A 57,671-nucleotide genomic window follows, 5' to 3' on the forward strand; every position below is an offset into this window, starting at 1 on the left:
GCCCGCGTACTACGCCGAGCGCAAGCGCCGCGCCAGCCGCAAGACGGCCAAGGCCGCCAGATCCGCGGCCGCCGGTCAGTCCAGACCGGAGGCGACCGAGCCGTTGAGCGCGGGCGCCGAACTCAGCACGCCAGACACCGAGCCACAACCAGACAGTGGGACCGCATGACCGACACCGCCGCTGACCAGACCCAGACGCACGGCACCCCCAACCCAGACCTGAAGATCATCGAGACCCGCGTCTACCGCGGTCCGAACGTCTGGAGCTACGAACCGGCCATCCAGCTGGTGGTCGACCTCGGTTCGCTGGAGAACTTCCCGTCCAACACGATCCCCGGGTTCACCGAGCGGCTGCTGGAGTTCCTCCCCCGCCTCGACCAGCATCACTGCTCACGCGGTCGCCGTGGCGGGTTCATCGAGCGGCTGCAAGAAGGAACCTGGCTCGGCCACATCGCCGAACACGTCTCGCTCCAGCTCCAGCAGGAGGCCGGCCACGACATGCGGCGCGGCAAGACCCGCCAGGTGAAGGGCGTCCCGGGCCGTTACAACATCGTCTACGCGTACGCCGACGAGGGTGTCGGCGTGGCCGCGGGTGAGCTCGCTGTCCGGTTCGTGAACTACCTGGTCCAGCCCACTGCGGAGTTCGACTTCACCACGGAGCTGGAGAAGTTCATCAAGCAGGCCGAGCGGAGCGCGTTCGGGCCGTCGACCCAGGCGATCGTGGACGAGGCCGTGTCCCGGGACATCCCGTGGATCCGGCTGAACAAGTTCAGTCTGGTCCAGCTCGGCCAGGGCGTGCACGCGAAGCGGATCCGGGCCACCATGACGTCCGAGACCGGCTCGATCGCGGTGGACGTGGCCAGCGACAAGGACCTGACCACGAAGCTGCTCGCCTCGGCCGGCCTGCCGGTCCCGCGGTCGGACTCCGTCCGCAGTGTCGAGGATGCCGTCGCGGTGGCGAACAAGATCGGCTATCCCGTCGTCTGCAAGCCGCTCGACGGCAACCACGGCCGCGGTGTCTGCCTGAACCTGCAGGACGCGAACGCCGTACGGGAGGCCTTCCCGATCGCGGCCGAGCAGTCGCGGCGAGGCTCGGTGATCGTGGAGAACTTCGTCACCGGCAAGGACTACCGCTGCCTGATCATCAACGGGCGGATGGAGGCCATCGCCGAGCGGGTGCCCGCGCATGTCGTCGGCGACGGGGTCCACACGGTGGCCGAGCTGGTCGACATCACCAACGCGGATCCCCGCCGAGGGGTCGGACACGAGAAGATCCTGACCCGGATCACGGTGAACGAGGCCGCGCGCGAACTGGTCCGCAGCCAGGGCTTCGAGCTGGACGACGTGCCGCCCGAGGACACGATGGTGAAGCTGACCCTCACCGGCAACATGTCCACCGGCGGGATCTCGATCGACCGGACCTTCGAGGCCCACCCGGAGAACGTCGAGATCGCCGAGGAGGCCGCCCGGATGATCGGGCTGGACATCGCCGGCATCGACTTCATCTGCCCCGACATCACCCAGCCGGTCCGCGAGACCGGCGGCGCGATCTGCGAGGTGAACGCCGCGCCCGGGTTCCGGATGCACACCAACCCGACCATCGGCGACCCGCAGTACATCGCGAAACCCGTGGTGGACATGCTGTTCCCGCCCGGCGCGACCAGCCGGATCCCGATCGTGGCGGTCACCGGGACGAACGGCAAGACGACCACCTCGCGGATGATCAGCCACGTCTTCAAAGGCATGGGCCGCAAGGTCGGGATGACCTCGACCGACGGCATCGTGATCGACGAGCGGCTGGTGATCCGGTCGGACGCCTCCGGGCCGAAGTCGGCGCGGATGGTGCTGCAGAACCCGCGGGTCGACTTCGCGGTGTTCGAGGTCGCCCGCGGCGGGATCCTGCGGGAGGGCCTGGGCTATCAGCGCAACGACGTGGCGGTGGTGCTGAACATCCAGCCGGACCACCTGGGCATGCGCGGGGTGGACACCCTGGAGCAGCTTGCCGATGTGAAGGCCGTGCTGGTGGAAGCCGTGCCGCGCAACGGGTTCGCAGTACTGAACGCCGACGATCCGCTGGTCCGCAAGATGCGGCGGAAGTGCTCGGGCGAGGTCGTCTGGTTCAGCATCGCGGAGCCGGGCAGCGAGGTCCGCGAGTACATCGAGGGGCACTGCCGCCGCGGCGGGCGAGCGGTCGTCCTGGACCGATCCGACCTGGGCGACATGATCATCATGAAGCACGGGCGGCGCTCGATGCAGCTGGCCTGGACCCACTTGCTGCCGGCAACGTTCGGCGGCCGGGCGATGATGAACGTGCAGAACGTGATGGCGGCCGCCGCGGCTGCCTTCGCCGCCGGCGCTCCGCTGCACGACATCCGGCAGGGCCTGCGCACCTTCAACACCTCGTACTACCTGTCCCCCGGACGGCTGAACGAGATCGAGGTCGACGGCCGGACGGTGATCATCGACTACTGCCACAACGCGCCCGCGATGCGGATGCTGGGCGATTTCGTCGACAAGCTCGGCGAGAGCCTGAACGCGACCTCGGAGGTCGGCAGAGCGTCGAGGATCGGCGTGATCGCGACCGCGGGCGACCGGCGCGACGACGACATGCGCGAGCTCGGCGAGGTTGCGGCGCAGCATTTCGACGTCGTCATCGTGCGGGAGGACGCCCGGCTGCGCGGCCGCAAGCGAGGCGAGTCGGCCGAGCTGATCACTGAAGGGGTTCGCGCCGCGATGGAGAACGGCGCGCGCTGTCGTCAGGTGGAGACCGTGCTCGAGGAACTCGAGGCGGTCCAGCACGCGCTGGTCCGGTCGAACCCGGGTGATCTGGTGGTGCTCTGCGTAGATCAGCATCAGTCGGTGCTGGCCGAGCTGGAATCGGTGTCGCATCTTGCCCAGGCCGGAGCGCGTTCCGGCGACGAGGGCGGCGACCCGGACTTCGTCCAGCCCGAGCAGGAACCTGACACTGAAGCCGACCAGTCGGACGCTTAGCCGGACAGTGAGCGCGCGGCCAGGAACTCTTGCGTCCGAAGAACCCGGGGGCAGGCCCCGCGCTGTTTCGGACGCAATCGGTGGGTGCGGTGCGGGGTCAGGCCGGGAAGTCGTGATCGGCGAGGGTCTGGTCGATCTTGGCTCGGTGTGCGCGCTCCCAGTCGTCGAGCGTTTCGCCGGCCTCCTTGGCGAGTATCTTCCGGGCATCGATGAGGACCTGCTCCTGGCGGTCAGCCGGGACGACGACGATGCCCTCCTCGTCCGCGACCACGATGTCCCCCGGGTTCACCGTGACACCGCCGCACCGCACAGGGACGTTGAGCGGCTCGACGGCGCTCTTCGTCCCCGGGAACGGAACAACTCCCCTCGCGAAAACGGGGAACCCCAGCTCACGCACCTCGCCGACGTCGCGGATCACGCCGTCGGCGACGAACGCCACCACCCCACGGCGCTGAGCGACCGCACAGACGTTGCCGCCCGCGAGTGCGTAGTCCGCGTCACCCGCTTCGACGACGATGATCGAGCCAGGCTCCGCGCGATAGATTGCGGCATGCAGCATCAGGTTGTCACCCGGAGGGCATCGCACCGTGAACGCCGGTCCTGCCACCCGCCCGGAGTCCCACAGCTGGTGGATGCCGAGGTTCATCACCTGCTCACGCCCCAACACGTCAGCGAGAGTGGTCGGCGGAATTTCGCTGAAGTCGCTCATGGTCCTCTTTCGCTCGGGCGCTCACCTCATGGGCTTCCCCGCGCAACGGAGACCGCCTTCCCCTGCGGCCGCTTTCCCCTGCGGCCGCCGCCAGGCTAACCGAATCCCTCGCCCACCTCGCCGCCGCAGCCCTCCCGCAGCACCTGACCGGTCCTCCGTCCCGTTGGTTCCGAGGACCCCGAAGACCTCCGCGGAACGCCCTGGCGGATCCCTGGCCCGCCAGTCCTAGTGACCTCGGACACCTGCTGGGGACTGCGGACACGCCATTTCATGTTCGAGGTCCCGCCGCGGTGACCTCAGTCCCTCCTTCTGGCGGGTCCACGTTGGCCAGTTCGCCGGGTTCGCCGACTGGTTTGGTGGGTGAGCCGGCGCTCAGCTGTGGATTCCGGTCCTGGGTAGTCGCTTACCTGGACCACTGATCCACGACTCGGCGCGCGGCGGGCGGTCGCCCGGAACACCGCGGCTGGTGCTCGGCGGGTGCGGCGGTGGTTGGCGGCGCTGCGTGGTGAAGCTTCATCTTGGGGCAATGGGTGGGCAACAAGTGCCGGGCAGGCTGGAGTTATGGAACAGTTGCGGAAGGCTGTCACTGCTGGGGTGGCTTGTGAGGTGTGTGGGCGGTTGCCGCATCCGCGGCGGCTGCGGCTGGCCTTGGCCAAGCTCGCGGCGGTTCTGCCGGTGGAGCTTGCCCTGCATGCCGGAATCCTGGCGTTGCACCCGCCATACCTGGTGTCCGTCGGCCTGCTGGCGTTGATCACCACGGCTTTGGTGATCTGGGTGGTCGAACCGTCGACGATGCATCTGCTGCGGAGCTGGCTGCACGCGCCCGGGCATCACCTGCGCCGGGAGGTGCACGAGACGATCGGCCGGGCGCCTTCGCTGTGGCGGATCCGGGTCACGCTCGATGACCAGGCCGGGGAGCTCGAGCGGCTGACGCATCGGCTGACCGAGGTGGACGCCAACATCCTCGGACTGGAGGTGCACCCGGTGCTCGACGGCGTCCGTGATGAGTTGGTGGTGTCCACGCCGGACACGGTCAGCGCGGGCGGATTGCTGGACGCGCTCGACGCAGCCGGCGTACGGGAAGCGCACATCTGGCCGACGACGGCGCTCGCGTTGGTCGACGGACAGACCGAGGCGCTGAACCTCTCGGCGAGGGTTGTCGCCGATCCGGCCGAGTTGCCTCATGCGGTTGCCGAACTGCTCGGTGCGCGGCTTGTCACCGATCAGTTGGCGATCGCCAAGGGGTTGTTGCCCAGCGATGGCACGATGCTCAAGATCCCGTCGCCGTGGAGCGGGCTCTTCGTGTTCACCCGGCCAGGGGAACCGTTCACGCCGGCCGAGTCCGCGCGGGCCCACCGGCTCGCCCAGGTCGCCGAGATCTCGCGCAGCCTGCACGCCGAACCGGGCGTCGGGCTCCAGCCGTCAGCCGACGGTTTCGCGCCGGGCTAGCAGGCGGCGCTTAGGTTCTTGCCGGTCGATCCAGTCGAGGTCGTCGGACAGGACGGCGTCGTTGCCACGATCGTCGTACGGCGAAGGCGGCGGAGGTGGCGGCGGCAACGCGCGGACCTTGAGCGCGACCATCGGGATCGCCAGGAGCACCGCCAGCACGAGCCACGGCCAGTAGTTCCGCAGGAGTGGTTCGAAGGCTTGGAAGAACGCGTCCGTGGCCGCGTTCGCGACGTCGTCGGTCGACCGACCGTGCGACTCGGCGACGGTCTTCACCCCGTCCACGACCGCGAACGACGCCAAATAGACCGCTGCCAACGGCAACCAGTAGTACGCCGAGGGCCAGCCGCGCCGCCAGCACCCGACGTACAGCAGCAAGGCGAGACCGATGGCCACCAGCAGGCCGTTGAGCTGCCAGAGCCAGCGCCAACCCTCCAGCTCAACTGCGGGTCGCAGCGCATACCAGGCCACCGGCACGGCGAGCGCAAAGGCGGCGATCACCGAACTCCGGGTGCCCAGGGCACCGAAAAACGCGCCGACCGCACTTGCCGCGAGCAAGGAGATCAGCAAAGCCCTGCTGTCGAACGAGTTCACGCTGAGCCACCAGGTGCCGGCAGCAACCACCAGCACCAGCGGCACGGCAAGGCGGATCCGCTGGACCAGCAGCCCGGCCAGCACTCCCCCGGCGAATCCGCCCAGCACCAAGAGGTCCGTCCGGGGCGTCACGAACGTGGTCGCACCGTCGGGTAACCCCTTCAGATAGGTCGGCGAGAAGCCGACCACGAACCAGGCGATCACCGCCGCCGGCACCGACCACAAGTAGCGCATGACACCCCGATCAGGCCCGCGGCGCGGCGTCCGAACCCGGCCCGGGTCAGTGCTTTGCTCGTTCGACCTTGCTCTTCAAGGTCTCCGGGTTATCGACGGTAGCCCCCTCGGACCGCAACCAGGCGTCAAGACTCGCCCGATCCTGCAGAGACATGATCGCCACCACATCCCCGGCCTTCGCTTCCGCGACCAGTGCCTGCGCCGCCTCGAGCTCGGTCGGGAAGGACGGTACGTCGTCGACGCCGACCGAGCTGGTCCCTTCCCGGAACACGGCTTCGAGCTCTTCCCGCGGCCTTCCGCGCAGGTAGTCGCCCTTGTGCCCGATCACCACGCGATCAGCGCCCCGGGCCCCGATCGCGCCCATCGCGGAGACCATGTCGTCGGCCCGGTCGCCCGGGGATCCGAGCGCGAGCAGCAACCGGCTGCCCGGCTCGCGGACCCCGTTCATGATCTCCAGCAGCGCCTCGAGCCCGGCCTCGTTGTGGGCGAGGTCGATCACCACGGTGAAGTCGCGCACGGAGTACATGTTCATCCGGCCCGGGTTGTTCTCCCCCGGCGTGAACGTGCTCAGCCCTTCGATCACCGCGGCCCGGGGCAGGCCCAGGCCGAGAGCGGCCGAGGTCGCCGCGAGAGCGTTCTCCACGTTGTAGTGGGACAGGCCGGACAGCGTCATCGGCACGTCCACGATGTTCATCAGCGGCTCGGCGTCACTGGAACTGTCGAGCACTGTGATGAACCCGTCGAGAACGGTGGTCGCGCGACCGCCTTCGTCCAGCACGGTCCGGATCGACGGCGAGTCGGGATCGCGGGAGAACACCCAGCACTTGGCCGGCGAACCGAGCCGCATCGCGAACGTCCGCGGGTCGTCGCCGTTCACCACACACCAGCCGCGCGGCCTGGTGATCTTGGTGACGACGGCCTTCACCTCGGCCAACTGGTCGACCGTGTCGATGCCGCCGAGACCGAGGTGGTCCGCGGTGACGTTGGTGACCACGGAGACGTCGTTGTAGGCGACCCCGATGCCGCGCCGGAGGATGCCACCGCGCGCGGTCTCGGTGACCGCGAGCTGGACTCCGGGCTGGGACAACACCTGGCCGGCGCCACTCGGGCCCGAGAAGTCGCCGTACTCGACGAGTTCGCCGTCGAAGTACACGCCGTCGGTGCTGGACCAGCCGACGTGCAGCCCGGCGGCGCGCCCGATGTGCGCGATCATCCGGGAAGTCGTGGTCTTGCCGTTCGTCCCGGTGACAGCAACCACCGGGACCTTCGGCCGCAGCGTCGGCGGCGGGTCGCCGGCCGGTTCGCTGCGGACCCGATCACCGACCGCGTGGACCAACTCGGGCAGGTCCTCGGAGCCGAACGCATCGACGACCTCGACGATCGCCAGGCCGAGCGCTCGCGCCCGCCCTTCGTGCGCCCACGGGAACGCCACGACCAGCCGGTGCACATCGGTCTCGGACCGGACCCGTACGCCGATCCGCCCGATCCCCGCCTCGCGCGCGATCCGCCGGACGATGTGCCCGACCACGCGGACCGCGAACCGTTGCCGGAAGCCGGAACCGATGGCGCCCGGCCGAGTGGCGCCGAGCCCCAAGGCCGACCCATAGGCCTTCGCCTGCGCAGCCGGTGCGTCGATCAAGGCGGTCAGGTCGAGGGTGAGCTTGACGGCCGCACGGCTGAAATAGAGGTTCGCCCCGTCCAGAACGCGCAGCTCGACCAAAGAACTGGACACTAGGCACCCATCGCGTGGTAGCCGCCGTCCACGTGGACGATCTCGCCGGTGGTGGAAGGAAAGAAGTCGCTGAGCAGGCCGACGATGGTCTTGCCGGTCGGCTCGAGGTCGGACGGGTCCCAGCCCAGCGGCGCCCGGTCCAGCCACGGCTCCTCGAACTTCTCGAAGCCCGGGATCGCCTTCGCCGCAAGCGTCTTCAGCGGACCGGCCGAGACGAGGTTGCACCGGATCCCCTGCGCGCCGAGATCACGCGCGAGGTACCGCGAGGTCGACTCAAGCGCCGCCTTCGCCACGCCCATCCAGTCATACCCCGGCCAGGCCACGGTCGCGTCGAACGTCAGCCCGACGATGCTGCCACCACGGCTCATCAACGGGGCACACGCCACCGCCAGCGCCTTCAGCGAGTACGCCGAAACATGCACCGCCCGCGACACGTCGTCCCACGGACCCTCCAGGAACTTGCCGCCCAGGATCGTCTCGGGGTTGCCGTAGGCAATCGAGTGCACGACCCCGTCCAGCCCGTCGACGTGCTCGCGGACCGCGTCCGGCAGCCCGGCCAGATGGTCTGCATCGGTGACGTCCAGCTCGAGCACGGCCGGTTCCACCGGCAGCCGTTTGGCGATCCGTCTGGTGATGCTCAACGCGCGGCCGAAGTTCGAGATCAGCACGGTGGCGCCTTGTTCCTGCGCCACCTTGGCCGTGGCGAAGCCGATCGAGGAGTCGAGCGTGACGCCCGCGACCAGGATGCGCTTGCCGTCGAGGATGCCCACGGGCAGTGCCCTTTCTAGATGAAGTCGTGCTGGGGAATGAGGGCCTAGTGGCCCATGCCGATGCCGCCGTCGACCGGGATCACCGCGCCGGTGATGTAGCCGGCCTCCTCCGAGGAGACCCAGCGCACCACCTTGGCGATCTCCTCGGTCAGGCCGAACCGGCCGAGCGGGATCTGGCTCAGGTACTGCTTCTGGGTCTCCTCCGGCAGCACCGCGGTCATGTCGGTCTCGACGAACCCCGGCGCGACGACGTTGCTGGTGATGCCCCGGCTGCCGAGCTCACGCGCCATCGACCGGGCCATGCCGATCAGGCCCGCCTTGCTGGCGGCGTAGTTCACCTGGCCGGGCGAGCCGAGCAGACCCACCACGGAGGAGATGAAGACGATCCGGCCCTTGCGCATCCGAAGCATGCCCTTGGCGGCGCGCTTGGCGACCCGGAAGGAGCCGGTCAGGTTGGTGTCGATGACCGCGTCCCAGTCCTCGTCCGACATCCGGAGCAGCAACGTGTCGCGGGTGATGCCGGCGTTCGCGACCAGCACCTCGACCGGACCGTGCTCGGCCTGGATCGTGTCGAACGCGGCCTCGACCTGCTCGGCGTCGGTGACGTCGCACTTCACGCCGAGGAAACCCTCGGGCGGCTCACCGCTGCGGTAGGTGACGGCGACCTGGTCCCCCGCCTCCTTGAAGGCGGTGGCGATGGCCAGGCCGATGCCCCTGTTGCCGCCGGTGACGAGTACCGATCTAGCCACGAATGCATCTCCTCACTCAAGGGAACGGCGCCCTTGGAAGGCGCTGCCGCACGAACGGTATCGCCCGCACCCGCCCGTACTGCGAACCGGGCGGGCCAGGGCGCTTGTGAGTACCGGGTCAGGCGGTTGTGGTCAGGAGTCCTCGAGCCGGAAGCCGACCTTGAGGCCGACCTGGTAGTGGTCGATCGCGTTGTCGACGATGTGGCCGCGGACCTCGGTCACCTCGAACCAGTCCAGGTGCCGAAGCGTCTCGCCGGCTCGGGTGATCCCATTGCTGATCGCCTGCTCGATGCCCTCCTTGGACGTGCCCACGATCTCGGTCACCCGGTAGGTGCGGTCTGTCATCGGAGTTCCCCTTCGCCTGGGTGCGCCGCCGCTGCCGGTTCGGCGTACCGTTGGGTCTTGGTGAGGAGGATAGATGTCGCGACGCCGTGAGCGGGGCCACGAGACCGTCATTTCGGTGACGAGTGCTCAGCCCAGTCGGTCCGAGGATCTGGACAGCAGGATCGTCCGCTACGCGTGGATGATGTCGCTGCGGGTCGTCTGCTTCGTGCTCGCCTTCCTGACCCCGTCGCCATGGCGATGGCTGTTCGTCGTCGGGGCGGTTTTCCTGCCGCTCGCCGCGGTGGTGCTGGCGAACGCGCTGCGGACCACGAAGGTGTCCAGCCCGGTCCCTTTCATCGCGCCGGCCCGCCCCGAGTTGCGGCCCCGGCCGGATACCGATCTCGACACCGAAAAGTGATCTGCGTCGGGACTGGATTCTCACAACGGATCCGTGTCAGAATCTCCCGCGTGCTCTGAAGTTCACAGTTGGAATTCAGAGACTTGATGCGGCGTCGGACGGCTCCCCCCGTGGCTGTCCGACGTCGCTTCATTTTCTCCAGGCTATTGGTAATTGAGCGATCAGGAACAATTGCCTGCACTGTCAGGAATAGCTCCAGGAGACCCTTCGATGACCGATGAAGTGCTGCCGTCCGTCTGCTCTGCAAGAGGATGCGGCAAGCCGGCCCGGTGGGCCTTGCTGTGGAACAACCCCAAGATCCACACGCCCGACCGGCGTAAGACCTGGCTCGCTTGTGATGAGCACAAGGAGAGCCTCTCCGACTTCCTCGCGCGACGTTCTTTCCTGCGCGAGGTCGAACCATTCACGGGCTGAAAGTCGGCTTCGGTGCGGCGTTACAGCTGAAAAAGTAAATTTCCGGTTCAGAAATCCTCAGCCACCGATGGCAGACATCGGCCGGGCAGGTTGCAGGAAGCTCGGATCGGCGATCCCATGGCCGGGAAGTTTTCCACGCAGGGCGCGCCGCCACCGGTCTGCGAGTTCCGCGTCGTCGGCACCTGCCCGCAGCGGCGTTCGCAGGTCCGACTCGGTCCGGGCGAAGAGGCAATCGCGGACCTGGCCGTCGGCGGTCAGGCGGACCCGGTCGCAGTCCCCGCAGAACGGTCGGGTCACCGAGGCGATGATCCCGACGGTCTGCCGACCGCCCCGGACCGTGAACGATTCCGCGGGAGCACTGCCCCGGGTCGCCGCGTCGACCGGTGCGAGGCCGAAACGCTCACCGAGCCGGCCGAGGATCTCGTCGGCGGTGATCATCGTGTCCCGGTTCCAGCCATGCTGAGCGTCGAGCGGCATCTGCTCGATGAATCGGAGCTCGTACTGGTGGTCCAGGCAGAACTGCAGCAGCTCGGCCGCCTGGTCGTCGTTCACCCCGCGCATCAGGACGGCGTTCACCTTCACCGGAGTCAGTCCGGCGTTGTGGGCCGCTTCGAGTCCGGCCAGCACGTCCTTGAGCCGGTCCCGGCGGGTCAGCTGCTGGAAGGTATCCACGCGGACCGTGTCGAGGCTCACGTTCACCCGGTCTAGTCCAGCCTGACGCAGCGCCTCCGCCTGCCTGCCGAGTCCGATGCCGTTGGTGGTCAGGGACACCTGCGGCCGAGGACGCAGTTGCGAAGTACGGGCGACGATGTCGACGATGCCTCGCCGTAGCAGCGGTTCGCCGCCGGTGAAGCGGATCTCGTCGACGCCGAGGTGCGTGACCGCGACCGTGACGAGGCGGACCACCTCGTCATCGGTGAGCAACTCGGGCTTGGCGAGCCAGTCGAGACCTTCCTCTGGCATGCAGTACGTGCAGCGCAGATTGCACCGATCTGTCAGCGACACCCGGAGATCGGTGGCAACCCGGCCGTAGTTGTCGGCCAGGCCGAGCTGCGTCGTACTGGGCCTCTTCATCCCACCAGCGTACGTGGGTGGCGGCGGAACGTTTCAGTCGATGGCTTAAGTTCGGACTGTGCCTCGTGCTTCACACCGCTTGCTGAACCCCCGCTGGATCGTCACCGCGCTGGTGATACTGCTCCTTGCCGGGGTCTGCGTGGAGCTCGGCCGCTGGCAGTTGCACCGGCTGGACGAGCGCAAGGTCCGCAACGGCGTCACCCGCACCAATCTGGCCGCTCCGGCGGCACCACTGGCCGACATCGTCGGTCCACAGCGCGTGGTCGGCGACCAGCATGACTGGCGGACCGCCGTCGTCACCGGCCGGTACGACGCGACCAAGCAGGTGGTGATCCGCTACCGGAACGTACAGGACCGTCCTGGCTTCGAGATAGTCACGCCGCTGATCCTTGCGGACGGCACCGGAATCTTGGTCGATCGCGGCTTCCTGGCGCGGCAAGGTGCTGAACTGGCGCCTCTCAGCGTGCCGGCCGCACCGAGCGGCGAGGTCACCGTGACCGGCCGGCTGCGTCGCAGTGAGCAGGGCGGCCACACGAGCGGCGGTAAGCCGACGGATGGCACCGCGCGACTCATCAACGGACCCGAGTTCTCCTCGGCCCTCGGCCTCAGCCTGTACGACGGGTATCTGACGGTGGATCGCCAGCAGCCCGTGGCTGATCCCGCGTTCGGCGGTTTCCCCGGTCCGGAGATCGATGACGGGCCACACTTCTTCTACGCGCTGCAGTGGTTCTTCTTCGCGCTGCTCGCCATCGGTGGTTTGGTGTACTTCTCCAGACAGGACGTTCAGGGTGACAAACCAAAGGAAGGCCTCGCCCCGGGCGGCGCGGCCGGTGAACCCGACCCGGAACCGGTCCCTGCCGGATCGGCGGATCGAGGACTACGCACTGATCGGGGACACCCAGACGGCGGCCCTGGTCTCGACTGACGGCTCGATCGACTGGCTCTGCTTCCCCCGCTTCGACTCCCCTGCCTGCTTCGCCGCCCTGCTCGGCACCGACGACCACGGCCACTGGCGGCTCCGGCCCCGCGATGCCGGGGCCAAGTGCAGCCGGCACTACCGCGGCGACACGCTCGTCCTGGAGACCGAATGGTCCACCCCGAGCGGCTCGGTGCGGGTGCTCGACTTCATGCCGCCCCGCGATGCCGCCCCCGACGTCGTGCGGATCGTCGAGGGCATCCGCGGCACGGTGGCGATGCGGTCCGAGTTACGGCTGCGGTTCGACTACGGGCACGTGGTGCCGTGGGTGCAGCAGGCCGACGGGCAGATCATCGCGGTCGCCGGGCCGGACGCGGTGTCGCTGCGCAGTGACGTGCACCAGTACGGCCGGGACTTCGCGACGTACGCGGACTTCGAGATCGGCGAGGGCGATCGCGCCTGGTTCGTGCTGACCTGGCACCCATCGCACCAGCGGCCGCCCGCACCGGTCGACGCACTCGCCGCACTGGGCCCGACCGAGAGCTACTGGACCGACTGGATCGGCCACAGCAAGAACCGCGACGACATGCCCGCCGAGGTGACCCGGTCGCTGCTCACCTTGAAGGCGCTCACCTACTCGCCGTCGGGTGGGATCGTCGCCGCAGCGACCACCTCGGTGCCGGAACACATCGGCGGCGAGCGCAACTGGGACTACCGCTTCTGCTGGTTGCGCGACGCAACGATGACGCTGGCGGCATTGCTACGCTCCGGCTTCACCGAGGAAGCGCACGCCTGGCGCAACTGGTTGCTCCGCGCCATCGCCGGATCACCCGCCGACCTGCAGATCATGTACGGCGTGACGGGCGAGCGGCGGTTGCGCGAGTTCGAGGCCGACTGGTTGCCGGGCTTCGGTGGCTCGACGCCGGTGCGGATCGGCAACGCGGCCGCGGACCAGTTGCAGATCGACGTGTTCGGCGAGGTGATGGACGTGCTTGCCCTCGCCCGGGAGAGCTCGATCGGGCCGAGTGACGAAGCCTGGTCCGTCCAGCGTGCGCTGATGAAACACCTGACCGACGTGTGGCACCTCCCCGATGAAGGCATCTGGGAGGTCCGCGGCGGTCGTCAGCAGTTCACCTACTCCAAGGTGATGGCGTGGGTGGCCTTCGACCGGGCGGCCCGGGCCGTCGAGCGGTACGGGATGGGTGGTCCGGCCAAGCTGTGGCGCTCGACCGCGGACGAGATCCGCCGGCAGGTGTGCGCCGAGGCCTTCGACGCCGAGCGGAACACGTTCACCCAGGCCTACGGGAGCAAGGCACTGGACGCGTCGGTGCTGCTCATCCCCCAGGTCGGATTCCTGCCGGCCCACGATCCCCGCGTGGTCGGAACGGTCGAGGCGGTCCACCGGGAACTCGCCCCCGACGGGTTCGTCCGGCGCTACCTCACCGAGCACGTCGACGACGGACTGCCGGACAACGAGGGCGCCTTCTTGATCTGCTCCTTCTGGCTGGCCGACTCGCTCGCGATGATCGGCCGGGTCGGCGAGTCCCGGAAGCTCTACAACAAGCTGGTTGCCCTGCGCAACGACGTGGGACTGCTCGCGGAGGAGTACGACCCGGTCAGGAAGCGGATGCTGGGCAACTTCCCGCAGGCCTTCTCGCACCTGGGCATGGTCAACACCGCCTATCACCTCGACGCCACCGAATACACCCCGCTCCGGCCGTCCGCCTACTGAGATATCCGCCGGTCCGCCCAGCGTACCGGGCAGCGAGCGGTCGTCCGGTGCGGCAGGATGTCACCGTGGACCTCGGACTTCGCGATCGCACCTACATCATCACCGGCGCCAGCCGCGGACTCGGTTTCGCCACCGCGAAAGTGCTCGCCGACGAAGGCGCCCGGCTGGTGATCTCCAGCCGGAACGAGGAGTCGATCACCCGCGCCGCCAAACAGCTCGGCGATCAGGTCGTCGGCATCCCGGTCGACAACGCCGATCCCGAGAGCGCGGAGCGGCTGGCCGCCACCGCGATCGCCAAATGGGGTTCGCTGCACGGCGCCCTGATCAGCGTCGGTGGGCCACGGCCCGGGACAGCCCTCGACACCGACGAGGAGGACTGGCGCGCGGCCTTCGACAGCGTGTTCCTTGGTGGTCTGCGGATCGCCCGCGCGGTGGCCAGGGCCGGCTCGGACGGCACCTCGATCGCGTTCGTGCTCTCGTCGTCGGTGAAGTCCCCGATCCCCGGGCTGGCCATCTCGAACGGCCTGCGGCCCGGTCTCGCCATGGTCGCGAAGACTCTGGCCGACGAACTGGGCCCGAACGGCGTCCGCGTCAACGGCCTGCTACCGGGCCGGATCGCCACCGACCGGCTGAAGGAGCTCGACGGCAAGGGCGGGGATCCCGAAGCCGCCCGCCGTGCCTCCGAGAAGACCATCCCGCTGCGCCGTTACGGCAGCCCGGAGGAATTCGGCCGGGTGGCCGCGTTCGTGCTCTCCCCGGTCGCCTCGTACATCAGCGGCGCGATGATCCCGATCGACGGCGGCGTGCTCCGCACGCTGTGAGCAGCTGAGGTTCAGTAGCCGCGATCGGGGTACCTCTGCGCGAGCGTCAGCGGACAGAGGAGAGCCATGCGGGACGGGACACCGGATCGGATAGCCCAGGGCAGCGCACGCCCATGGCTGCTCTTGGTCGTCGTCGCAGCCCTGATCGCAGTCATCGCCGTGATCGCGATCCGCCGCCCTGACCGGCAGCAGCCGGCGACCGAGCTGTCGATCGGGCGCGCGGCGATGGACCCCATCCAGGTCGCAAACGCCGCCGAGCAGAGCGTGGTCACCTACTGGACCCACGAGCTGCCGTCCGTCTATGGCAAGGAGTACAAGCCGCTGGCCGGCGGATTCCAGCCGAAGACGCCGAGCAGCCCGCCGTTCGAGTGCGGTGGCCAGCGCCAGACCTACGACGACCTGCGCGGCAACGCCTTCTACTGCCCTGCCAACGACTTCATCGCCTATGACGCCGCCGACCTCTTTCCGAGGCTGAGCCGGCAGTTCGGCGCGATCTCGCCGGCCATCGTGCTCGCCCACGAGATGGGCCACGCGATCCAGGCCCGGGCCGGAGTACAGGCCCCCTCCGTCGTGATGGAACTGCAGGCCGACTGTTTCGCGGGCTCCTGGACGAAGTACGCCGAGACTTCGAAGGACGACGCTGTCGCGCTGGCCGACGGTGCTCTGGACAGTGCGACAGCGGCCATCCTGACCCTGCGGGACCAGCCCGGGAATGCTGCGACGGCACCGCAGGCGCACGGGCTCGGCTTCGACCGGGTGAATGCCTTCCAGACCGGCTACGACCAGGGCGCCGGGAGCTGCGCGGGGTTCCCACAGCAGGGCGTGGTCACCACGGAGCTCCCGTTCCGGACGACCGCCGAGCTTCAGTCCGGCGGCAACCTGCCGCTGGACCAGACCGTGCAAGTGCTCTCGACGACGCTCGACGGCTTCTGGACGGCGGCGTTGCCGCAGGTGGCCGCCGGCAAGCATTTCGCGAAGCCCACCGAGACGCCAGTGGAGTCCGGGAACCTGCCGGACTGCCCGGGTCACCAGGAAACCGCCGGCCTCTCGGAGTACTGCTCCACGACAAGAACCGTCGTCTGGCTGGTGCCGGCCGTGGCCGAGCTCCACCGGCGGATCGGCGACATGGCAACCGGCACAGTGCTCAGTGACGCCTGGGCCGAAGCGGCCCAGGAGCAGGCGGCCTTCCCGACCGCGGGTCAGCAGGCCGGCCTGCAGCGGGACTGCTTCACCGGTGCCTGGCTCGCCTCCCTCGCCGGGAACAACCTGGCGACCTCGCCGCTGTCGCCCGGAGACCTCGACGAGGCGCTGGAAACCGTCGTCTTCACCAGCTTCACGCAGGGCGGCCAACGCCTGGACCGCGGCGGTGCGTTCGCCCGGACGCAGTCTCTACGCACCGGCGTCTTGAACGGCCTCGCTTCCTGCAGCTGACCTCAGTCCCTGGGGCGGTCGCGGTCCTTCGACGGCTGAACGCGCTTGGGCTCGCCGGGCATCTTCGGGTACTCCGGTGGGTAGGGCATGTCGCCCTCGCCGAAGTCGCGTTCATGCTTGGCGGACAACTCCAGCAGCGACTCCAGCGAGAACGCCTTCTCCCCCACGGCAGCGTGCAGGTCGCCGACCTCGGCGAACCGCGCCGGCATGGTGAGTACGTCGAAGTCGTCCGGCACGACGTCCTCCACCTCCTCCCACCGCAGCGGCGCCGACACCCTCGCCCGCGCGTTCGGCCGCACGGAGTACGCCGAGGCGATCGTGCGGTCCCGAGCCATCTGGTTGTAGTCGATGAAGACCCGCTCGCCGCGTTCTTCCTTCCACCAGTTCACCGTCACCTGCTCGGGCATCCGCCGGGACAGCTCCCGCCCGACCGCGATCACCGCGCGGCGCGCCTCGACGAACGACCACCGCGGCTCGATCGGCACGTACACATGCAATCCACGGCCGCCCGAGGTCTTCGGGAACCCCTCCAGGCCATGCTCAGCAAGCAACTCGCGCAGCACCGGGGCCACCACGGCCGCACTCTTGAAGTCGGTGCCTGGCTGCGGGTCGAGGTCGATCCTCAGCTGGTCGGGCGATTCCAGCTCGGGGCGGCGCACCGGCCAGGGGTGGAAGGTGAGGGTGCCGAGGTTGACCGCCCAGGCGACCACCGCGAGCTCGGTCGGACACACCTCGTCGGCAGTCCGGCCGCTCGGGAAGGTGATGGTGGCGGTCTCGACCCAGTCAGGGGCGCCCTTGGCCACCCGCTTCTGGTAGAACGCGTCGCCCTTGTTGTCCATCCGGGTGGACAGCTTCGCGCCCTCGAACCAGCCGCCGGGCCAGCGCTCGAGCGTGGTCGGCCGGTCCCGGAGCGCGCCCAGGATGCCGTCGCCGACCGCCACGAAGTAGTTCACGATGTCGAGCTTGGTCAGCCCGCGGTCCGCGAAGTACGGCTTGTCCGGGTTGCTCACCCGGACCGTCCGCCCCGCGATCTCCAGCTCGATTGCCTTGGTCGCCGCCATGTCGGCGACGCTACCGCCCGCCTCGGACCAAAACCGCCGCCAGCGCGCGGAAAGGCAAGTTTTCTCGACCCCTGGCCACCCTAGGTGACCGAGCGGTAACGTGCCTCCACCTCGTTCCTTGGGCGTGAGGCCCCCGGGACACCCTTTTGAAGGAGCGCGAGGATGAACAAATCCGCCCTGCTCGCCGCTGCCACCGCAGTGGCGACCGCAACCGCCCTCGGGCTGACCGGAGCTCCAACAGCCACCGGCGCCCCCACGGCAGCCCCCGGCCCGACGCCCGCCGCAGCGGTCGCCCGGGCCAAGGCCGCGATCGCCGACAACCTGGGCACGCTCAGAGCCACCGGCGCCGACGCGTTCGCAGTACGGGACGTCATCGTCGACAAGGACGGCTCGAGCCATGTCCGGATGGACCGCAGCATCGGAGGGCTGCAGGTGCTCGGTGGTGACGTCGTCGTGCACCAGGCCAAGGACGGCGCCTGGAAGGGCGCCAGCCTGACCCTGAACCGGTCGGCGAACATCGGGCGCACCCCCAAGCTGAGCATCGTCACCGCGACCACCAAGGCTCTTGCCAAGGGCTACAAGGCCGAGGGCAAGCCGTCCCTGGTGATCGAGGCCCGCAAGGGCGCGCCGCGGCTCGCGTACCTGGTCACCACCGTCGGCACCCAGGCCGACGGGACCCCGAGCAACATCACGACCACGATCGACGCGCTCACCGGCGCCAAACTGGTCAGCGAGCAGCACATCGAGACCGTGACCGGCGACGGCAAGAGCCTGTACTCCGGGACCGTGCCGCTCGACACCACCGCGGCGACGGGTGGCTTCAACCTGACGGACGGGGTTCGCGGCGGCGGAACCACTCTCGACGCGCAGAACAAGACCGACTCGGTCCTGTGCCAGGTCTTCGGCGCCGGTTGTCCGGTGGCGGTCAAGTTCACCGACGCGGACAACCACTGGGGCTCCGGCGCCAACAGCGACCGCGCCACGGCCGCCGTCGACGCGCACTACGGCGCGGCGACCACGTTCGACTACTACAAGAACACCCACGGCCGGAACGGCATCTTCAACAACGGCAAGGGCGTCCCGAGCAGGGTCCACTACGGCACCAACTATGTGAACGCCTTCTGGGACGGCAAGAAGATGACCTACGGCGACGGCGACAACGTCGTCGCGGGCCCGCTGGTGTCGATCGACGTGGCCGGCCACGAGATGTCCCATGGCGTCACCCAGGCGACGGCGAACCTGACGTACTCCGGTGAGTCCGGCGGCCTGAACGAGGCGACCAGCGACATCTTCGGCACCATGGTCGAGTTCTACTCGAACAAGGCCGCCGACCCGGGCGACTACTACATCGGCGAGGAGATCATGAAGGACCGCCCGGCGCTGCGGTACATGGACAAGCCGAGCAAGGACGGCAACTCCGTCGACTGCTACTCCTCCGGCGTTGGCAACCTGGACGTGCACTACTCGTCCGGGGTCGCGAACCACTTCGTCTACCTGGCCTCCGAGGGCAGCGGCGCCAAGACCATCGGCGGCCTGCCGCACGACTCGCCGACCTGCAACGGCTCGACCGTGACCGGCATCGGCCACGACAAGGTCGGCAAGATCTGGTACCGCGCGCTGACCACCTACATGACCACCGGCACCACCTACGCGCAGGCCCGGACCGCGACCCTGAACGCGGCCACCGACCTGTACGGCGCGAGCAGCGTCGAGCGCGCGGCGGTGGCGTCGGCCTGGTCCGCGGTGAGTGTGAACTAGTTTCGGGCCGTTCAGATCGCCGGGGCCTGTCCCACTGGGGCGGACAGGGCCCGGCGATCAAAGCGGATGATGTGTTGCCCGGTCCCCGTGCCGGACTTACTGTCAAGCATGGGTGGGGAACCCGACGGACGGCCGAGCCTCCGGGCGGCACGGCCACTCCTCCTGGTGGTCGACGCCGATCCGGAACGTCTGGACCGGCTCGAGAACGAGCTGGAGCGTAGTTTCGGGGTCGACTTCAGAGTCCGCGGCGAGCTCACCGCGGCCGATGCGCTGCGGTGCCTGCAGCTCGCACGCGATCTCGGGCAGCGGGTCGCGGTGGTCTTGGTCGACCGTGCGCTGGCGGCTGACGAGCGGTCCGAGATCCTCGGCAGGGCCCGTGTCCTGCATCCGGACGCCCGGCGCGCGTTGCTGATCGAATGGGGCGCCTGGGCGGATCGCGACACTGCCGCAGCGATCCTGTCCGCGATGTCCGTCGGCGACATCAACTACTACGTCCTGAAGCCGTGGACCGCGCGCGACGAACTGTTCCACCGGACGGTGGCGGAGTTCGTGCAGGAGTGGTCCCGCAACGAGACCGCCAACCTCCGCGAAGTCGTGGTCGTCGCCGACGAACGCTCGAGCCGAGCCCACGCGATCAGCAGTCTGCTCGCGCGCAACGGCATCCCCAGCGCGTTCCGGCGGAGTGGCTCGCCGGAAGCGAACGCAGTACTGCATGAGATCCACGAACCCGACCCGGGTGCCGGAGTGCTGGTGTGGATGCCGGCAGTCGGCGGCACCATTCTGCACGACCCGAGCGATGCCGAGGTCGCCGAGGCATGGGGCGTCCACACGACTCTGACCGACGGCCTGCGGTCGTTCGACGTACTGGTGATCGGTGCTGGTCCCGCCGGTCTGGCCGCAGCCGTGTATGCCTCCTCAGAAGGCCTCCAGACGCTCGTAGTCGAACGCGAGGCGATCGGCGGTCAGGCAGGTACCAGCTCGCTGATCAGGAACTACCTCGGCTTCTCACGCGGAATCACCGGGGCGGATCTGGCCCAGCGCGGCTATCAGCAGGCCTGGGTCTTCGGCGCTCATTTCGTTCTGATGCGCCAGGTCAACCGGCTGGAGCAGAAGGCCGGAGGCTTCCGCGCGGAGATCAGCGACATCGGCGAGGTGACCGCCAGGGCTGTCGTGCTGGCGACCGGAGTCGCTTACCGCAGACTCGGCGTACCCGCACTGGAGGCGCTCACCAGCTCAGGCGTGTACTACGGCGCCAGCGTCTCCGAGGCCCACGGGCTGACGGACCGCGACGCGTGCGTCGTGGGCGGCGGCAACTCGGCGGGGCAGGCAGTGCTGCACCTTGGCCGCTACTGCCGCCGAGTGACTCTGGTGATCCGCGGCAAGGACCTCACCGCAAGCATGTCGCAGTACCTCATCGATGCGATCGACGCGGCGGCCAACGTGGTGGTGCGGACCTCGAGCGAGATCGTCGGCGGAGGCGGCGACGGTCGCCTGCAGAGCATCGTGCTGCGGGATCGGCAGACCGGCCGGGAGGAATCGCTGGCCGTCGACGGACTGTTCGTGATGATCGGCGCGGAACCCGGCACCGGCTGGCTGCCGGGAGAGGTCGGGCGGGACGACCATGGCTTCGTGCTCGCCGGTTCGGATGCGGCCCGCGATCCGCGGTGGGACCGATCGCGTCCTCCGCAGCCTTATGAGTCGACTGTTCCCGGCCTGTTCGCCGTCGGGGACGTTCGGTGCGGGTCGGTCAAACGCGTCGCCTCCGCGGTCGGTGAAGGGTCTGTGGTCGTGTCGCAGATCCACGAGCACCTCAAGATCACCAATGCTTGAGCACCGCTTCATCTACTCCCCGGCGATGCTGGTCGCCACCATGGTCGCCCTGGTGCTGCCGTTGGCCGGCCTCGCGCTGCTCATCCGCGAACCACAGTTGGACGTTCATTGGGAACACCACCCGTCCCATTTCTGGCTCGTGCTGGCCACAGCCGCTCTCAGCGCAGTACTGGCTCACGGCACCGGAGCAGCAGCTCTGCAGCGGGGAGATCCGCGGGTGCTGATGGTTGCGCTCGCCTTCCTGTCGTGCGCCAGCTTCCTCGGGCTGCACGCGCTGGCGACGCCCGGCGTACTGCTCGACACACCGAACGTCGGCTTTGTGCTCGCGACTCCGGTCGGCATCGCGATCGGCTCGATCTTCGCCCTGCTGTCCAGCCTCCAACTGTCTGGCAGTCGTCTGCCAGAGGCGATGCGCTGGGGTCGCTGGTTGCGCGCCGGGTTGCTGGCGCTGATGGTGCTGTGGGCGATCGCCTCCATCTCTCGGTTACCGCCGCTGCACAGCACCAAGGTCCCCGAGAGCGCCGACGGAATCCTCACCGCACTAGCCGTGCCCGCCGTGGTGCTGTACGCCGTGGCCGCCGCGCGCTACCTGCGGCTGTGGAGGAAACGACCGTCGCTGATGTTGCTGTCGATGATCGCGGCCTTCGCGCTGCTCGCGGAAGCGATGGTGGCACTCGTCTTCTCCCGCAACTGGGCTCTGTCCTGGTGGGAGTGGCATGCGCTGCTGCTGGTCGCCTTCTGCCTGGTGATGGGAGGTGTCCGGATCCAGTGGCACGAGGAGCGCTTCGCCGACCTGTACCTCGCCGACACCGTCTCCGGCCGGCGCGAGCTGAGCGTGTTGTTCGCCGACCTGCAAGGGTTCACCACCTTCTCGGAGAACCACGAGCCGGGCGAGATCACGGCAATGCTGAACACGTACTTCGAGGTCGCGGTCCCGCCGGTGGTCCGCCGGCACGGTGGCGATGTGGACCGGATCATCGGTGACGCGTTGATGGTCACCTTCAACAAGCGAGGCGATCAGCCCGACCACGCCGCCCGGGCGGCGGCCGCAGGACTGGCACTGCAGGAGGCGACGGCCGTCGTGCAGGCGGCACATCCCGACTGGCCGCGGTTCCGGGTCGGCATCAACAGCGGCATCGCCTCGGTCAGCCTGCTCGGCACCGAGGGCGGCCGGACCCACACCGTCATCGGTGACACCGTGAACGTCGCCTCCCGGATCGAAGGCAAGGCGCCCGGCGGCGGGGTCGCGATCGGTCCGGGCACCAAGGCGCTGTTGCCCGGAGCCGTGACCGAGTCGCTGGGTCTGCTCCAACTCAAGGGCAAGGCCGAACCACTCGAGGTCTACCACCTGCTGTCTTTGGAGTCTCACCGCGTGTCCGGCGAATGATCACCCCTGCTGTTCGGCCTGCTACTGGGTGTTCACGTGTTGGGCCTTGGCCACGCCTGGCGCGGGTGTGAGAATCCGGCTCATGTCTGCCCAGAACCGATCACGGCGCCGCCTGGGCGCCCTCGTGATCACCTCCAGTCTCGTTGTGTCCGGCGCCGCCGTGATCGCGGCCGCACCGGCACTCGCGGCCTCGTCCACCGTGGTCATCACCGAGGTGTACGGCGGTGGCGGCAACTCCGGCGCCTCCTACACGAACGACTTCATCGAGCTGACGAACCTCAGCGACTCACCGGTCGACCTGAGCGGCTGGTCGATCCAATACGCGTCCGCCGCGGGAACCTCCTGGACGAACAAGATCAGTCTGGCCGGCAGCATCGCCCCGGGCGGGGTCTACCTCGCCCAGGGCGCGTCCGGGGGCGCCAACGGCCAACCGATGCCGACCCCCGATGCGACCGGCAGCGTGAACCTGGCCGCAGCCTCCGGCAAGGTCGCGCTGGTCACCTCGACCACCAGCCTCACCTGTACTACGGGCTGCGCCACGGCCGCAGGCGTGGTCGACTTCGTCGGCTACGGCGCCGCGAACGACTTCGAGACGAGCGCTGCCCCGGGCATCTCCAACACCACCTCCGCCACTCGTAAGGACCCGACCAAGGACGCGGACAACAACGGGACCGAGTTCGAGGCGGTCAACCCGTCGCCCAAGACGCTGACCACCGCTCCCCCGCCGGTGCCGCCGCTGGACGCCAAGATCCACGACATCCAGGGCGCCGCGCACCTGTCGCCGCTGGCCGGCAAGCTCGTCGGCAACGTGACCGGCGTGGTCACCGCGAAGAGCGGCAACGGCTTCTGGTTCCAGGACCCGCAGCCCGACGACAACCCGGCCACCAGCGAAGGCGTTTTCGTCTTCACCAGCTCGGCGCCGACCGTGGCCGTCGGTGACGCCGTGACCGTCGAGGGCACGGTCGCCGAGTTCCGCCCCGGCGGCTCGGGCGGCACCGACAACCTGACGACCACGGAACTCACCAACCCGAAGATCACCGTCACCGGCACCGCGCCGGTGCCGGCCGCGACGATCGTCGGCCCCGGCGGCCGCGTTCCGCCGTCGACCGTGATCGACGACGACTCCACCGGCGATGTCGAGACCACCGGCACCTTCGAGCCTGCCACCGACGGCCTGGACTTCTGGGAGTCGCTGGAAGGTATGTGGCTCGGGATCGACCAGCCCGAGGTGACCGGCCCGACCAGCTCCTTCCGTGAACTCTCCGTCGTACCGGCCGGGTCCTCGGTGCGGACCGTGCGCGGCGGCATCCTGATCCAGAAGACCGACAGCAACCCCGAGCGGGTGCTGCTGGACGACCTGCTGGCCCCCGTTCCCGACGCCAAGACCGGGGACAAGCTGGCCGGTACCGTGACCGGCGTACTGGACTACGGGTTCGGCAACTTCAAGTTCCTCGTCACGCAGACGCCGACCGTCGTCGACGGTGGGGTCCAGCGGGAGAAGACCACGTCCTCCAATCTGCTGCAGGTCTCGGTCGCGACGTTCAACGTGGAGAACCTGGACGTGTCCGACGGTGAAGCCAAGTTCGACGGTCTGGCCCAGGCGGTGGTGAACAACCTCGCCTCACCAGACATCCTCGGCCTGGAGGAAGTGCAGGACAATGACGGCGCAGTGAACTCAGGTACCACTGCCGCTGACCTCACCCTGAACACCCTGGCCGCGGCGATCGAGAAGGCGGGCGGCCCGAAGTACGCGTGGCGCCAGATCGATCCGGTCAACAACGCCGAGGGCGGCGAGCCGGGCGGCAACATCCGGGTGGCGTTCATGTACCGCACGGACCGGCCGGTGAAGTTCGTCGAACGCGCCGGTGGCGGTTCCACCACGCCGACCACGATCGTCACCGACAAGCACGGCAAGCCGCAGCTGAGCTCGTCCCCGGGCCGGATCGACCCCGCGAACCCCGCCTGGGCAGCCACCCGCGTGCCGCTGGCCGGGGAGTTCACCTGGCTCGGCCAGAGCCTGTTCGTGGTGGTCAACCACTTCAGCTCCAAGGGCGGCGACGACCCGCTCTGGGGCCGCACCCAGCCGCCGGTCCAGAGCTCGGCGCCGAAGCGGCACCAGCAGGCAGAGTCGGTCCGCGGGTTCGTCGACCAGATCCTGGCCAAGGACCTGGGCGCCAACGTGGTCGTGCTCGGTGACCTCAACGACTTCGACTTCTCCGAGACCACGGACATCCTGGTCGGCTCCGGCAAGACCGCGCTGATCGACCTGCCGCGGACCCTGCCGTTGCCGCAGCGCTACAGCTACGTGTTCGAGGGGAACAGCCAGATCCTGGATCAGATGCTGGTCTCGAAGAACCTGCAGCCGGCCTCGCAGTACGACATCGTGCACATGAACGCCGAGTTCCCCGACCAGATCAGCGACCACGATCCGCAGGTCGCCCGGGTGGTGCCACTGCCGTCCTGGGTCAGGTGATGACGGGAGTCTTACGGCAACCGCCCCGGACGGGGTTCTGCTTGCCCGACCGCCGATAATGGTGAGGAGCCGGAGTCCCTCGGGAATCCGGCTCCTCGACTTAGGAGGTCCCATGACAGACAGCAGCACCCGGCAGTACGCAGTACAGAAGTCCGATGACCAGTGGCGGGCCCAGCTGTCGCCGGCGGAGTTCCAGGTGCTCCGCAAGGCGGGCACCGAGCGTCCTTTCACCGGTGAATACACCGACACCAAGACCGTCGGCGTCTACCGGTGCCGGGCGTGTGACGCGGAGTTGTTCCGCAGCGAGACCAAGTTCGACTCGCACTGCGGCTGGCCGTCGTTCTTCGCGCCGCTGGCGGAGGACCGGGTGGAGTACATCGAGGACACCGATCTCGGCATGAAGCGGGTCGAGGTCCGCTGCTCGAACTGCGGCTCGCACCTGGGACATGTCTTCGAGGGCGAGGGCTACGGCACTCCCACCGATCTGCGTTACTGCATCAATTCAGTGAGCCTGACGCTGACCCCGGCAGAGTAGGCCGGGGCCTGCAGGTCACCGCTTGGCTTCGTCTCGGGCGCTCTGCGTGGCATTGCCCGCATCGTCCGAGGCGGCATCGCCCAGTGCCCGCAGGAGAACCTTGGGATCCTCGTCCTCGAATCCCTCGATGATCTCCACGGCCACCCCGGTCGGCACGAACTCGTCCGTGTCGGGCACGTAGAAGCCCTCCAGACGCTCGACCAGAACCACCAGGTCCGGATCCTCGCCGGCATCAACCGCATCGGCGGTCCTGTCCAGCGCGGTCGACCCGTCGCTGCTGCCCTTGTCTTCCTTATCGCGCCGCGACTCCGCCTTGCCTCGCAGGAATCTCGAGAACGCATCTCGTAATGCCATGGTGGGAATCCTTCTCCTGGTATCCGGGAACAGGCTTGCACCTCTTCCACCCAGAGTTGTTTCCCACCGACGGCCAGACATCCCGCAAATGGATGGAACGCGGGCCCGAATTCAGATCGGCGTGGCGACGGCGACCGGGTTGCCGTCGGGGTCCGCGACGTAGGCCTGGCGTTCCCCCCAGGGCATGTTCGCCGGCTCCTGGAGAACCTTGTAGCCGGCTTCGCGGAACGTCTCCACCTGAGTTTCGACGTCGTCGACGTACACGAAGAGTTCGAAGCGCGGGGCCGTGCCGACGGTGATGCCGAGCTGCGCCTCCGGCCAACTGGAGTCGGCGATGCCCAGCGACGACTCGCCACGCTCCAGGCCGACGTAGTGCGGGTCACCTTCCAACGGGAACTGGTAGACGGACTCGTAGCCGAGCAGGGCGTAGAAGTCGACCGATCGGCGCGCGTTGCTGACGTACAGCACCGGGAAGGCCTTGCGCTCCATCAGGTCAGGCCAGGTTGGCGACCAGCTCGCCGAGCTCGGTCCGCTTGCCTGTGTAGAAGGGGATCTCCTCGCGCACGTGACGCCGCGCCGTCGACGCACGCAGGTCGCGCATCAGGTCCACCATCCGGTGCAGCTCGTCCGCCTCGAAGGCGAGCATCCACTCGTAGTCGCCGAGCGCGAACGAAGCCACCGTGTTGGCCCGTACGTCGGGGTAGCTGCGCGCCATCTTGCCGTGCTCGGCCAGCATGAACCGCCGCTCCTCGTCGGGCAGCAGGTACCACTCGTAAGAGCGCACGAACGGGTAGACGCACACATAAGCGCGCGGCTCCTCGTCGGCGAGGAACGCCGGGATGTGGCTCTTGTTGAACTCGGCCGGGCGGTGCAGCGCGAACTGGGACCAGACCGGCGCAAGGTAGCGGCCCAGCCGTGAGCGCCGCAGCGCGTGGTACGCCTTCTGCAGCGCGTCCGACGTCGGCGCGTGCCACCAGATCATGAAGTCGGCGTCCGCGCGGAACCCCTCGACGTCGTACCAGCCGCGGATCACCACGTCATCGGCAGCGAGCTTCGCGACCAGCTCGGCCAGCTCAGCGGCCAGCTCATCCCGGTCCGCGTCACCGAGCGGCGACTGCACCTTGAACACAGACCACAGGGTGTAGCGGATCACGTTGTTGAGCTCGCGCGCCTTCGGCTTGGCGGGCTGGCTGCTGTCGGGCTGCGCTGCTGCTGGCGTCTCGGTCACTTTGCCATTGTCGCCAATGCGTCCAGATGCGTCTGCACCCGGGTTGCCGCCTTGCCCGCCGAGGCGACGCAGGCTGCAATACCAACACCCCTGTACGCCGCGCCGCAGACCGCTAGCCCGGCTTGCTCCCCTACGGCCGCCTCCACGCGGTCCACCCGCTCCAGGTGGCCAACCGCGTACTGCGGGAGCCCGCCGCCCCAGCGTGTCACCAGCGACCCGACCACGGGCGCTTCCAGGCCTACAGCCGTGCGCAGATCCGCAGCAGCCAGCGCAGCGAGCTCCTCGTCGGACCGCTGCAACACGTACTCCTCGCCAAGCCGACCGACCGAGCACCGCAGTACTGCGAGGTCTCCCCCGGCCTCTGCGGACCACTGCCACTTGGCGTGCGAGTAGGTCGACGCCTTGATGGTGCGGCCTTCCACGGACGGAACCAGGAAGCCGGACCCCGTGGCGGCGGCCGGCCAGTCCTTCTTGCGCACGGCCAGGGTGACGATCGCCATGCTCGCGTACTCGACAGTCGCCAGTTCGGTCGAAGCAGCGGGGACCAGCTCGGCCAGCATCCGTGACGCTGGTGACGCCGGCACAGCGACGATCACGGCATCAGCCTGCACGAGCTGTGGCGCCGGCGCCGGCCCCGTCTCCAGCTCGTAGCCGGCGTGGTTCCGGCTGATCCGCCGTACCGTCGCCGACCGGCGGATTTCCACCCCACGCCGGGTCAGGTCCTCCTCGAGCGCGGTGATCAGGCGGTTGACGCCGCCGCGGATCCCGGCGAAGACCGGAGTGCCAGGCGTGTTGCGGCGCTGGCCGATCTCCCGCAGCTCGGCGGTTGCCGCCAGCAGACTCGGGGCGGTCCTCAGCTTGGCGAACAGCTCGGGCACGGCCGCGGCCAACGAGATCTCTTCCGCCCGGCCCGCGTAGACGCCGCCGAGCAAGGGATCGATCAACCGGTTCGTGACCGCGGGACCCATCCGGTCGGCGACGAAACGTCCGATCGCGACGTCGTCGGTCAACGCGGGCTCGGGAAGCTCGGGTTCGTGCGCGACCTGTTCGGCCGCTTCCTCGCCGAGCACGTCGACCGTCGCAGCCGCGTCGGTCGGCACCCCCATCACGGTCGGCGGAATGGCCCGGATCCGATCTCCGATCCAGAGTCCGGCCGAGGTCGTTGCCGGATGCACCAAGTCGTCATCGAGCCCGACCGCGCGGATCAGGTCCACTGCCTCGGGACGGCGAGCCAGGACGGACTCCGCGCCGAGATCAACCGGAATGCCCTCGAGCTCAGCTCCGGCCAGCTTCCCGCCGAGCCGCGGCGAAGCCTCCAGCACGGTGATCCGCGGTGGATTGGGCCCGCTCGCCAGCGCGTACGCCGCGGCCAGCCCGCTGATCCCACCACCGACCACGGCAACCTGCCGACGAGAGACGGAGGAAGCGCTCTCTCCCGTTCCCAAGCCGCTTCCCACCGGGGCTACCTCCTGGTCTCGATGCTGCTCCGGCACCATCTTCACTCCGGCCCCGAAGACGTCAGCCGCTGAAGCTCCGCACCCTCAGGCACGGGTGGACTTCGCGTGCACTGCCTGGACCACCTGGAGAAGCACCTCCGGGTCGGTGTTCGGAGGGACGCCATGCCCCAGGTTGAAGATGTGCCCCGGCGCCGCCTTGCCCTCGGCGAGGATGCGGTCGAGCTGGGGTTCGATGGCACTCCAGCCCGCGAAGAGCAGTGCCGGGTCGAGGTTTCCCTGGACCGGCTTGGGCGACGACCCGTCCGCGGTGATCCGGCGTACCGCCTCGTCCAGCGGCACCCGCCAGTCGACGCCGACGACATCCGCGCCGGCCGCGCTCATCAGGCCGAGGAGCTCACCCGTGTTCACCCCGAAGTGCAGCCTGGGCACGCCGTACGACTCCAACGCCGCGAACACCTTCGCCGAGTGCGGCTGGACGAACTCGGCGTAGTCGCGCGGGGAGAGCGCTCCCGCCCACGAGTCGAAGAGCTGGATCGCCGATGCCCCCGCCTCGATCTGGACCGACAGATAGGCGATGGCGACATCCGCGAGCCGATCGGCCAGAGCGTGCCAGAGAGCGGGATCTCCGTGCATCATCGCCTTGGTCTTCGCGTAGTCCTTGCTCGGTCCGCCCTCGACCAGGTAAGACGCCACCGTGAACGGCGCCCCGGCGAACCCGATCAGCGGGGTCCCGCCGAGCTGGGACACCAACTGCTTGACCGAGTCCGTCACATACGACACGTCGGCCGGCGTCACCGGTCGGACCGGACCGAGATCGGCCGCCGATCGCACCGGTGTCGCGACCACCGGGCCGACACCGGGCTTGATCTCGAGGTCCACCCCGACGGCTTTCAGCGGCAGCACGATGTCGGAGAAGAAGATCGCCGCGTCGACGCCGTAACGGCGTACCGGCTGCAGCGTTATCTCCACGACGAGGTCGGGTCGCATGCAGGACTCGAGCATCGTGGTGCCCTCGCGGATCGCCCTGTACTCCGGGAGCGAGCGACCCGCCTGGCGCATGAACCAGACCGGGGTGTGCGGCACCGGTTCACCGCGGGCGGCCAGCAGGAAGGCGGACTCCGACAGAGCATCGGTAGCGGTCGGTGATTGGGAGGTTTGCGTCACGGGCACATGACCCATGATCCCACGCCCGGAAGCGGTCACCGGCGCGTCGGCACCGGCGTCTGTGAGTAATCAGTCGTAGGCTGCCAAGCATGGGTGCCCGCAAGCAGGTCGACGCGCCACCCGCGGAGTTCGCCGAGGCACTCACGCAGTTGCGCGGTGCACGGTTCCGGCCCGAGGTTTTCGTCGAGGAGATGCCCGCACCGCAGCGGATCGCACCGCATGCGGCCGCGGTCAGCGCCGACGTGACGGTCGACGGTGACGATGTCGCCACCGGCCGTCTGGTCGTTCTCTACGATCCGGCCGGGAACGACGCCTGGCAGTCGACCTTCCGCTGTGTCGCGTACGTGCGCGCTGCCGTCGAACCGGAGATGGTGACCGACGCGCTGCTCGGTGGCGTGGGCTGGACCTGGCTGATGGAGGCTTTGACCGACCGGGGCGCGGACTTCTTGGCGCCGAGCGGTACCGTCACCCGGGTGGTATCCGAAAGTTTCGGCGGGATGGCCGATGACGAGGCGACGGCGGAGATCGAGATCCGTGCGTCCTGGAGTCCTGTCCCCGGACCGGGCGGGATGGTCGACGTGACCCAGCACGCCGAGGCCTGGGGTGAGGTGCTGTGCACCGCGGCGGGTCTTCCGCCGGTTCCGCCGGGGGTGGTGGCGATGCCGACCCGGCGCGGTCAGCGGGGCCGATGAGCCCGGCCGAGACCCAGCAGCAGCCGCCCGTCCCGGACGACCCGACCGAGAACCTGCCACTGCTCGAACTGCGCGACGGACTCTCCGACGTCGTGGAGACTCCCCCTGCGCTGAGCGAGGTCGTCGAAGCCTTCCGTAGCGGTACCGGCCCTGTCGCGGTCGACGCGGAACGAGCCTCCGGCTATCGGTACTCCCACCGCGCCTACCTGGTGCAACTGCGCCGGGAGGGATCCGGCTCGGCGCTGATCGACCCGATCCCGTTCGGTGACCTGTCCGCCCTCGGCGACGCGATCGTCGACACGGAGTGGATCATCCACGCGGCCAACCAGGACCTGCCCTGCCTCGCCGAGGTCGGCATGGTCCCTCGCGCCGTCTTCGACACCGAACTCGCCGGCCGCCTGCTCGGCTACCCGAAGGTCGGTCTCGCCTCGCTGGTCAGCGAAGTACTCGGCTACAAGATGCGCAAGGAGCACTCGGCAGCGGACTGGTCGACCCGGCCGTTGCCCGGGCCCTGGCTGATCTACGCGGCTCTCGATGTCGAGATGCTGATCGAGCTGCGCAACGCGATCGAGGCCGAGCTCCGCCGCGAGGGCAAGTGGGAATGGGCCGAGCAGGAGTTCGCCGCGATCCTGGCCGCTCCCCCGCGCGAACCCAAGCCGGACCCGTGGCGTCGTACTTCAGGCATGCACCGCGTGCGCAACCGCCGCAGCCTCGCGGTGGTCCGCGCGCTGTGGGAGGCACGCGACCAGATCGCCGCCGCCGCCGACATCTCGCCCGGCCGGATCCTCCCCGATGCGGCCATCGTCGAGGCGGCGGCCGCGATGCCGCCCGACCGCGACACCCTCCAGCGACTCACCGCCTTCAAGGGCCGCGGCGCCCACCGGCACATGCGCACCTGGTGGGAGGCGATCGACCACGCCCGCCGCCTGCCCGACACCGAACTCCCCAAACAAGGCCCCCGGTACGACGGGCCGCCGCCGGCACGAGCCTGGGCGGACCGCGATCCCGACGCGGCGGCCAGGTTGTCAGCGGCCAGGTCAGGCGTCAGCGAGATCGCCGAGGCCCACCGCGTACCGACGGAGAACCTGCTCTCCCCCGACACGATCAGGCGCCTCGCCTGGACCCCACCGCCAGACGCCGACCTCAGCGCGGTCACCACGTTCCTGCGCGACCACAACGCCCGCGAATGGCAGATCGCCCTCACCGCCGAGGTCCTCACCGAGGCCCTCGCCACCGAAGCCCCACCCACCGAACCCCTCGACTGACCCACCCGGGTACGTCGCCAGCCCTCGGCGTCGCCGCTCCTTCGTCGCCGTGCGACCGACGGCCCAGGTGGTCGGCGCAGAGACCATGCAGGGGTCCTCGGCCGGGTCCATACGTGCCGGTGGCTGCGCACGGTCAACTGCGCGGCGGACAGGCGGCAGCCGCGACCAGACGCCGGCACCGGCAGCCGCGACCAGGCGCCCGTACCGAGAGATCGCCCGGCGCCGGGTGTTCCGGGAGTGACCGTACGCCGCGGTCGAACCAGCTGACCAGGTTCTCGGCCACGAGCGCGGCGGCGCGGGAGCGAACGCGCACGATACCCACGCTTCCGGCTGGTAACCACTGCCGGCGATCTCCCCGGGCCCATGCCGGGGGTCGGCTGTACCGACCGACAGGAAGTAGTCGCCGGATCGGGCCGTCAAGCTGCATGCTCAAGCGGGCTATCCGTGTCCGGCAGCGACCACCTCCTGTCGGTCGGTACACCCGCGCCGGGGAACCCCGTCGGCTGGTTGCCCACGCCCACCCGGTGGGGGTTCCCACCTGGCGGGGGTTACCCACCGACGTTGTGGGTTGCCCCCTCATATCCCCGTGGGGCAACCCACCAGTTCGTACGGCAACCCGCCCGGGTGGCGACCCGCCATTCGCGTGGCGACGCCTTTGCTGAGAGGTGGTCCGGGGGCGATGGGAGGGGCGGTCCGGTGTAGTGGGGAAGGTCGTCAGGCGGGGAGGTGGGACTTGATGGCTGAGGTGATTTCGTCTGACTCGGGGAGGGTCTGCGGGCGGAAGCGGGCTGCCACGGTGCCCGCCGGGGTGATCAGGAACTTCTCGAAGTTCCACTGGACGTCGCCGGCGTTGCCCTCGGCGTCCGGGGTGAGCGTCAGCTCGGAGTACAGGGGGTGGCGGTGTTCGCCGTTGACCTCGATCTTGTCGAGCATCGGGAAGGTGACGCCGTAGGTCATCGAGCAGAACGTCTCGATCTCCTCGGCGGTGCCGGGCTCCTGCCCGCCGAACTGGTTGCACGGGACGCCGAGCACGGTGAATCCCTGGTCCTCGTAGCGCTTCTGCAGCCGCTCCAGGCCCTCGTACTGCGGGGTCAGGCCGCACTTCGAGGCGACGTTCACCACCAGGACGGCCTTGCCCTTGTAGTCGGCGAGCGACGTGTCGCCGCCGGACAGGGTGTGGAGCGGAATGTCGTACAGGCTCATCTGGATCCTCGTTCAGGGGGGAGGTGGTGGGAGAGGAAAGCGGTGGTGCGCTCCCACGCCAGGGCGGAGGCCGCGGCGTGGTGGAAGGCGGGCATGGGGTTGTCGAACGCATGGCCGGCGTCGGGATACCGGTAGATCTCGTTCTCGGGGCCATCGACGGTCTTGACGATCTGGTCGACCACATCCGTGGTCAGGTAGGCGTCCGAGTCGCCGAAGTGGTGCAGGCTGACCGCGTCGACCTCGAGATCCAGCAGTCCGGGCAGGGCAGAGCCGTAGTAGCTCACCAGCGCATCGGGGCGCGAGACAGCGGCGACGTTGTAGGCCAGGCCGCCGCCGAAGCAGAACCCGACGGTCGCGACGCCCTCGTCGCGGCCGCGCAGATACTCCAGCGCGGCCACCGAGTCCCACACCGCGGTGTCCCAGTCGAGCCGGCCCACGACCGCGAGGGCGCGCTCAAGCAGGTCTGGCGCCGATTCGTCGAGCTCGGTCTCGTCCAGGCGCCAGTAGATCTCTGGCGCCAGCACGAAGTACCCGAGCGCGGCGAGATCGGCGGCCCGCTGCTTGATGTAGTCGGAGACTCCGAAGATCTCCTGGAGCAGCAGGATCGCCGGTCCGGTTCCGGAGGAAGGTTCCCAGAGGTGTACCGGCATCAATCCCGTGCCGGTGTCGATCTCCAAAGTCACACGGAGGAGCCTACTTCGGCCCCCCAGTGACCCCCTACCGGATCCGTACTGAGTCCCGCCTCACCTCTTCGGCCTGCGCCTGAGGAGGCGGTGCCAGAAACGAAGCAGGCATCCACACCTTGCACTCGTCGATCGCCGCGGTCAGCAGGTTGAACAGGCGCTCGTCCGGGTTGGTCACACAGGCCTGGGAGATCCCTTCCACCGCGCACGACACCGCCCGTGGCGCTGTCCGGCGAGCGAAGTCCGGGTGACCCCGGTGAGCCCGTGCTGTGAAGGTGCGCGCCCACTTGGTGGCGGCCGGGACAGCGTCGAGCGCTGCCTGCGAGGCCTCCTCCAAGCTGTCGAGCGGCCTGCCGTCCAGAGCGGCCAGGTGCCGCTCCCCCACCAGCAGAGCCACGGCCAGGATGTACTGCCGCTCCTGCGACACCACCGGCAGCGCATGGTGGATGCAGCGGGCAGTGACTCGCGGTACTACGTGTGGGTCGTCCGGGGTCAGGCCGATCACCGACGGGATGAGCGGAGCAAGCCGAGCCCGGCCGGCGTCCGTCGTACAGTCGTTGACGTCGCGGGCGACTCCGGCCAGCAGCGGATGGGTGCAGGAGGGGTGGTCCGACCAGGGTTCGCCGGCGAGGTAGGAGGCGAATTCCATGAAGCAGGCACCCTTGCGCGGGTTGCGGTGTTTGCCCCGGGACAGCACCGGGACAGCGAGTTCGTGGTTGTCCATTAGACGGCTCCAGAGACGTTCCTGGGTCCCAGCATGCGCCTGATCGCCCGCTGATGCCACGGGTTACGCGATCTCGACCTTCCGACCCTTGAGCGCCCTGTTCTCGCTGTGTCGGCGGCCCTTCTCGCGCTGTGAGCAGGGGCACAGGCGTGGCGGGTTGGGGAGATGTGTTACTGACGGGTAGCATCGGTGCTGCTCCAACTCCCTGAACCCCAGAGGAGGGCCCTCGTGCCCCGTGAGATCCGCGATGTCGTGTTCGTCGACGGCGTTCGCACCCCGTTCGGCAAGGCCAAGGGCCAGTACGCCGAGACGCGCGCCGACGACCTGGTGATCAAGTGCATCCGGGAACTGCTGCGGCGGAACCCGACGCTCCCACCGGCCAGGGTGGACGAGGTCGCCATCGCGGCCACCACCCAGATCGGTGACCAGGGTCTGACCATCGGCCGGACCGCCGCGTTGCTGGCCGGGTTGCCGTACACGACGCCCGGCTACGCGATCGACCGGATGTGCGCCGGCGCGATGACCGCCGTCACCACCACCGCCGCCGGCATCGCGTTCGGCGCGTACGACGTGGTCGTGGCGGGCGGGGTCGAGCACATGGGCCGGCACCCGATGGGCGAGGGCGTCGACCCGAACCCGCGGATCATCTCCGAGAAGCTGGTCGACACCTCCGCTCTGGTGATGGGCTCCACCGCGGAGAACCTGCACGACCGGTTCCCCACCATCAGCAAGCAGCGCGCGGACGCCTTCGCGGTCGCCTCGCAGGAGCGTGCCGCCAAGGCCTACGCGAACGACCTGATCCAGCCGGACCTGGTCCCGATCGCGACCCGCTCGGCCGAGAACGGCTGGGGTTACGCGACCACGGACGAGCCGATGCGCCCGGGCACCACGATGGAGGACCTGGCCAAGCTGAAGACCCCGTTCCGCCCGCACGGCCGGGTCTCCGCGGGCAACTCCGCCGGCATCAACGACGGCGCGACCGCCTGCGTGCTCGCCTCCGCCGAGGCGGCCGCCGAACTGGGCCTCACCCCGAAGATGAAGCTGGTCTCGTACGGCTTCGCCGGGGTCGAGCCCGAGGTGATGGGCGTCGGTCCGGTCCCCGCGACCGAGAAGGCGCTGAAGCTAGCCGGTCTGACCATCGACGACATCCAGGCCTTCGAGGTGAACGAGGCGTTCGCCGTCCAGGTGCTGGCGTTCCTCGAGCACTACGGCATCGCCGACGACGACCCGCGGGTGAACCCGTACGGCGGAGCGATCGCCTACGGTCACCCGCTGGCCTCGTCCGGCGTGCGGCTGATGAACCAGCTCGCCAAGCAGTTCGACCAACGCCGCGAGGTTCGCTACGGCCTGACCACCATGTGCGTCGGCCTGGGCATGGGCGGCACCGTCATCTGGGAGAACCCCAACTTCGAGGGGAACAAGGCATGAGCGACCTGCAGCAGTTGATCGACGACGCGGTCGCGATCGAGACCGACGAGGTCGTCACGCTGGCGCCGAGCCGGGACGTCAACCTGCCGAACAAGGCCGGCACGATGGCGCTGATCACCCTCGACAACGGTCACGACCACACCAAGCCGAACACCTTCGGCCCCAAGGGCCTGGCCGAGCTGAACAAGGCGATAGACGCCGCGCTCGCCCGTGCGGATGTCGTCGCCATCGGTATCACCGGCAAGCCGTTCATCCTCGCCGCGGGCGCCGACCTGACCGGCGTACCGAAGCTGACCGATCGCGAGCAGGCGCTGAACCTGTGCCGGATCGGCCACGGCGTGATGCGCAAGCTGCAGGACGGCGGCAAGCCGAGCTTCGCCTTCGTCAACGGAGTCGCGCTGGGTGGCGGTCTCGAGGTCGCGCTGCACTCCACGTACCGCACGATCTCGGTGGCTGCCGGGATGATCTCGACGCCCGAGGTGTTCCTCGGGCTGATCCCGGGTTGGGGCGGCAACTTCCTGCTGCCGAACCTGATCGGCGCCGACAAGGCCGTCAAGGTCGTGGTCGAGAACGCCCTGAACCAGAACAAGATGCTCGGCGGTCCGGAGGCGGTGAAGTTCGGCATCGGTGACGTGCTGCTGGACTCGGCCGACTTCCTCGAGCAGTCGCTGCTGTGGGCGAGCAAGGTGCTGACCGGCGAGATCACGGTGACGCGGCCCGAGATCGACCGGGGCGACGCCTGGGACGCTGCCGTTGCCCGAGGCAAGGGATTTGCGGACGTCAAGGTCAGCGGCGCCGCGCCGGCGCCGTACCGGGCTCTCGACCTGATCGCGGCCGCCAAGGACAGTGACAAATGGGATCGCGACTCCGCCTTCGCCGCTGAGGACGAGGCGCTCGCCGACCTGATCATGAGCGAGGAGTTGCGCAGCGGCCTCTACGCCTTCGACCTGGTCAACAAGCGCGCCAAGCGCCCCGCCGGTGCTCCCGACAAGTCGCTCGCACGCCCGGTCAGCAAGGTCGGCGTGGTCGGCGCCGGTCTGATGGCCGGCCAGCTCGCGCTGCTGTTCGTACGCCGTCTCGAGGTGCCGGTGGTGCTCACCGACCTCGACCAGGAGCGGGTGGACAAGGGCGTCGGCTACGTCCACGGCGAGATCGACAAGCTGCTCGGCAAGGGCCGGATCCGCCCGGACAAGGCGAACCAGCTGAAGGCGCTCGTCACCGGCTCGGTGGACCGCCAGGTGTTCGCCGACGCCGACTTCGTGATCGAGGCCGTGTTCGAGGAACTGCGGCTGAAGAAGACGATCTTCGCCGACCTGGAAAAGATCGTCCGGCCCGACGCGATCCTCGCGACCAACACGAGCTCGCTGTCGATCACCGAGCTGGCAGCGGACCTCGAACACCCCGAGCGCGTGGTCGGGTTCCACTTCTTCAACCCCGTCGCGGTGCTGCCGCTGCTGGAGATCATCCGCGCCGACCAGACCGACGAGGCCTCGCTCGCGACCGCCTTCGCGGTCGGCAAGTCGCTGAAGAAGTCCTGCGTGCTGGTCAAGGACGCGCCGGCCTTCGTGGTGAACCGGCTGCTGACGCGGTTCCTCGGCGAGGTCAGTGCAGCGGTGGACGAGGGCACGCCGATCCCCGAGGCGGACAAGGCACTTAGCGCGCTCGGCCTGCCGATGCCGCCGTTCGTGCTGCTGCAGTTGGTCGGCCTGCCGGTCGCGCTCCATGTCGCGGAGACGATGAACCGGGCCTACCCGGACCGCTTCGCCGTGTCGGAGAACCTGGCCAAGGTCGTCGCCGCGGGCAAGAGCTCGTTCTACGTCTGGAGCGCCGAGGGCAAGCCGTCGGTCGACCCGGAGGTGGCGGCACTCGTCACCGTCGGGGACAAGCCGTCCACGGCCGAGGAGCTCCGCAGCCGGGTACTCACCGCCCTGGCCGAGGAGATCCGGATCATGCTGGACGACGGGGTCGTGGCCGAGGCGCAGGACATCGACCTGTGTCTCCTCCTCGGCGCGGGCTGGCCGTTCCACCTGGGCGGCATCACGCCGTACCTGGACCGCAGCGGCATTTCCGAGAAGGTCAACGGCTCACCCTTCCTGCCGAAAGGCATCGCAAGCCTGAGCTGACCAGGACCGCTGGGGGTCGGTGCGGAGCCGGAAGCCCGCTCCGGCCCCCAGCAGCTATCCCTTGAACTTCCTTACCGCGGCGGCGAGCTGTGTGGATGTCTCGCCGGTGTGCTTCCTGATGATCGACTCGTACGCCGCTGGACTGGTGCCGTGGACGGCCAGGTCCGTGTAGAGCGACGCCATCCCCTTCACCCCGACCTTCGAGGCGACGTACTCCGTGGCCCACCAGGACTGGCCGTACGACTTGTCCCCGTCCACGTCGAACTCCTTCTGCCCGGGCAGCACCTTCAGCGACGGCAGGTACTTCGTCCGGACGGCCTTGCGATACGGGTCGACCGTCCAGTGCGGGTCGTCCTCGATCGCGTGGCAGCGCACGTACTCCGCGATTCCCTCGACCAGCCAGACCGGAGCCAGGTAGCCGATCGGGACCGTCGCCACGTGCGTCATCTCGTGCACCAGCAGATCCTGGTCGAGGTTCTTGCGGACCGAGGGGTTCACCACGATCCGGCTGCCCACCGGGGGCGTCGTCTTGGTCGCGAGCGGCTCGCCGTCGTACAGGGTGACCGCCTTCGCCGCGACCGTCCAGCCGGTGCCGGTGCCGGTGCCGGTGCTCCAGACGGTCGCCATCACCCGGGCCTCGGGGACCGCGACCACCATCACCGCACCGCTCCACGGCCGCGGCCAGTGCCGGCGTACGGCCGCTATCGCGCCCTCGGAACTCTGCGCGATCTTGTTGCCCAGCGCCACCTCGGACTTGTCGACGACCACGACCACCTTGCCGCGGCGGACCACGGCGATCTCCTTGAAGTCCCACGGCTGCCGGTGACCGTCCCGGCTGAGCGTCCCGTCGATCGCGTTGTCCGCGACGATGATCCACCTGCCGTCACGCTTGACGAAGGCGTAGCCGAGATCCGTCTGGACCGGCGACGCGTCCAGCCCGGTCAGCTGGTAGCGCATCATCAGCCGGGTCGAGAAAGTGGTGGGCCCGTACTTCTCGGTCAGCGCAGCCGTCTTCCGCTCATCGGCCAGGGAGTAGCGCAGGCTGGCGAAATCGAACTTCCGCAGGTTGACGAACAACGTGCGTTGCCGGGCGACCAGCGTCGACTGCGCCGGATCGACGGCGGCGAGGAAACTCTTCATATCACCGTGCAGCACGGCGTTCGACCGCTGCACCAGCAGGACGTTGACCTCGCGCTTGCGGACGACCTTCTGCGCGTCGGTGAGACTGCCAGACGCCTCAGCGGCCGCCGCCGTGTTCCCTCGCGGGGTGCCGGAGTCGCCGGACCTGGTCGCGACCACGAAACCCGCGGTAGCAACGAGAGCGACTGCTGCGACACCCGCGAAGAGCCGCCTCCGTTGATTGATCATCACTCGCTCCTCGCCCCTGTCCGGCGCAGGGATCTTACTCCCTCAAACCCTTCGCCGCCGCGCCTCGGATCTGCCAGGCTCTGATCTCATGATCCGGTCCGCCTTCACCCCGTACGACGAGCTCAACCGACTGCTGGTGGAACTGACCGCAGCGGCGCGGGAGATCCTCGGAGACTCGTTCGTGGGCGCCTATCTCCAGGGTTCGTTCGCGCTCGGTGACGCCGACCTGTTCAGCGACTGCGACTTCCTCATCCCCGTGCACCGACCGATCACCGCGGACCAGGAGACGGCACTCCGCACGCTGCACGACGAGATCCCCACCCGTGCGGGCTTCTGGACGAAACACCTGGAGGGCTCATACCCGGTCGTACAGGAGTTGCGGTCGCTCGACGGGCTCGGGCGCGATTGGCTCTACATCGACCACGGCTGGCGGAAGATGCAGCGGTCCACGCACTGCAACACAGAGGTGGTCCGCTGGACGGTCCGCGAGTACGGCGTGACGCTGGCGGGGCCGGATCCGCGGGAGCTGGTCGACACGGTTCCACCGGAGGCGCTGCGCGGGCGGATGCGCGAGAACGTCGTCACGTTGTTGCCGGATCTGGCAATCTGGGTCTCGATCGAGCTGGCATGGGGTCAGCGGTACGCCGTGACGACCCTGTGCCGGATCTTGTACACGCTGACGACCGCGCGGGTGTGCTCGAAGAAGGCGGCGCTGCTCTGGGCGATCGATGAGCTGGATCCGCGATGGTCCGGATTATGCCGGCAGGCGTTGGAAGGCCGCGCCCTCGGGTTTGATCCCGAGGACGCGGCCGAGGCTCCGGTCGTGGCGCAGACGATCGCGTTCGCGGAGTACGCGAAAACTCTCGCTGCGGACCGTTAGGCCCTGGTCGTCTCGCCAGTGCGCTCGGTCTCGCCGACGCGGCTCTTGCGGTAGCCGTAGAAGGCATAAACGATGAAGCCGAGGACCATCCAGATCGCGAACCGCAACCAGGTCTCGATCGACAGGTTCAGCATCAGATACAGGCAGATCAGCGCGGCCAGGATCGGTACCACCGGGTTGCCCGGCACCCGGAACGAGCGCTGGATGTCCGGACGGCTCTTGCGCAACAACGGAACGGCGATCGAGACGAGGGTGAAGGCGGCCAGCGTGCCGATGTTCACCATCTCCTCCAGCTTGCCGATCGGCGTCACACCGGCCACGATCGCGACGACCAGGCCGATGCCCAGCGTCAGCCGGTACGGCGTACCGAACTTCGGGTGGGTCTTGCCGAGGCTGCGTGGCACCAGATGATCGCGGCTCATCGCGAACACGACCCGGGCCGCGCCGATCATCAGGGTCAGAACCACCGTGGTCAGACCAGCAACGGCGCCGGCCGAGATCAGCGTGGCGAAGCCCGGCCTGCCGACCGCGCGGAACGCCTCTGCGAGCGCGGCCTCACTACTGATGTCCTTGTAGTTGATCATGCCCGTGATCACGATGCAGACCAGCACGTAGAGCACCGTGCAGATGGCCAGCGAGCCGATGATGCCGCGGGGCAGGTCACGCTGCGGGTTCTTCGCCTCCTCGGCGGTGGTCGCCACCACGTCGAACCCGATGAACGCGAAAAACACCAGCGAGGCGCCGGACACGAGGCCCATCACGCCGAACGTCGACGGGGTGAAGCCCAGCAGCGCCTGGAACAGCGGCGTCGTGATGGTGACGTCGCCGCTCTCGGCCGGAACGCTGGGCGGGATGAACGGGGTCAGGTTCGAGCCCTTGATGTAGAACAGGCCCGCGATGATCACGAACAGCACCACGAACAGCTTGACCGCGACCAGCGCCAGGTTGACCCGCAGCGACTCCTTGATGCCGATCGTCGCCAGGATCGTCAGCACGATGATCAACAGCATCGCCAGCACGTTCACATTGCTGTCCGGGCCGATCGAGTCCGGCCAGCCCAGGCCGATCTGTTCCAGGAACAACTTCGCGTACGTCGACCAGCCCTGCGCCACCACGCTTGCCCCGAGCATCAACTCGAGCAGCAGGTCCCAGCCGATGATCCAGGCGAAGATCTCGCCGAGGGAGAAGTAGGAGAACGTGTACGCCGAGCCGGAGACCGGCACGGTCGAGGAGAACTCCGCATAACAAAGGGCGGCCAGCCCGCAACAGATCGCCGCGAGCACGAACGACAGCGCGATGCCCGGACCGGCGAACGACTTGGCCGCACGGCCGGTCAGGGTGAAGATGCCGGCGCCGATGATGACGCCGATGCCGAAGACGGTCAGATCCAGGGCGGTGAGGCGTTTCTTGAGCTGGTACTCCGGCTCGTCGGTGTCCGCGATCGATTGCTCGATCGTCTTCTTCCGCAGCAGACTCATCAGTACGCCTCCTCAACTCGGACGGAACACCCTGAGCGTGCCCTTCTGACCGGACGAGGTCAAACCGGCACACGGGGTGACTGCCTGTTGCCTGTCAGCGTGGAGGCTTGTAGTCCTTCAGGTAGATCCACAGGGACGCCTCGGTGAAGCTGGTGCGACTCTGCAGGATCCGGTCCCTGGAGACCTGGTCGATGCCGTTGCGGGCAAGGTCCTCGTAGAGGTCCTCGACCCCGGTCAGGCCGATCCGGCTCACCAGGAAGCGGACCGCCAGCCAGCTCACGCCGTACACGTCCGCCGTGTTCTGGTAGAACCCCGCGTCCGACGGCAGCGCGCTCAACTGGGGCAGCGCCTGGTCGATGACCTCCTGCTCCCACTTGCCGACCTCGCCAGGCCCGCTGATCGCCTCGATCCCCCGCCACGACACGTACTCCGCGGCGCCCTCCGCGAGCCACAGCGGTTCGTAGCCGCCGAGGTCCGCGGTGGCGACGTGGGTGACCTCGTGGGACAGCAGGATCTCGTCGACCCGGTCGCGTTCGTTCGGGTTGACGACGATGTAGGCGCCGGCCACCGTTCCGTCGGCGGTGTCCTGACCGGGCAGCGAGGAGAAGGTGTTACCCGCGCTGGCGGCCGACTCGACGTCCTCGTCGGCGAACCGGGCGTCCCGGACGTCGGGCTCGTCGAGCGCGGCGATCAGCACCGACCCCTCCCACTTGCGCGGCCAGTACGCGGCGACCTCGGTGAGGGCTTCACCGGCCTCGGTCACGATCGAGTTGCCCCGCTTCGCATCGCCCTTCTCGACCACCACCAGCACCCGCGGGCCGCGGTGCACCTCGATCGGGCCGAGGTCCCACGGTTCCTTGTGAGCACCCGGACCGAGGTCCTTGTCGAGATCGTTGTCGTCGACCAGGATCCAGCGACCGCCGCGATTGATGAAGGTGTACCCGAGTTCGCTGGACACCGCCGTCGCGTCGACCTTCGGGATCTGGTAGCGCATCAGCACCCGGACCAGGTATGTCGAGGCGCCGTGTGCGCGGACCACGGCCGCGTCGAACCGCTCCTCGGCCTGGCTGTAGCCGATCTCGCCGAAGCCGACGGCCACCAGGTTCGCGAAGAGAACCTCCTGCTGCCGGCGGAGCGTGGCGTTGGCCGGGTCCACGTCCTGCAGGAACAGCTTCTCGTCGGCGGTGCGGATGGCCGTCGAGCGGCGCAGCAGGATCGTGTCGACCGCGTGCCTTCGGGCGGCGACCGCGGCGGCCGTCTTCGAGGGTGGCCTGGTGCCCTGGTTCGGCTGGGTGGACGGTGACGCGACCGGCGGGTGGCTCCGGGCATCCCGCTCGCGGTCGTGAACGGCGTAGCCGACACCGGCCGAGACGAGGGTGACCACGACAAGCAGGCCCAGCCAGCGGCGGGGCCCGTGGGGCGGAACCTGAGCGCCTGGCGGATCGGCGCTAGGGGGTATCACACTCACGTCGGGTCGATTCCTCCGGTCCGCCCGTCTGCCACAGCGCGGCTACCCTACTCGGTCCCGCCGGATCCGTCAGGCCGCGGCTTTCTTGAGCGCCTGGAAGAGGCCTGCCTCGGTGAGGCCGAGGTGTTCGACCATGATCCTGTTCCGCTCGGCCTGGGTCGTGCCCAGTGCGGCCATCTCCTGGTAGAGGGTGACGAGTTCGGTGCCGCCGTACCGCTGGAAGATGTAGTCCACGGCGAGCCACGACAGCGGATACGAGCTGGACGAGTCGTTGAAGAACACGGCGTCCCCCGGCAGGCTCTTCGCCTTGGGCAAGTACTGCGTCCGCACCTTCTCGCGGTATTTGTCCAGCGCCAGATCCCTCGCGCCGTCCATCGGCAGGAACTCCTCGTAGGTCGCGGATCCCTCAACCAGCCACCGTGGGGCGTTGGTCCCGTACGGCGCGGTCGCGACGTGGGTGAACTCGTGGGCGAGCGTGCGGGCATCCACCTTCGAGCGGTTGCGCGGGTTGATCACCACGTAGGAGTCGGCCCGTTCCCCCGTCCCGCTCACCTCACCCGGCAGCGTCCGGTAGACGAAGGTCGCCATCGCCAGCGCGTCCTCCGCGTTCTTCGGCAGCGAGTAGTCCGCGCCGCGAACCACCTTGTCATCCAGGGCGATGACCACACCCGAGCCGGTCCAGCCACCGGGCCAGCTCCTACTGACCGCCTTCACCGCACTCGCCGCCTTGGCTGCCAAGCTCGTCGCGAGCGCGGTCTGGTTCTGCTCGACGACCACGAGCACACGAGGCTCCCGCTTCACCAGAACCTTGCCGATGTCCCACGCTTCCTGGTGCGACCCGCGCGGCAGTCGGGAGTCCAGATCCGTGTCCGACACCAGCATCCAGCGGCCGTCCGGCCGACGGGTGAAGGTGTAGCCGAGCATGGTCCGCACCGGGACCGGGTCGATCCCCTCGATCTGGTAGGCCATCGCGACCGCGACCGCGTAGGTCGACGGCCCGTATCTGTCGACCAAGGACTGGTCGAACTGCTCGCGGAGCTGCTCGTAGCTCAGCTTCGCGAAGCCGAACTGCCGGAGGTTGGCGAACAGCATCCGCTGCTTGGCGAGCAAAGACTGGTTGCCGGGGTCGACGTCAGCGAGGAACTCCGCCTCGTTGTCCTGCCGGACCGCCTCGGCGCGGCTCGCCAGAACCTTGTCCACGCCTGCGGCGCGCGCGGCCACGTCGCTGTCCGCAGTACCGGCGGCTCCACCGGTGACAGCCGGGTCACCAGCCTGGCCGGCCGACCTGGATTGATGCAGGGCGAGTCCACCTGCGACGGCTAGGGCGACGAGAGCCAGCGAGATGAACAGCGGCCAGGCCCGCCGTCGGACGGGAGCCGCCGAGTGGCGGCCCCTCGCCGGCCCCGCGTCAGGCCCCGGAGGCCCTGCCGCTCGCGGTGTCTGACTCACTGGCGATCGCGTCCCCTTGGTGCTTGGCGATCATCTCTATCACGTCCCGGGCCAGTCCCTGACCCGTCAGACCGATCTCGGTGAGCACGGCGGCGCGCTTGGCGTGCTCGAGGAACTGCTGCGGAATCCCGAAATCCCGGACCGGCGTGGTCACTCCCGCATCGCGCAGCGCCTGCGAGATCGCCGCGCCACACCCACCGGCGCGGCCGTTGTCCTCGATCGTGACGACGAACTTGTGCTTTCCCGCCAGCTCGATCAGGTTCGGGTCGACCGGCTTCACCCAACGCGGATCCACCACGGTGACGCCGAAGCCCTGGGCCTGCAGTCTGGTCGCCACGTCCACGGCGGTGGCCGCCATCGAGCCGATCCCGATCAGCAGCACGTCGGTCCCGGTCCGGACCAGTACGTCGCAGTCGCCGACGCGGTCGATCGCCTCGATGTCGGGGAACACCTCGCCCTTGGCGAACCGCAGCACCGTCGGGGCGTCGGCGACCTCGACCGCCTCGTTCAGCAACTCCTGGAGGCGGGCGCCGTCGCGCGGCGCCGCGAGCCTCAGGCCCGGCACCAGCTGCAGGATCGACATGTCCCACATGCCGTTGTGGCTGGCGCCGTCGTCACCGGTCACCCCGGCCCGGTCCAGCACGAAGGTCACGCCGCACTTGTGCAGGGCGACGTCCATCAGGAGCTGGTCGAAGGCCCTGTTCAGGAAGGTCGCGTATAGCCCCACGACAGGGTGCATGCCTCCCATCGCCAGACCTGCCGCGCTGGTCACGGCGTGCTGCTCGGCGATCCCGACGTCGAAGGTCCGGGCGGGGAATGCCTCGGCGAACTGGTACAACCCGGTCGGGTGCAACATCGCCGCGGTGATCGCGACCACGTCAGGCCTGCGGTGGCCGATCTCCACCAGCTCCTCGGCGAAGACGTCGGTCCAGCCGCGCGGCTTGTACTTCGGCCGGACCTGGTGGAAGTTGTCCTCCTCGTCCTGCACGGCCGCGTCGTACCCGAAGCCCTTCTGGGTCACCGCGTGCACGATCACCGGACCGCCGAAGGCCTTCGCCTTGGTGAGCGCGTCCTCCATCGCCTGCCGGTCGTGCCCGTCGACCGGCCCGACGTACTTGAGGCCGAGGTCCTCGAACATGCCCTGCGGGGCGAGCATGTCCTTCAACCCCTTCTTGACCCCGTGGAGCACCTCGTACATCGGCGGACCGACGTACGGGGTCCGGCCGAGGTTCTTCTTCACCAGCTCGAGGATCTTCTCGTACCGCGGGTTGGTGCGCAGGCTGGTCAGGTGAGTGGCCAGGCCGCCGACCGTCGGGCTGTAGGAGCGGCCGTTGTCGTTCACGATGATGACGAGCTTGAGATCGTCGGCGGCGGCGATGTTGTTGAGCGCCTCCCAGGCCATTCCGCCGGTGAGGCCGCCGTCACCGATCAGCGCCACCACATGCCGGTCCTCGCCGCGCAGGCGGTAGGCCTTCGCCAGGCCGTCGGCGTACGAGAGGGAGGTCGAGGCGTGCGAGTTCTCCACGATGTCGTGCTCGGACTCGGCCCGGCTGGGGTAGCCCGAGAGGCCGCCCTGCTGACGGAGAGTGTCGAACTCGGGCGCCCGGCCGGTGAGCAGCTTGTGCACGTAGGTCTGGTGGCCGGTGTCGTAGATCAGCCGGTCGCGGGGCGAGTCGAACACCCGGTGCATCGCCAGGGTGATCTCGACCATGCCCAGGTTCGGGCCGAGGTGACCACCGGTCCGCGACACCGTCTCGACCAGGACGTCACGGATCTCCGCGGCGAGCTCGCCAAGCTGACGATCGGTCAACCCCTTGAGGTCCTCTGGTCCTCCGACCGTGTCCAGCACGCGCATCGAGCTCCTCCGCAGGTTGTCCTCGAATGCTTGAGTCTATGCACGCCGGGGTCGGAATCCGAACGCGGCAAGGACGGCCCGGCGAATCTCACACTCCGGGACCCTCCGCGGCGAGCTTTGCTCGCTTGTGATGTCGGCCTCACCTACAGTGATCGGCATGGAGCCAGATCGGGGCGGTGGGGTGGGCAAGTCATGCAAATGGTGAGGACACTCTTCTGCAAGTACGACGGGCGCCCGCACCGGCTGCTGGAAACGATCAAGCTCGGCGAGGACGAGCACGGCCTCTGGGTCGGCTCGATCCCCGGCTCCCGCGCCCAGCGGGCCGACGGCAACTGGGTCACCATCGACTACTACCGGGTCCGGCTCTTCCCTCGCGGCCAGTGGTGGAGCGCGCTCTTCAACGACGCGCCGCACCCGACCGAGGTGTACTGCGACATCACCATGCCGGCCGAGTTCGGCGTCGACTCGGTCACCGCCGTCGACCTGGACCTGGACATCCGCCGCCTCCGCGACGGCACCGTCAAGGTCATGGACGAAGACGAGTTCCTCGCCCACCAGACCCTCTACAACTACCCACCCCAGATCATCGCCACCGCCCGCGCCGCCTGCGACTGGGTGGTGGCCAACATCTCCACCACCGAGCCCTTCAGCACGGCCTACAAGACCTACCTGGATAACCTCCGCGCCCTGGCTCTCACCGACTGAGGAGCGGCGATCAGCGCACCGAATGAACCAGCCCGGAGCTCGAGACATCGCCTTGGAAGATCACGTTGAGCTTCTGGCGAGACCGCATGGTGTCCCCGCCCCGTCAGGACCGCGGACAAGTTGTCCTGGCACTTCAGGAGGTGCCGGACCTCAGCGGCCGAGGAGTTTGTAGGTGGCTTCCGTCCGGGACTTCTGGGGTTTCCACCAGGTGGGGTTGTCGCGGTACCAGTCGATGGTGGCGGCGAGACCGGCATCGAAGTCGGCGTAGCGGGGTTGCCAGCCGAGCTCGGTACGGATCTTGGTGGAGTCGTTGGAGTAGCGCAGGTCGTGGCCCGGGCGGTCGTCGACGTGGATGTAGGCGTCGGCCGGTTCGCCCATCAGAGTGAGGATCTTCTCGATGATCTGCTTGTTGCTGCGCTCGTCGCCGGAGCCGATCAAGTAGGTCTCACCGATCCGGCCGTGCGCGATGATCCGGTGCACCGCGTCGTTGTGGTCGTCGACGTGGGTCCACTCGCGGACGTTCTCGCCGGCGCCATACAGCTTCGGCTTGTCGCCGATCAGCACGTTGGTGATCTGCCGCGGGATCAGCTTCTCGACGTGCTGGTACGGGCCGTAGTTGTTCGCGCAGTTCGACAGCGTCGCGGCGATGCCGTACGAGCGGGCCCAGGCGCGGACCAGCATGTCCGAGCCCGCCTTGCTCGCGGAGTACGGGCTGGAGGGATCGTACGCCGTCTCCTCGGTGAACTGGTCGACCGAGTCCAGCGGGAGGTCGCCGAACACCTCGTCGGTGGAGATGTGGTGCATCCGCTTGTCATGCTTGCGAACGGCTTCCAGCAGCGTGAACGTACCGATGATGTTGGTCTTGATGAACGGTGACGGGTCGTTCAGCGAGTTGTCGACGTGCGACTCGGCGGCGAAGTGGACCAGGACGTCCGTGCCGGCGACCAGTTTGTCGACCAGCTCGGCGTCGCAGATGTCGCCATGCACGAAGGTCACCTGGTCGGCGACCGGGTCGAGGTTGCTCTGGCTGCCGGCGTACGTCAGCGCGTCCAGCACGGTGATCTCGACGTCAGGGTGGCGCCGCACCGTGTCGTGAACGAAGTTCGAGCCGATGAAGCCCGCGCCGCCGGTGACCAGCATCCGTCCCATCGGCACAGGATAGCCAGCACGGACGTGACCGCCCGCGCCGGTACGGTGACGCCATGCGTGACGTCCGGGTGGTCTACCGAAAATACGACCAGAGGCTGCACTGGCATCAATGGATGAAGTACCTGGGCGAGGACCAGTACGGCGTCTGGCTCGGCGCGCCGCCGAACTCGGTGTCCCAGCGAGGCGCGGAGCCCGAGGTGTCGCATTCACAGGCGCACGTCCAGCTGTTCCGCCGGGACCAGTGGTTCACCGCGATCTTCAACGACGAACCGCGCCGGACCGAGATCTACTGCGACATCAGCACGCCGGTGACCTTCGGCGAGACCGAGTTCACCATGATCGACCTCGACCTGGACGTGGTGAAGCGCCGCGACGGGACGATCTACGTGGACGACGAGGACGAGTTCGCCGAGCACCAGGTGCTGTTCGGATACCCGGCGGACGTGATCGCCGCCGCCCAGGCCAGCTGCGACCGGCTTGTCCAGGCCGTCGCCACCGAGGAACCGTTCCTCACCATCTACAAGACCTACCTGGACAAGATCCGCTGACCGCAGTTCAGTTGGCGCCCGATTTCCGACTCGTTCTCGTCGGAGCGCGGTCTCGGCTCTGAGCGAACCGCTCCACTCTGGCGCGGTGCTGCTGCCACACTGTGGCCGTGGATATCGCGATCGAGGTCGTTGCCCTCGTCGCCGTGGTCGCGGCCGGCGCCGCACTCGCCCGGCGGCTCGGCATCTCGGCCCCGCTGCTTCTCATCGTCGTCGGCATCGCGGCGTCCTATCTCCCGTTCGTCCCGCGGGTCCAACTGTCCCCCGAGGTCGTCCTGGTCGGCTTCCTGCCGCCGCTGCTCTACTCGGCCGCGATCAAGACGAGCCTGGTCGACTTCTCCAAGCACCGTCGGTCGATCGGCCTGCTGTCGGTGGGCCTGGTCGCCTTCACCGCCACCGGCGTCGGCCTGATCGCCTACTGGCTGCTCGGCAGCCTGGCCGAGCAGGACGGCCAGCAACCACTCCCCCTGTGGGCTGCCTTCGCTCTCGGCGCGGTCGTCGCTCCGCCCGACGCCGTGGCGGCGACCGCGATCGCGAAGAAGGTCGGACTTCCCCGCCGGGTCGTCACGATCCTCGAGGGCGAGAGCCTGCTGAACGACGCGACCGCGCTGGTGTTCCTGCGCACCGCGATCGCGGCCGCGGCGACCGCACCCACCTTCCTCGACGTCGGCCTGGACTTTCTCCTCGCCGCCGGCGGCGGTGTGGTCATCGGCCTGATCGTCGCGATCGCGCTCGCCAAGATCCGCAGGCAGTTCACCGACCCGGTGCTCGACACGACTCTGAGCCTGACCGCACCTTTCATCGCCTATATCGCGGCGGAGGAGGTGCATGCCTCCGGGGTGCTGTCGGTCGTCGTGACCGGCCTGGTGCTCGGACACAAGGCGCCGATTATCCAATCCGCCGCCTCCCGGATGTCCGAACGCACCAACTGGCGGACCTTCCAGTTCCTGCTGGAGAACGCCGTCTTCCTGCTGATCGGCCTGCAGACCCGCTGGATCCTCGACGATCTGTCCCGCAGCCCGCTGTCGGCGCGGACGATCACGCTCGCCACCGTCGGCGTGTTCCTGGCCGTGATCCTGCTGAGGCCGTTGTGGGTGTTCCCGACCACCTACCTGTCGCGGATGATCCTCGGCCGGTCCCGGCCCGGCCCGCTCAGCTGGAGGAGCGTCGCCGTCGTCTCCTGGGCCGGCATGCGCGGCGTGGTCACCCTGGCCGCGGTGTTCGTCCTCCCCCAGAACACACCGCATCGCGAAGTACTGGTCTTCATCGCCCTGGCGGTGACCGCCGGCACCCTGCTTTTGCAGGGCTCGACCTTGCCTTGGCTCGTACGGCGGATGCGCCTGCCCGGGCCTGATCCCGCGGAGGACGCGCTGCAGGAGGCCGCAGTACTGCAGGCTGCTCACAAGGCGGCCGAAGAAGTGCTGGACCGCATCGTCTCCCCGACGGATCCGCCCGAGGTGATCAACCTGCTCCGCCAGCGGGGTGAGGCCCGTGCACTGGCCGCCTGGGAACGACTCGGGCGGCCCGAATCGGAGTACGAAACCCCGAGCGAGGCCTATCGTCGGCTGCGGATGGAGATGTTGCAGGCCGAGCGGGCACACATCCTGAAGGTCCGCGACGACGGCCTGGTCGCCGACGAGGTGTTGCAACGCGCCCAGATCCAGCTCGATATCGAGGAGTCCATCTTGGATCGCGCCGAGGCCGACGATGTCGGCGGACAGTCGGACAGTCTTCGCGTATCGCCGCCCCCTGGCGCCGAGTGCGAGCACCTGGCCGAGGCGCCCTGCGTGCTGACGCCGACCACCCCAGAAGGCTGCGAGGAGTGCCTCGCCACCGGCAGCACCTGGGTGCACCTGCGGCTGTGCCTGCAGTGCGGGCATGTCGGCTGCTGCGACTCGTCCCCGGAACGGCACGCCACCAAGCACTTCGAATCGGAGGGTCACCCGGTGATGCGCAGCTTCGAGCCAGGCGAGGAATGGCGCTGGTGCTTCGTGGACGAGAAGCTCGGCTGATGGCCGACTGTCTCTTCTGCTCGATCATCGCGGGATCGACGCCTGCCCAGATCGTGTTCGACACGCCAGAGGTGGTCGGGTTCCTCGACGTCCGGCCGGTTTTCAAGGGGCACACGTTGCTGGTGCCGCGTGAGCACATCCCGACGTTGGTCGAACTGCCGGACGAGCTCACCGTGCCGTTGTTCGGTGCCGCCCGCGCGGTCGCGGCAGCCGTCCGTACGGCGTACGAGGCGCAGGGATCGTTCGTTGCCGTCAACAACGTCGTCTCGCAGTCCGTGCCGCATCTGCACGTCCACGTGGTGCCGCGGACGAAGGGCGACGGCCTGCGCGGCTTCTTCTGGCCCCGCACCAAGTACGCCGACGACGCCGAGGCCGAGGAGTACGCCGAGAAACTCCGGGACGCGCTCTCCCAGTGATCTCAGTGCAGCTCGCGGTCCAGCCTGCGCTCCAGTCGGTCCAGCGCCCGCTCGACCGCGGCGCGGACGGTGTGGTCCGGGTCGTCCCGCAACTCCTCGACGGCCTCGACATGCTCGAACTCCCCCGCCGCACCGACCGCCCGTACTGCGGCTGCCCGCACCCGCGGCAGTTCGTGGTCGAGCATCGGGAGCAGCGCATCCACCAACTGCCCGAGCTCGCGCTGGGCTGTGATCCGGGCGACGTGCTCTCGCACCCGCCAGGCCGGATCCTCGGCTGCGACCAGCAAGGCCGCGACGACGTCGTCGCGCCAGACATAGAGAAACGCCCGCGCCGCCCACACCCGGATCCAGTAGAAGTTGACTGGATCGACGTACGTCCAGCCGCCCAGGTCAGGAGCGATCCACCGGAGTCTGTCGACCTCGGGCCCGTACGCCTCGTCGCCGGAGACCTGGCCAGTCATCAGCGCGATGCACCAGTCGATCACGTCGTTGTCCCCGTGCTCAGCACAGGCAGCAAGGATCACCTCGCGCGGGTGCCTCCTGTCGCTCATACCTCAGTAAAGCGCGCCGATCCGACAGTTTGGCTCAAAGCACGGAGCGAAGGATCAAGGCCACTGAGGACAATCCCGCCAACAGCAGGACGGCCTGACGCAGCCGAGGGCCCCGCAGCCGTTTCTGCAGCGGTACTGCGAGCCCGAAGCCGAGCGCCAACGCCGGGACCCACGTGGCGCCGTACATCAATTGGTGGTGCGTCAGTTGGCCACCCACCGCCAGTGCACCGAGCGAAACGATCGAGCCGATCAGGAAGAACGCAGCCAGCGTGGCCCGCAGCCGGGAACCCTGCTCGTGTTGCAACACCACCGCGGCCGGTGGCCCACCGATCGACGCAGCAGTCGCCGAGACTCCAGCAACCGCACCCGCCATCACCAGGTTGCGCCGGTTCGCCCGAACCTCCAGCCGCCAAGCGGTCAGGCAGACAGCAGCCAGCACAACGACACCGACGACAGCACCGATCGCGCGGGCCGAGAGCCAGCCGAGCACCAGCACACCGAGCGGTGTGGTGACCACTCGGGCGCCGGTGAGCCAGGCGGCCTGGTTCCAGGCGACATGCCGCCACTCGTGCGCCAGCGTCATCGTCGGCATCACCATGCCGAGCACGAGCATCCCGCCCGGCATCAACGACGGGTCGAGCAGTGCGACCACGGGAGCCGCTATCAGCGACAGCCCGAGGCCGAGCGTGCCCTGCACGATCGCCGCGATCACAATAGAAAGACCACCTAGCAGCAGGATGTTCAGATCCACGCTGCAGGCGGCCTCTCTGTTGTAGTCACCCTGTACGACGTACAGGGGTTGGGGTCATTTCGCGATCAGGGAGCGCAGCACGTACTGCAGGATGCCGCCGTTGCGGTAGTAGTCCGCCTCGCCAGGGGTGTCGATCCGGACGACCGCGTCGAACTCCTTGGACGAACCCTCCGTGCCGGTCACCTTGACCCGCACCGTGCGCGGAACCTCGCCATCGTTCAGCGCGGTCACCCCGGTGATGTCGAAGGTCTCCTCGCCGGTCAGGCCGAGGGATTCCGCGTTCTCACCCTCGGGGAACTGCAGTGGCAGCACACCCATGCCGATCAGGTTCGACCGGTGGATCCGCTCGAACGACTCGGTGATGACCGCCCTCGCGCCGAGCAGCGCGGTGCCCTTGGCCGCCCAGTCGCGAGACGAACCCGAGCCGTACTCCTTGCCGGCGAGGATCACCAGCGGAATCCCGGCCGCGGCGTACGACTCAGCGGCCTCGTAGATCGACGTGACGGGCGCGTCGGGCTTGGTGAAGTCGCGGGTGAAGCCACCCTCTGGAATCTCACTGGCCCGGCGCCCTACTTGATTGCGCAGGCGGATGTTGGCGAAAGTGCCGCGGATCATCACCTCGTGGTTGCCGCGGCGCGAGCCGTACGAGTTGAAGTCCTTGCGGTCCACGCCGTGCTCGGCCAGGTACTTGCCGGCCGGGCTGTCGGCCTTGATCGAGCCTGCCGGGGAGATGTGGTCCGTGGTGACCGAGTCGCCCAGCTTGGCCAGCACCCGGGCACCGGCGATGTCGGTGACCGGCGACGGCTCCTTCGCCATCCCGTCGAAGTACGGAGGCTTGCGCACGTACGTCGACTCGGGATCCCAGGCGAACGTCTTGCCCTCGGGTGTCGGCAGCGACTGCCAGCGCTCGTCACCGGCGAACACGTCGGCGTAGTCCTTGGTGAACATCTCCTTGTTGATCGAGGTGGCGATCACCTTCTCCACCTCGTCCGCGGCCGGCCAGATGTCCTTCAGGAACACGTCGTTGCCGTCCGTGTCCTTGCCCAGGGCATCGGTCTCGAAGTCGAAGTCCATCGTGCCGGCCAGCGCGTAGGCGATCACCAGCGGCGGCGACGCGAGGTAGTTCATCTTCACGTCCGGGTTGATCCGGCCCTCGAAGTTGCGGTTGCCGGACAGCACCGAGACGACAGCCAGGTCGGCCTCCTGCACTCCGGCCGAGACCTCCTCCGGCAGCGGGCCCGAGTTGCCGATGCAGGTGGTGCAGCCGTAGCCGACGAGCTGGAAGCCCAGCTTGTCCAGATACGGCGTGACACCGGCCTTCTCGTAGTAGTCCGTGACGACCTTCGAACCGGGAGCGAGCGACGTCTTCACCCAAGGCTTGGTGGCCAGGCCCTTGTCGACGGCGTTCTTGGCCAGCAGCGCGGCCGCGAGCATCACTGACGGGTTCGAGGTGTTGGTGCAGGAGGTGATGCTGGCGATCACGACGTGGCCGTGGTCCAGCTCGGTCTCCTGACCGTTCAGTGTGATCTTGGTCTTCTTCGACGGACGGCCGCTGCCGCCGTGCGGCACGTGCGGCTCGTCGTGGCCGTGGCCGTGGCCGTTCGGCGTGGCGGGATCGCTGGCCGGGAAGCTCTCCAGGACCGCCGGGTCGACGTCCAGCTCCTCCTCGTTCTCGCCGGCGTAGTCGTCGAGCGCGCCGCGGAACGCCTCCTTGGCCTCGCTCAGCGCGACCCGGTCCTGCGGCCTCTTCGGGCCGGCGATAGACGGCACGACCGTCGACAGATCAAGCCCGAGGTACTCCGAGTAGCGGGGCTCGATGTCGGCGTTGTGCCACAGGCCCTGCTCCTTGGCGTAGGCCTCGACCAGGGCGACTTCGTCATCCGAGCGGCCGGTGAGCCGCAGGTACTCCAGCGTCACGTCGTCGATCGGGAAGATCGCGCAGGTGGAGCCGAACTCCGGGCTCATGTTGCCGATGGTGGCGCGGTTGGCCAGCGGTACTGCTGCCACGCCCTCGCCGTAGAACTCGACGAACTTGCCGACCACGCCGTGCGCGCGCAGCATCTGGGTGATGGTCAGCACGACGTCCGTCGCGGTGGCGCCGGCAGGCACCGAACCGCTCAGCTTGAAGCCGACGACCTTCGGGATCAGCATCGAGACGGGTTGGCCGAGCATGGCCGCCTCCGCCTCGATACCGCCCACGCCCCAGCCCAGTACGCCGAGGCCGTTGACCATGGTGGTGTGGGAGTCGGTGCCGACGCAGGTGTCCGGGTAGGCCTGGCCACTCCGAACCATCACAGTGCGGGCGAGGTGCTCGATGTTCACCTGGTGCACGATGCCGGTGCCCGGCGGAACGACCTTGAACTCGTCGAAGGCGGTCTGGCCCCAGCGCAGGAACTGGTACCGCTCGCGGTTGCGCTGGTACTCCAGTTCGACGTTGCGCTCGAAGGCGTCCTGGCGACCGAAGACGTCGATGATCACGGAGTGGTCGATGACCAGCTCGGCCGGGGCCAACGGGTTGATCTTGGTCGGGTCACCGCCGAGCTCGGCGACGGCCTCGCGCATGGTGGCGAGGTCGACGACACACGGCACGCCGGTGAAGTCCTGCATGATCACCCGGGCCGGGGTGAACTGGATCTCGGTGTCGGGCGCGGCGTTCGCGTCCCAGTTGGCGAGCTTGCTGATGTGTTCGGCGGTGATGTTCGCGCCGTCCTCGGTGCGTAGCAGGTTCTCGAGCAGCACCTTGAGCGAGTAGGGCAGCGTCTCCGCACCCTCGATACCCGCCAACCTGAAGATCTCGTACGACTGTCCGCTGACCTCGAGTGCACCCTTGGCACCGAAGCTGTCGACGCTGGCCATCAACCTGCTCCTCTATCCGGTCCTGGTTCCGCTTGGGCCCATCCTGCCGAGCACCTTCCCCGGCCGCTAGGTCAGGATCCCCTAACCCGCACGCAAACTCTCTCGACATCAAGATACACGACATCGAGCCACTTCCGCGCCCCCGTCAACGGATCCGGCCCTGAGGCCCGAGGCTCAGGAAACCTGCGGGAGCACCTCGGCGGCGATCAGGTCGAGGTGATCGAGGTCCGAGAGGTCCATGATCTGGACGTACTGGCGCTGCGAACCGGCGGCCGCGAACTGCCCGAGCCGATCGACGACCTCGGCCGGCGTACCGGCGATCGCGCCCTGCTTCAGCTCCTCGACATCGCGCCCGATCGCTGCGGCACGCTGCTTCACCTGAGCGTCGTCCTTGCCCACGACAACCGTGTGCGCGGTCGACAGCGCGAGCGTCTGCGGGTCCCGCCCGATCGCCTTGCACGCCTCGCCGACCCTGGCGAACAGCGTCGCGCTGTCCTCGGGCGACTTGAAGCCGGCGTTGAACTCGGCCGCGTACTGCGCCGCGAGCGCCGGCGTCCGCTTCTTGCCTGCGCCGCCGACGATGACCGGCGGATGCGGCTGCTGCACCGGCTTCGGCAGCGCCGGCGAGTCCTTCAGCTGGTAGTGCTTGCCCTCGAAGCTGTACTTCTCCCCCACCGGCGTCTCCCACAGCCCGGTGATGAGCTCGAGCTGCTCGGTGAGCAGGTCGAACCGCCCCACCGTGTCCGGGAAGTCCAGCCCGTACGCCGCGTGCTCGGCCTCGAACCAGCCTGCGCCGAGCCCGAGCTCCGCACGGCCGCCGCTCATCTGGTCGACCTGCGCGACCGTGATCGCGAGGACGCCGGGATTGCGGAACGTCGCGGAGCTGACGAGGGTGCCGAGCTTGATCCGCTGGGTCTCACGGGCCAGACCCGCGAGGGTGATCCAGGCGTCGGTCGGGCCGGGCAGGCCGTCCGAGTCGCCCATCACGAGGTAGTGGTCGGAACGGAAGAAGGCGTCGAACCCGCACTCCTCGGTCTTGCGCGCGACCGCGAGCAAGTCGTCGTACGAGGCACCTTGCTGGGGTTCGGTGAAGATCCTGAGCAACATGCGGACAACGCTATCTCGGATCGTATACAGCCTCTCTTGCCATCTCACCGTCCTGGACGGCCGGCCGCTATCTCGCAGTCGTGTACAGCTTCTCCAAGTACGACGGTTGCCAGGCCGGTCCGCGCCCGTACAACCTGCGCACCAGCCCGTGAACGTCGAGCCGGGGCTCGATCGGGTGGTCCCACCAGTCCGGCACCTGGTCGTACCACCGGTCGATCCGCACGGTCCGCCCCGCGGCGTCGATCCGGGCGAACAACCAACCGCCCTGCTCACCCTGCGACTCCGTCACCCAGAGCTCGCCGAGCAGCTCGCTCAGCCGCTCAGCTCCGTACTGCGGGTCGTCGACCTCCGGCGGTTCCAGGTCGAACCGGTACGACGGATGCGCGGGATCGAGCACCTGCACCTGGATCGTGAACCCGCTCGACACGATCCGGGTCCTGGCGCGACACCACTCACGCAGAGCCTGCAACGCGGGCGACTCCTCGGGCCGCGGCCGCGGACGCTCGTACTCCGACCGCATGGCCTCCTCGATAGACCCGGGCAACGGCTCCACCCGAGGCCCGTCGGCCCCCATCAACCCCAGCCCAGGAACAACCACCGGCCCCGAACTAATCGGCGGAGCCACCAACTCCTGCCGCCCAGCCGGCCCGTCCGCAGCCCGCTCGCCTTCAGGACCTCGCAGCTCGCCCTCTCCCGCACCTGCCGCCGCAACGCCAGCAGCCTCAGGCTCCCCCACCAACTGCGCGTCCTGCTCGGCGCCGAAGTGTTGCTCGGCTTCAAGACGACGGTCAGGCTCAACGGACCGCCCACCTACCTGCTGATCAGGCTGATCCACGTCGCCGGGCGCGAAACGCTGGTCAGCTTCGACCCCGTCCTCAGCCGACGCCTCCTGCGCTGTGCCGTACTCGGGCTCATCGTCGCGGATCGCCTCCAGCTGAGCGGTCACCTCAACCGCCGACTGGTCAGCCGAGGACGCCTCCGCCAACGGCGCCGCGCCAGGCCCTGACTCGGGCTCTGAGTCGGACTCGGGCTCTGAGTCGGACTCGGGCTCGGGTCCGGCCTGGGGGTGGGACCAGTCGGCCAGTTGGTCGGCGGTCCAGTCCGCGTCGCCGATGATCTCGTCGTGGAAGACTTCGCCGCCGAACTCGTATCCGTGCTCCCCCGGCTGCAGATCGGCCGAGTCGATGCTGCTGAACCCGTTCGTGACAAGCGGGAACTCGCCGCCGTACTGCTCATCCTCGAACTGCGGTCCGTCACCGCGCACAAACCCAGCCTCCGAGCCGGCATCCGCACCCGGCGCGAAGGGCGATTCCGCGACCTCGGGAACGGCGTCGGCACCGAGGGCGAAGGGCGAAGCCCCA

General features: G+C 68.5%; 50 protein-coding genes (2 of these 50 only partly in view). 23 read left to right on the forward strand and 27 right to left on the reverse strand.

Annotation, left to right across the window (positions count from 1 at the left end; all coding sequences use genetic code 11):
- On the forward strand, positions 1 to 169 hold the 3' portion of the coding sequence (locus tag ABD210_RS30120; protein WP_344116115.1) for a cyanophycinase. 911 nt of this gene lie to the left of the window's left edge; the window shows 169 of its 1,080 coding nt (coding positions 912–1,080); its start codon lies beyond the left edge, outside the window; it ends in the stop codon at positions 167 to 169.
- A complete protein-coding gene (gene cphA / locus ABD210_RS30125; protein WP_344116117.1) occupies positions 166 to 2,991 on the forward strand; it encodes a cyanophycin synthetase in 2,826 nt (941 codons plus the stop codon). Before ABD210_RS30120 ends, cphA begins: the two co-directional genes overlap by 4 nt.
- 97 nt (positions 2,992 to 3,088) lie before the next feature.
- Here the strand turns inward: cphA and ABD210_RS30130 are convergent, their stop codons facing one another.
- On the reverse strand, positions 3,089 to 3,700 hold the full coding sequence (locus ABD210_RS30130) for an RraA family protein (protein WP_344116119.1): 612 nt from the start codon (positions 3,698 to 3,700) through the stop codon (positions 3,089 to 3,091).
- A 561-nt stretch (positions 3,701 to 4,261) separates the two neighbouring features.
- Between ABD210_RS30130 and ABD210_RS30135 the strand changes: the two genes are divergently transcribed.
- Positions 4,262 to 5,149 carry an ACT domain-containing protein gene (locus ABD210_RS30135; protein ID WP_344116121.1) on the forward strand — a complete coding sequence of 296 codons (888 nt, stop codon included), beginning with the start codon at positions 4,262 to 4,264 and terminating at the stop codon, positions 5,147 to 5,149.
- Here ABD210_RS30135 and ABD210_RS30140 read toward each other — a convergent pair.
- The 5 genes from ABD210_RS30140 to ABD210_RS30160 all read right to left on the reverse strand — a co-directional run bounded on the left by ABD210_RS30140 (position 5,123) and on the right by ABD210_RS30160 (position 9,570).
- Positions 5,123 to 5,974, reverse strand: a complete 852-nt coding sequence (locus ABD210_RS30140) for a hypothetical protein (RefSeq protein ID WP_344116122.1) — start codon at positions 5,972 to 5,974, stop codon at positions 5,123 to 5,125. The two genes, ABD210_RS30135 and ABD210_RS30140, sit on opposite strands and share 27 nt — an antisense overlap.
- A 46-nt stretch (positions 5,975 to 6,020) precedes the next feature.
- Positions 6,021 to 7,706, reverse strand: coding sequence for a Mur ligase family protein (locus ABD210_RS30145; RefSeq protein ID WP_344116124.1), 1,686 nt, complete (start codon positions 7,704 to 7,706; stop codon positions 6,021 to 6,023).
- Entirely contained in the window at positions 7,706 to 8,476 is a 771-nt protein-coding gene (gene fabI / locus ABD210_RS30150) for an enoyl-ACP reductase FabI (protein ID WP_425552766.1), read from the reverse strand. The genes ABD210_RS30145 and fabI overlap by 1 nt, the downstream gene beginning before the upstream one ends.
- A gap of 44 nt (positions 8,477 to 8,520) precedes the next feature.
- Entirely contained in the window at positions 8,521 to 9,225 is a 705-nt protein-coding gene (fabG, locus tag ABD210_RS30155; RefSeq protein ID WP_344116125.1) for a 3-oxoacyl-[acyl-carrier-protein] reductase, read from the reverse strand.
- 132 nt (positions 9,226 to 9,357) lie between these two features.
- Entirely contained in the window at positions 9,358 to 9,570 is a 213-nt protein-coding gene (locus tag ABD210_RS30160; protein WP_344116126.1) for a dodecin, read from the reverse strand.
- Between the two features lie 73 nt (positions 9,571 to 9,643).
- Between ABD210_RS30160 and ABD210_RS30165 the strand changes: the two genes are divergently transcribed.
- Complete coding sequence (locus tag ABD210_RS30165; protein WP_344116127.1) at positions 9,644 to 9,967, forward strand: DUF3099 domain-containing protein; 324 nt, start codon at positions 9,644 to 9,646, stop codon at positions 9,965 to 9,967.
- A gap of 210 nt (positions 9,968 to 10,177) precedes the next feature.
- Positions 10,178 to 10,381, forward strand: coding sequence for a hypothetical protein (locus tag ABD210_RS30170; RefSeq protein ID WP_344116129.1), 204 nt, complete (start codon positions 10,178 to 10,180; stop codon positions 10,379 to 10,381).
- Between the two features lie 57 nt (positions 10,382 to 10,438).
- Here ABD210_RS30170 and moaA read toward each other — a convergent pair whose 3' ends face one another.
- Positions 10,439 to 11,455 (reverse strand): GTP 3',8-cyclase MoaA, encoded by a 1,017-nt coding sequence (gene moaA / locus ABD210_RS30175; protein WP_344116130.1) that lies wholly within the window; start codon positions 11,453 to 11,455, stop codon positions 10,439 to 10,441.
- 58 nt (positions 11,456 to 11,513) lie between these two features.
- Here moaA and ABD210_RS30180 point away from each other — a divergent pair, with 58 nt between their 5' ends.
- The 4 genes from ABD210_RS30180 to ABD210_RS30195 all read left to right on the forward strand — a co-directional run bounded on the left by ABD210_RS30180 (position 11,514) and on the right by ABD210_RS30195 (position 16,355).
- On the forward strand, positions 11,514 to 12,380 hold the full coding sequence (locus ABD210_RS30180) for an SURF1 family cytochrome oxidase biogenesis protein (protein ID WP_344116132.1): 867 nt from the start codon (positions 11,514 to 11,516) through the stop codon (positions 12,378 to 12,380).
- Positions 12,286 to 14,103, forward strand: coding sequence for a glycoside hydrolase family 15 protein (locus ABD210_RS30185; protein WP_344116133.1), 1,818 nt, complete (start codon positions 12,286 to 12,288; stop codon positions 14,101 to 14,103). Before ABD210_RS30180 ends, ABD210_RS30185 begins: the two co-directional genes overlap by 95 nt.
- Positions 14,104 to 14,168: 65 nt before the next feature.
- On the forward strand, positions 14,169 to 14,924 hold the full coding sequence (locus ABD210_RS30190) for an SDR family oxidoreductase (protein ID WP_344116135.1): 756 nt from the start codon (positions 14,169 to 14,171) through the stop codon (positions 14,922 to 14,924).
- Between the two features lie 66 nt (positions 14,925 to 14,990).
- A complete protein-coding gene (locus ABD210_RS30195) occupies positions 14,991 to 16,355 on the forward strand; it encodes a neutral zinc metallopeptidase (RefSeq protein WP_344116137.1) in 1,365 nt (454 codons plus the stop codon).
- A gap of 2 nt (positions 16,356 to 16,357) precedes the next feature.
- Here ABD210_RS30195 and ligD read toward each other — a convergent pair whose 3' ends face one another.
- Complete coding sequence (ligD, locus tag ABD210_RS30200; protein WP_344116138.1) at positions 16,358 to 17,416, reverse strand: non-homologous end-joining DNA ligase; 1,059 nt, start codon at positions 17,414 to 17,416, stop codon at positions 16,358 to 16,360.
- A gap of 162 nt (positions 17,417 to 17,578) precedes the next feature.
- Here ligD and ABD210_RS30205 point away from each other — a divergent pair, with 162 nt between their 5' ends.
- The 5 genes from ABD210_RS30205 to msrB all read left to right on the forward strand — a co-directional run bounded on the left by ABD210_RS30205 (position 17,579) and on the right by msrB (position 25,399).
- Positions 17,579 to 19,174, forward strand: a complete 1,596-nt coding sequence (locus ABD210_RS30205; RefSeq protein ID WP_344116139.1) for a M4 family metallopeptidase — start codon at positions 17,579 to 17,581, stop codon at positions 19,172 to 19,174.
- A gap of 108 nt (positions 19,175 to 19,282) precedes the next feature.
- On the forward strand, positions 19,283 to 21,004 hold the full coding sequence (locus ABD210_RS30210) for an NAD(P)/FAD-dependent oxidoreductase (protein WP_344116141.1): 1,722 nt from the start codon (positions 19,283 to 19,285) through the stop codon (positions 21,002 to 21,004).
- The gene (locus ABD210_RS30215) at positions 20,997 to 22,391 is read left to right on the forward strand and encodes an adenylate/guanylate cyclase domain-containing protein (RefSeq protein ID WP_344116142.1); all 1,395 of its coding nucleotides are present in this window, start codon (positions 20,997 to 20,999) and stop codon (positions 22,389 to 22,391) included. Before ABD210_RS30210 ends, ABD210_RS30215 begins: the two co-directional genes overlap by 8 nt.
- Positions 22,392 to 22,473: 82 nt before the next feature.
- Positions 22,474 to 24,864: a lamin tail domain-containing protein gene (locus tag ABD210_RS30220; RefSeq protein WP_344116143.1), complete on the forward strand. Its 2,391-nt coding sequence runs from the start codon at positions 22,474 to 22,476 to the stop codon at positions 24,862 to 24,864.
- Positions 24,865 to 24,976: 112 nt separating this feature from the next.
- On the forward strand, positions 24,977 to 25,399 hold the full coding sequence (gene msrB, locus ABD210_RS30225) for a peptide-methionine (R)-S-oxide reductase MsrB (RefSeq protein WP_344116144.1): 423 nt from the start codon (positions 24,977 to 24,979) through the stop codon (positions 25,397 to 25,399).
- 15 nt (positions 25,400 to 25,414) lie between these two features.
- Here msrB and ABD210_RS30230 read toward each other — a convergent pair whose 3' ends face one another.
- The 5 genes from ABD210_RS30230 to hemE all read right to left on the reverse strand — a co-directional run bounded on the left by ABD210_RS30230 (position 25,415) and on the right by hemE (position 29,608).
- Positions 25,415 to 25,753, reverse strand: coding sequence for a hypothetical protein (locus ABD210_RS30230; RefSeq protein WP_344116146.1), 339 nt, complete (start codon positions 25,751 to 25,753; stop codon positions 25,415 to 25,417).
- A 111-nt stretch (positions 25,754 to 25,864) separates the two neighbouring features.
- On the reverse strand, positions 25,865 to 26,242 hold the full coding sequence (locus ABD210_RS30235) for a VOC family protein (protein ID WP_344116148.1): 378 nt from the start codon (positions 26,240 to 26,242) through the stop codon (positions 25,865 to 25,867).
- A 4-nt stretch (positions 26,243 to 26,246) separates the two neighbouring features.
- A complete protein-coding gene (hemQ, locus tag ABD210_RS30240; protein WP_425552767.1) occupies positions 26,247 to 26,981 on the reverse strand; it encodes a hydrogen peroxide-dependent heme synthase in 735 nt (244 codons plus the stop codon).
- Positions 26,978 to 28,438 carry a protoporphyrinogen oxidase gene (hemG, locus tag ABD210_RS30245; RefSeq protein ID WP_344116150.1) on the reverse strand — a complete coding sequence of 487 codons (1,461 nt, stop codon included), beginning with the start codon at positions 28,436 to 28,438 and terminating at the stop codon, positions 26,978 to 26,980. Before hemG ends, hemQ begins: the two co-directional genes overlap by 4 nt.
- A gap of 84 nt (positions 28,439 to 28,522) precedes the next feature.
- On the reverse strand, positions 28,523 to 29,608 hold the full coding sequence (gene hemE, locus ABD210_RS30250) for a uroporphyrinogen decarboxylase (RefSeq protein ID WP_344116151.1): 1,086 nt from the start codon (positions 29,606 to 29,608) through the stop codon (positions 28,523 to 28,525).
- 83 nt (positions 29,609 to 29,691) lie between these two features.
- Between hemE and ABD210_RS30255 the strand changes: the two genes are divergently transcribed.
- On the forward strand, positions 29,692 to 30,294 hold the full coding sequence (locus ABD210_RS30255; protein ID WP_344116152.1) for a DUF3000 domain-containing protein: 603 nt from the start codon (positions 29,692 to 29,694) through the stop codon (positions 30,292 to 30,294).
- Entirely contained in the window at positions 30,291 to 31,559 is a 1,269-nt protein-coding gene (locus ABD210_RS30260; protein WP_344116154.1) for an HRDC domain-containing protein, read from the forward strand. The genes ABD210_RS30255 and ABD210_RS30260 overlap by 4 nt, the downstream gene beginning before the upstream one ends.
- Before the next feature lie 714 nt (positions 31,560 to 32,273).
- Here the strand turns inward: ABD210_RS30260 and ABD210_RS30265 are convergent.
- Genes ABD210_RS30265 through ABD210_RS30275 form a run of 3 tightly spaced genes read right to left on the reverse strand, consistent with a single transcriptional unit; the run spans position 32,274 to position 34,169 of the window.
- A complete protein-coding gene (locus ABD210_RS30265) occupies positions 32,274 to 32,762 on the reverse strand; it encodes a glutathione peroxidase (protein ID WP_344116156.1) in 489 nt (162 codons plus the stop codon).
- Entirely contained in the window at positions 32,759 to 33,445 is a 687-nt protein-coding gene (locus ABD210_RS30270) for a dienelactone hydrolase family protein (protein ID WP_344116157.1), read from the reverse strand. Before ABD210_RS30270 ends, ABD210_RS30265 begins: the two co-directional genes overlap by 4 nt.
- 34 nt (positions 33,446 to 33,479) lie before the next feature.
- Positions 33,480 to 34,169, reverse strand: a complete 690-nt coding sequence (locus tag ABD210_RS30275; RefSeq protein ID WP_344116159.1) for a hypothetical protein — start codon at positions 34,167 to 34,169, stop codon at positions 33,480 to 33,482.
- Positions 34,170 to 34,397: 228 nt separating this feature from the next.
- Here ABD210_RS30275 and ABD210_RS30280 point away from each other — a divergent pair, with 228 nt between their 5' ends.
- Both ABD210_RS30280 and ABD210_RS30285 read left to right on the forward strand, forming a co-directional pair.
- Entirely contained in the window at positions 34,398 to 35,597 is a 1,200-nt protein-coding gene (locus ABD210_RS30280) for a thiolase family protein (protein ID WP_344116161.1), read from the forward strand.
- The gene (locus tag ABD210_RS30285) at positions 35,594 to 37,720 is read left to right on the forward strand and encodes a 3-hydroxyacyl-CoA dehydrogenase NAD-binding domain-containing protein (protein WP_344116162.1); all 2,127 of its coding nucleotides are present in this window, start codon (positions 35,594 to 35,596) and stop codon (positions 37,718 to 37,720) included. The genes ABD210_RS30280 and ABD210_RS30285 overlap by 4 nt, the downstream gene beginning before the upstream one ends.
- A gap of 54 nt (positions 37,721 to 37,774) precedes the next feature.
- Here the strand turns inward: ABD210_RS30285 and ABD210_RS30290 are convergent, their stop codons facing one another.
- Positions 37,775 to 39,088 carry a hypothetical protein gene (locus ABD210_RS30290; RefSeq protein WP_344116164.1) on the reverse strand — a complete coding sequence of 438 codons (1,314 nt, stop codon included), beginning with the start codon at positions 39,086 to 39,088 and terminating at the stop codon, positions 37,775 to 37,777.
- Between the two features lie 88 nt (positions 39,089 to 39,176).
- On the opposite strand from ABD210_RS30290, the gene ABD210_RS30295 reads away from it, so the two are divergent.
- A complete protein-coding gene (locus ABD210_RS30295; RefSeq protein WP_344116166.1) occupies positions 39,177 to 39,968 on the forward strand; it encodes an aminoglycoside adenylyltransferase domain-containing protein in 792 nt (263 codons plus the stop codon).
- On the opposite strand, the gene ABD210_RS30300 is transcribed toward ABD210_RS30295, so the two are convergent.
- The 4 genes from ABD210_RS30300 to dxs all read right to left on the reverse strand — a co-directional run bounded on the left by ABD210_RS30300 (position 39,965) and on the right by dxs (position 46,218).
- Complete coding sequence (locus tag ABD210_RS30300; RefSeq protein ID WP_344116168.1) at positions 39,965 to 41,446, reverse strand: APC family permease; 1,482 nt, start codon at positions 41,444 to 41,446, stop codon at positions 39,965 to 39,967. The genes ABD210_RS30295 and ABD210_RS30300 overlap by 4 nt on opposite strands.
- Positions 41,447 to 41,540: 94 nt before the next feature.
- On the reverse strand, positions 41,541 to 42,914 hold the full coding sequence (locus ABD210_RS30305; protein ID WP_344116171.1) for a hypothetical protein: 1,374 nt from the start codon (positions 42,912 to 42,914) through the stop codon (positions 41,541 to 41,543).
- Between the two features lie 69 nt (positions 42,915 to 42,983).
- Positions 42,984 to 44,363: a gluzincin family metallopeptidase gene (locus ABD210_RS30310; protein WP_344116173.1), complete on the reverse strand. Its 1,380-nt coding sequence runs from the start codon at positions 44,361 to 44,363 to the stop codon at positions 42,984 to 42,986.
- Positions 44,323 to 46,218: a 1-deoxy-D-xylulose-5-phosphate synthase gene (gene dxs, locus ABD210_RS30315; protein ID WP_344116174.1), complete on the reverse strand. Its 1,896-nt coding sequence runs from the start codon at positions 46,216 to 46,218 to the stop codon at positions 44,323 to 44,325. Before dxs ends, ABD210_RS30310 begins: the two co-directional genes overlap by 41 nt.
- 198 nt (positions 46,219 to 46,416) lie before the next feature.
- Between dxs and ABD210_RS30320 the strand changes: the two genes are divergently transcribed.
- On the forward strand, positions 46,417 to 46,923 hold the full coding sequence (locus tag ABD210_RS30320; protein ID WP_344116175.1) for a DUF402 domain-containing protein: 507 nt from the start codon (positions 46,417 to 46,419) through the stop codon (positions 46,921 to 46,923).
- A gap of 150 nt (positions 46,924 to 47,073) precedes the next feature.
- Here ABD210_RS30320 and rfbB read toward each other — a convergent pair whose 3' ends face one another.
- Complete coding sequence (gene rfbB / locus ABD210_RS30325) at positions 47,074 to 48,072, reverse strand: dTDP-glucose 4,6-dehydratase (RefSeq protein WP_344116177.1); 999 nt, start codon at positions 48,070 to 48,072, stop codon at positions 47,074 to 47,076.
- Positions 48,073 to 48,125: 53 nt separating this feature from the next.
- On the opposite strand from rfbB, the gene ABD210_RS30330 reads away from it, so the two are divergent.
- The 3 genes from ABD210_RS30330 to ABD210_RS30340 all read left to right on the forward strand — a co-directional run bounded on the left by ABD210_RS30330 (position 48,126) and on the right by ABD210_RS30340 (position 51,045).
- On the forward strand, positions 48,126 to 48,620 hold the full coding sequence (locus ABD210_RS30330) for a DUF402 domain-containing protein (RefSeq protein ID WP_344116178.1): 495 nt from the start codon (positions 48,126 to 48,128) through the stop codon (positions 48,618 to 48,620).
- Between the two features lie 107 nt (positions 48,621 to 48,727).
- Positions 48,728 to 50,629 carry a Na+/H+ antiporter gene (locus ABD210_RS30335; RefSeq protein WP_344116180.1) on the forward strand — a complete coding sequence of 634 codons (1,902 nt, stop codon included), beginning with the start codon at positions 48,728 to 48,730 and terminating at the stop codon, positions 50,627 to 50,629.
- A complete protein-coding gene (locus ABD210_RS30340; protein ID WP_344116182.1) occupies positions 50,629 to 51,045 on the forward strand; it encodes an HIT family protein in 417 nt (138 codons plus the stop codon). Before ABD210_RS30335 ends, ABD210_RS30340 begins: the two co-directional genes overlap by 1 nt.
- A 2-nt stretch (positions 51,046 to 51,047) precedes the next feature.
- Here the strand turns inward: ABD210_RS30340 and ABD210_RS30345 are convergent, their stop codons facing one another.
- The 5 genes from ABD210_RS30345 to ABD210_RS30365 all read right to left on the reverse strand — a co-directional run.
- Positions 51,048 to 51,596, reverse strand: coding sequence for a HEAT repeat domain-containing protein (locus ABD210_RS30345; RefSeq protein WP_344116183.1), 549 nt, complete (start codon positions 51,594 to 51,596; stop codon positions 51,048 to 51,050).
- A gap of 34 nt (positions 51,597 to 51,630) precedes the next feature.
- The gene (locus ABD210_RS30350) at positions 51,631 to 52,347 is read right to left on the reverse strand and encodes a sulfite exporter TauE/SafE family protein (RefSeq protein WP_344116184.1); all 717 of its coding nucleotides are present in this window, start codon (positions 52,345 to 52,347) and stop codon (positions 51,631 to 51,633) included.
- A 54-nt stretch (positions 52,348 to 52,401) separates the two neighbouring features.
- Complete coding sequence (gene acnA, locus ABD210_RS30355) at positions 52,402 to 55,203, reverse strand: aconitate hydratase AcnA (protein ID WP_344116185.1); 2,802 nt, start codon at positions 55,201 to 55,203, stop codon at positions 52,402 to 52,404.
- Positions 55,204 to 55,377: 174 nt separating this feature from the next.
- Positions 55,378 to 56,310 (reverse strand): LLM class F420-dependent oxidoreductase, encoded by a 933-nt coding sequence (locus ABD210_RS30360; protein ID WP_344116187.1) that lies wholly within the window; start codon positions 56,308 to 56,310, stop codon positions 55,378 to 55,380.
- A 67-nt stretch (positions 56,311 to 56,377) separates the two neighbouring features.
- A protein-coding gene (locus ABD210_RS30365; protein WP_344116189.1) for a hypothetical protein crosses the window boundary here: on the reverse strand, positions 56,378 to 57,671 show its final stretch. Its footprint extends 1,646 nt past the window's final position; 1,294 of the gene's 2,940 nt are visible here — the last part of the coding sequence; the start codon falls outside the window, past its right edge; it ends in the stop codon at positions 56,378 to 56,380.

Origin of the sequence: Kribbella alba (assembly GCF_039529635.1) — a bacterium.
GTDB lineage: Bacteria > Actinomycetota > Actinomycetes > Propionibacteriales > Kribbellaceae > Kribbella > Kribbella alba.

Bases quoted from the DNA above. Each gene is read 5' to 3' on its own strand.
- ABD210_RS30295 (WP_344116166.1), top strand. From the start codon at position 39,177: ATGATCCGGTCCGCCTTCACCCCGTACGACGAGCTCAACCGACTGCTG.
- ABD210_RS30230 (WP_344116146.1), bottom strand. From the start codon at position 25,753: ATGGCATTACGAGATGCGTTCTCGAGATTCCTGCGAGGCAAGGCGGAG.
- ABD210_RS30140 (WP_344116122.1), bottom strand. From the start codon at position 5,974: ATGCGCTACTTGTGGTCGGTGCCGGCGGCGGTGATCGCCTGGTTCGTG.
- ABD210_RS30130 (WP_344116119.1), bottom strand. From the start codon at position 3,700: ATGAGCGACTTCAGCGAAATTCCGCCGACCACTCTCGCTGACGTGTTG.
- ABD210_RS30345 (WP_344116183.1), bottom strand. From the start codon at position 51,596: ATGAGCGACAGGAGGCACCCGCGCGAGGTGATCCTTGCTGCCTGTGCT.
- moaA (WP_344116130.1), bottom strand. From the start codon at position 11,455: ATGAAGAGGCCCAGTACGACGCAGCTCGGCCTGGCCGACAACTACGGC.
- ABD210_RS30135 (WP_344116121.1), top strand. From the start codon at position 4,262: ATGGAACAGTTGCGGAAGGCTGTCACTGCTGGGGTGGCTTGTGAGGTG.
- ABD210_RS30215 (WP_344116142.1), top strand. From the start codon at position 20,997: ATGCTTGAGCACCGCTTCATCTACTCCCCGGCGATGCTGGTCGCCACC.
- ABD210_RS30165 (WP_344116127.1), top strand. From the start codon at position 9,644: ATGTCGCGACGCCGTGAGCGGGGCCACGAGACCGTCATTTCGGTGACG.
- ABD210_RS30285 (WP_344116162.1), top strand. From the start codon at position 35,594: ATGAGCGACCTGCAGCAGTTGATCGACGACGCGGTCGCGATCGAGACC.
- ABD210_RS30330 (WP_344116178.1), top strand. From the start codon at position 48,126: ATGCGTGACGTCCGGGTGGTCTACCGAAAATACGACCAGAGGCTGCAC.
- ABD210_RS30320 (WP_344116175.1), top strand. From the start codon at position 46,417: ATGGTGAGGACACTCTTCTGCAAGTACGACGGGCGCCCGCACCGGCTG.
- ABD210_RS30235 (WP_344116148.1), bottom strand. From the start codon at position 26,242: ATGGAGCGCAAGGCCTTCCCGGTGCTGTACGTCAGCAACGCGCGCCGA.
- ABD210_RS30340 (WP_344116182.1), top strand. From the start codon at position 50,629: ATGGCCGACTGTCTCTTCTGCTCGATCATCGCGGGATCGACGCCTGCC.
- ABD210_RS30265 (WP_344116156.1), bottom strand. From the start codon at position 32,762: ATGAGCCTGTACGACATTCCGCTCCACACCCTGTCCGGCGGCGACACG.
- ABD210_RS30260 (WP_344116154.1), top strand. From the start codon at position 30,291: ATGAGCCCGGCCGAGACCCAGCAGCAGCCGCCCGTCCCGGACGACCCG.
- ABD210_RS30255 (WP_344116152.1), top strand. From the start codon at position 29,692: ATGGGTGCCCGCAAGCAGGTCGACGCGCCACCCGCGGAGTTCGCCGAG.
- ABD210_RS30205 (WP_344116139.1), top strand. From the start codon at position 17,579: ATGAACAAATCCGCCCTGCTCGCCGCTGCCACCGCAGTGGCGACCGCA.
- ABD210_RS30360 (WP_344116187.1), bottom strand. From the start codon at position 56,310: ATGTTGCTCAGGATCTTCACCGAACCCCAGCAAGGTGCCTCGTACGAC.
- rfbB (WP_344116177.1), bottom strand. From the start codon at position 48,072: ATGGGACGGATGCTGGTCACCGGCGGCGCGGGCTTCATCGGCTCGAAC.
- ligD (WP_344116138.1), bottom strand. From the start codon at position 17,416: ATGGCGGCGACCAAGGCAATCGAGCTGGAGATCGCGGGGCGGACGGTC.
- ABD210_RS30300 (WP_344116168.1), bottom strand. From the start codon at position 41,446: ATGAGTCTGCTGCGGAAGAAGACGATCGAGCAATCGATCGCGGACACC.
- ABD210_RS30275 (WP_344116159.1), bottom strand. From the start codon at position 34,169: ATGGACAACCACGAACTCGCTGTCCCGGTGCTGTCCCGGGGCAAACAC.
- ABD210_RS30290 (WP_344116164.1), bottom strand. From the start codon at position 39,088: ATGATCAATCAACGGAGGCGGCTCTTCGCGGGTGTCGCAGCAGTCGCT.
- ABD210_RS30170 (WP_344116129.1), top strand. From the start codon at position 10,178: ATGACCGATGAAGTGCTGCCGTCCGTCTGCTCTGCAAGAGGATGCGGC.
- cphA (WP_344116117.1), top strand. From the start codon at position 166: ATGACCGACACCGCCGCTGACCAGACCCAGACGCACGGCACCCCCAAC.
- acnA (WP_344116185.1), bottom strand. From the start codon at position 55,203: ATGGCCAGCGTCGACAGCTTCGGTGCCAAGGGTGCACTCGAGGTCAGC.
- ABD210_RS30220 (WP_344116143.1), top strand. From the start codon at position 22,474: ATGTCTGCCCAGAACCGATCACGGCGCCGCCTGGGCGCCCTCGTGATC.
- ABD210_RS30210 (WP_344116141.1), top strand. From the start codon at position 19,283: ATGGGTGGGGAACCCGACGGACGGCCGAGCCTCCGGGCGGCACGGCCA.
- ABD210_RS30195 (WP_344116137.1), top strand. From the start codon at position 14,991: ATGCGGGACGGGACACCGGATCGGATAGCCCAGGGCAGCGCACGCCCA.
- msrB (WP_344116144.1), top strand. From the start codon at position 24,977: ATGACAGACAGCAGCACCCGGCAGTACGCAGTACAGAAGTCCGATGAC.
- dxs (WP_344116174.1), bottom strand. From the start codon at position 46,218: ATGCGCGTGCTGGACACGGTCGGAGGACCAGAGGACCTCAAGGGGTTG.
- ABD210_RS30160 (WP_344116126.1), bottom strand. From the start codon at position 9,570: ATGACAGACCGCACCTACCGGGTGACCGAGATCGTGGGCACGTCCAAG.